Below are 55,028 nucleotides of genomic sequence, written 5' to 3'. Positions count from 1 at the left end.
AGCTCGGAAATTTCACTCAGCCGCGCACGGGCATCACGGTCTTCGACCTGGCTGACTTTCAGCGCCGGGTTGCCCTGCAACATGCCGTTGAGCACCTGGCCGAAACGGGTGGCGTCGCGGCCAAACGCATCGGCAGCCTGCTGCGAATTCTCGTCGCCGGCCAGTACGGTGTTGACCGCGCCAAGGATGCGTTCGGCCAGCAGCGATTGACGCTGGGCCATCGCCACCTGCGCTGCCGGGGCGCCGCGTTGCAGAAGGATCTCGACGACTTTTTCGTATTCGATCTGCAACTGCGGCACGGTTTCGGCCAAGGTCGCGGCGACTTGATGCAGCGAGAGCACGGTCTGCTCGCTGGAGAGAATCGCGTCGGTGTTTTTCAGCAGGCGTTCCCAATCCAGCTGCACCGCGCGCATTTCCGGGCGCACGGTGGCCGGCGCGGGCGGCAGGCCGGTGGCCGGATCGCCCTTCTTCAGGTAACCCCAGCGCTGGGCAAAATCGTTGCGCGCATCGCTCAGCAGCTTGAACGCTGCCGACTTCCCGGCAGCCGCTTCGGTGGCGTTCTTGGCGATGCGTTGCGACAGCACGCGCAGCTCACCGGCGTGGCCGATGTACTGCTTGTCGTAGTTGGCCTGGGTGTTGAGGTAGGCGAAGTTGGCGAACAGCAGCATGATGAACACGATCAGTGCGATGAACAGCACGATGATCTGCGAGCGACTGCGCGACCCTTCCGCCGATTTGCCTGTTTTTGCCTTTGTCATCGGTCCTCGCCTATTCCCGCGCCATTTAAAGCTCACCGAAAACCCTGTGGGAGCGGGCTTGCCCGCGATGAGGCCGGCACATCCGACATCTATGGCGACTGATCTGACGCCATCGCGGGCAAGCCCGCTCCCACAGGTTTGGGTGGTGTTTCGACTAAATTGCGACGCTCATGAACACTGGCGATTTGGCCAGCGCAAACAGGCTGAACACCCGCCAGTTCTGCTCACGCCGGAAATAGCCTTTGACGAACTCGGCCTTGGAGCCCTGGCGTTTGCTGATCGAGATCGGTTCGAAGCTGTCCTGCTCGAAGTGCTGCAGACCGAACACCTCATCCACCAGCAACCCGGCGAACACATCGTTGTGCTCCACCACCAACACACGCCGCTGTTTGCGCAACGGCGACAGCTCGTGACCGAAAAAGCCGCACAGGTCCATGATCGGCAGCAAGCGCCCACGCAGGTTAGCCACCCCTTTGACCCACGGCTTGACCCCGGGCAACTGAGTGCAGCGCGGTTCGTGCAGCACTTCGCTGACTTCGCCCATCGGCGTCACGTACCAATGCTCGCCGAGGCGAAAACCGATGCCGCTCCAGCGATCCTGACGGCCGGGCTGCGACGGCAGGTCCGCCGCCAGCAGACGGCAGCGCTGGTCGATCTGCCACAGCAGCTCGAACGCGGTCAGCGACTGGTTCATGGCCGCGCGATCAACCGGCCAGCACGTTGTTCAGGGTCTTGATCAGCATGTCTTCTTCGACCGGTTTGGTCAGGTAATCCTTCGCGCCCTGGCGCGTGCCCCAGACCTTGTCGGTTTCCTGATCCTTGGTGGTGATGATGATCACCGGGATGTGGCTGGTCTCGGCATCCTTGGTCAGTTGCCGGGTGGCCTGGAAGCCGTTGAGGCCGGGCATGACGATGTCCATCAGCACGGCGTCAGGCTTTTCCTGACGGGCCAGGGCCACGCCGTCGGCGCCGTTTTCGGCCTTGAGCACTTCATGGCCGTGCTTTTCCAGCATGCCGGTGAGTTTGTACATTTCAGTCGGCGAATCATCGACGATCAGGATACGTGCCATGGTCTTCCCCATTTTTCTTGTCGACACCCGGCCCGCTGGCCGAGCGTCACTGTACGTGTCTTACTGCGGCAAAACGGCGGCGAAGCCCGGAACATGGGCCTGAATCGCGTCGAGCAGTTCTTCCTTGCTGAAAGGCTTGGTCAAAAATTGATCAGAACCGACAATCCGCCCCTTGGCCTTGTCGAACAGCCCGTCACGCGACGACAGCATGATCACCGGCGTGGCCTTGAACGCACTGTTGTTCTTGATTAAAGCGCAGGTCTGATAACCATCCAGACGCGGCATCATGATGTCGACAAAAATGATCCCGGGGTGGTGGTCGGCGATCTTCGCCAAAGCGTCGAAGCCATCGATCGCCGTGATGACTTCGCAGCCCACATTTTTCAACAGCGTTTCGGCGGTGCGACGAATCGTTTTCGAGTCATCGATCACCATGACCTTCAAGGCGCTGGACTGCTGTTCCATAAGAGGGCTCTACCGTCGCCTTTGCGAATCAAATTGTCCGTTTTGCGATGAGTAATGGCTGGAAACCCTTGATGCTCAAGGGCCAGCACGCTATGCCAGCCTTTTTAGCACAGTCTCCAGATGCAATCTATCGACGGGTTTTTCCTTGACCGAAAACCCTGCCAGCGCCACTCTGGCGGCACTTTTTCAATACCGATCCGGTAGCCAATTTTCGAGGAAAACCCAATGAGCGTTCGCGTCGGGATTGTCATGGACCCTATCGCCAGCATTTCCTATAAAAAGGATAGCTCGCTGGCCATGCTGCTGGCCGCGCAGAAACGTGGCTGGGAACTGTTCTACATGGAGCAGCGCGACCTGTATCAGGCCGAAGGTCAGGCGCGGGCACGCATGAAGCCACTGAAAGTCTTCGCCAACCCGGAAAAATGGTTCGAACTGGACGCCGAGCAGGACAACCTGCTGAGCGACCTGGATGTGATCCTGATGCGCAAGGATCCGCCGTTCGACATGGAGTTCGTCTACTCCACCTATTTGCTGGAACAGGCCGAAACCGCCGGCGTGCTGGTGGTCAACAAGCCGCAGAGCCTGCGCGACTGCAACGAAAAACTGTTCGCCACGCTGTTCCCGCAGTGCACCCCGCCGACCATCGTCAGCCGCCGCGCCGATGTGCTGCGTGAATTCGCCGCCAAGCATGGCGACGTAATCCTCAAGCCGCTGGACGGCATGGGCGGCACTTCGATTTTCCGTCACCGCGTCGGCGACCCGAACCTGTCGGTGATTCTGGAAACCCTGACCGCCCTCGGCAATCAGCAGATCATGGGCCAGGCCTACCTGCCGGCAATCAAGGACGGCGACAAACGCATCCTGATGATCGACGGCGAGCCGGTGGATTACTGCCTGGCGCGAATTCCGGCGCAAGGCGAAACCCGTGGCAACCTCGCGGCCGGTGGTCGTGGCGAAGCGCGGCCGCTGACCGACAAGGATCGCTGGATCGCCGCCCAGGTTGGCCCGACCCTGCGCGAGAAAGGTTTGCTGTTCGTCGGTCTGGACGTGATCGGTGAAAACCTCACCGAAATCAACGTCACCAGCCCGACCTGCATCCGCGAAATCGACAACGCTTTCGGTACCGACATCGGCGGCATGCTGATGGACGCGATCGACAAGAAGCTGCAAGCCGCCGGCAAAAAGCCGCAAGCTTGACGTGTGTCACATGCAGCTTGTCGCTTGAAGCGTGAAGCCCAAGGCGTGAAACCAACATTGCGTTATCATGCGCAGCCTCTGAAAAACGCGATGTTGGTTTTCTTGTCATGACCCTCCCGTCCGATCTGCCCGCAGAACTCGCCCACCGTGGCGTGCGCCCGGCCGATCGCCTCGGATTTACCCTGTTTCTCGCGGCGCTGATTCATTTGGCGCTGCTGCTCGGTGTCGGCTTTACCATGGTCGAGCCCAAGCAGATCAGTAAAACCCTGGAAATCACCCTTGCCACCTTCAAGAGCGAAACCAAGCCGAAAAAGGCTGATTTCCTCGCTCAGGAAAACCAGGAAGGCAGCGGCACCCTCGACAAGAAGGCGATTCCCAAGACCACCGAGGTCGCGCCGTTCCAGGACAATCAGGTCAAGAAAGTCACCCCGCCCCCGGCCGCCAAACCGGAAGTACGCGAAGCGGCGCCCAAGGCTGCGGTGACCACCGTGGCGCCGAAACAGCAAAAGGCGCCGACCAAGAAAGAAGAAACCAAAACCGAGACCAAACCCGCGGTCAACGCGCCGACATTCGACAGCTCGCAGCTGTCCAGCGACATCGCCAGCCTCGAAGCGGAACTGGCCAACGAACAACAGCTGTACGCCAAACGCCCGCGCATTCACCGCTTGAGCGCGGCCTCGACCATGCGCGACAAGGGCGCCTGGTACAAGGATGACTGGCGCAAGAAGGTCGAGCGCATCGGCAACCTCAATTACCCGGAAGAAGCGCGCCGCAAGCAGATCTACGGCAACCTGCGGCTGATGGTCTCGATCAACCGCGATGGCTCGCTGTATGAAGTGCTGGTGCTCGAGTCCTCCGGCCAGCCGCTGCTGGATCAGGCGGCGCAGCGCATCGTCCGGCTGGCGGCACCGTTTGCACCGTTTACCGGCGATCTGTCGGATATCGACCGACTGGAAATCATCCGCACCTGGAAATTCGCCCGGGGCGACAAGCTCTCCAGTAACTGACCGCCGGCATACAGGTTTTTTGTGGTGAGGGGATTTATCCCCGATCGGCTGCGAAGCAGTCGCAAAACCAGCATGCGCGGTATGTCAGGCATATCACGTCAATGGATTCAGGGCCGCTTCGCGCCCCATCGGGGGTAAATCCCCTCACCACAAAGGTTCAGCTTCAACAATGGATCTGCGTTGTTCTCTGATCCTCAGCTTGTCAGTTCGCCCCTTGAACGCCACACTATCGCTCATGAAAAACGTCAGCCCCAGCTACCTCAAGCATCACTTCCTGATCGCCATGCCGCACATGGCCGACCCGAACTTTGCCCACACCTTGACCTACATCGTCGAGCACACGGCCAATGGCGCCATGGGGCTGGTGGTCAATCGACCGCAAGAGCTGAATCTGGCTGACATCCTCGAGCAATTGCGCCCGGACATCGATCCGCCAGCGCTGTGCCAGCATGTGCCGATCTTCATTGGTGGCCCGGTGCAGACCGATCGCGGTTTCGTCCTGCACCCGGCGGGCAAGACCTTTCAGGCCACCGTCGAGCTGGACGGTGATCTGGCGCTGTCCACCTCTCAGGACGTGCTGTTCGCCATCGCCGACGGCGTAGGCCCGGCGAAAAGCGTGATTGCCCTCGGTTATGCCGGTTGGGAAGCCGGGCAACTGGAGGCCGAGCTGGCCGACAACGCCTGGCTGACCTGCCCGTACGACGCCGACATCCTGTTCAACACCAGCAGCGAACTGCGTCTGGAAGCGGCGGCACGGCATCTGGGGATCAACCTCAGCCTGCTGACCAGCCAGGCGGGGCACGCCTGATGGCCCTGCGCCTGATTCTCGGCTTCGACTACGGCACCAAACAGATCGGCGTTGCGGTCGGCCAGGTGATCACCGGCCAGGCCCGCGAGCTGTGCACCCTGAAAGCGCAGAACGGCGTGCCCGACTGGAATCAGGTCGAAGCGCTGTTCAAGGAATGGAAACCCGACGCCGTGGTGGTCGGCCTGCCGCTGAACATGGACGGCACGCCCAGCGAGATGTGCCTGCGCGCGGAGAAATTCGCCCGCCGTCTCAATGGCCGTTTCAATGTGCCCTTCTATACCCACGACGAACGCCTGACCACCTTTGAAGCCAAGGGTGAACGACTGGTGCGCGGCGGGCAGAAAGGCAGTTACCGCGACAACCCGGTGGATGCCATCGCCGCCGCTCTGCTGTTGCAGGGCTGGCTCGATGAAAACACTGCATTGTTTGAATCCTGACAAGCGCTTCGGCGCTTTTCTTTTGGTTATAAACCCAGCCGCGTCCGGCAGGACGCGGCTCGGAATCACGAAGGAGCAACCATGAGCCTGCCCAATCCCGCCGATCTGATCAGCCAGATGGCGACCCGCCTCAAGGCGCACCTTGCACAGCGTGATATCAGCGAACCGCGTTACATCGGCATCCGCACTGGCGGCATCTGGGTCGCGCAGGCCTTGCTCAAGGAATTGGCCAGCGACGCGCCATTGGGCACGCTGGATGTTTCCTTCTACCGCGACGACTTCAGCCAGAACGGCCTGCACCCGCAAGTGCGCCCCTCGGCCCTGCCCTTCGAGATCGAAGGCCAGCATCTGGTGCTGATCGATGACGTATTGATGAGCGGCCGGACCATCCGCGCCGCCATGAACGAACTGTTCGACTACGGCCGCCCGGCCAGCGTGACCCTGGTCTGCCTGCTCGACCTGGACGCCGGCGAGCTGCCGATCCGCCCGAACGTGGTCGGCGCGACGCTGTCGCTGGCCGCCAATGAGCGGGTCAAGCTGTCCGGCCCGGAGCCGCTGACGCTCGAACTGCAAGACCTGAATTCCTAACCCGCCCTTATTGAGAGTCCCCCTCGCGATGACGCCTCTAGATACCAAGCGCCCGCTGCAGCTCAATGATCAGGGCCAGCTGCGCCACTTCCTCTCGCTCGATGGCCTGCGCCGCGAGTTGCTGACGGAAATCCTCGACACTGCCGACTCGTTCCTCGAAGTCGGTGCCCGGGCGGTGAAGAAGGTCCCGTTGCTGCGCGGCAAGACCGTGTGCAACGTGTTCTTCGAAAACTCCACCCGCACCCGCACCACCTTCGAACTGGCGGCCCAGCGGCTGTCGGCGGACGTGATCACCCTGAACGTGTCGACCTCGTCGGCCAGCAAAGGTGAAACCCTGCTCGACACCCTGCGCAACCTCGAAGCGATGGCCGCCGACATGTTCGTCGTGCGCCACGGTGATTCCGGCGCCGCACACTTCATCGCCGAACACGTCTGCCCGCAGGTGGCAATCATCAACGGCGGCGACGGCCGTCACGCGCACCCGACCCAGGGCATGCTCGACATGCTCACCATCCGTCGGCACAAGGGCGGTTTCGAAAACCTCTCGGTGGCGATCGTCGGCGACATCCTGCACTCGCGGGTGGCGCGCTCGAACATGCTCGCGCTGAAGACCCTCGGCTGCCCGGACATCCGCGTGATCGCGCCGAAGACTCTGCTGCCGATCGGCATCGAGCAGTACGGCGTCAAGGTCTACACCGACATGAACGAAGGCCTGAAGGACGTCGACGTGGTGATCATGCTGCGCCTGCAGCGTGAGCGCATGACCGGCGGCCTGCTGCCGAGTGAAGGCGAGTTCTATCGCCTGTTCGGCCTGACCACCGCGCGTCTGGCCGGGGCCAAACCCGATTGCATCGTCATGCACCCAGGGCCGATCAACCGTGGGGTAGAGATTGAGTCCGCGGTGGCCGACGGCCCGCACTCGGTGATCCTCAATCAAGTCACCTACGGCATCGCCATCCGCATGGCCGTGCTGTCGATGGCCATGAGCGGGCAAACAGCGCAACGTCAATTCGAGCAGGAGAACGCCCAGTGAAGCTCAGCATTCTCGGCGCCCGCGTCATCGATCCAAGCAGCGGCCTGGATCAAATCACCGACATTCACGTTGAAGCCTGCAAGATCGTCGCCCTCGGCGCCGCACCGGCCGGTTTCACCGCTGTGGAAACCATCGACGCCAACGGTCTGGTTGCAGCACCGGGCCTGGTCGACCTGAATGTGGCCCTGCGCGAGCCGGGCTACAGCCGCAAAGGCACGATCGCCAGTGAAACCCGCGCCGCAGCGGCCGGTGGCGTGACCAGCCTGTGCTGCCCGCCGAAAACCAAACCGGTGCTCGACACCTCGGCGGTGGCCGAACTGATCCTCGACCGCGCCCGCGAAGCCGGCAACACCAAGGTGTTTCCGATTGGCGCGCTGAGCAAAGGGCTGGATGGCGAGCAACTGGCAGAACTGGTGGCGCTGCGCGACGCCGGGTGTGTGGCGTTCGGCAATGGTCTGGAGAGTTTCCGCAACACCCGCACCCTGTGCCGGGCGCTGGAATACGCGGCGACCTTCGACCTGACAGTGATTTTCAATTCGCAGGATCACGATCTGGCGGATGGCGGTCTGGCCCATGAAGGCGCGGTCGCCAGTTTCCTCGGCCTGCCGGGGATTCCGGAAACCGCGGAAACCGTGGCTCTGGCTCGCGATCTGCTGCTGGTCGAGCAGACCGGCGTGCGCGCGCACTTCAGCCAACTGACCAGCGCGCGCGGCGTGGCCCTGATCGCTCAGGCGCAGGCCCGTGGTTTGAAGGTCACCGCCGATGTCGCTCTGTATCAGTTGATCCTCACCGATGAAGCGCTGATCGACTTCAGCAGCCTGTATCACGTGCAACCGCCGCTGCGCACCCGCGCCGACCGCGACGGCCTGCGTGAAGCGGTGAAGTCCGGGGTGATTTCGGCGATCTCCAGCCATCACCAGCCGCACGAACGCGACGCCAAACTAGCACCGTTCGGCGCGACCGAGCCGGGCATCAGCAGTGTGGAGTTGCTGCTGCCGCTGGCGATGACGCTGGTTGAGGATGGTTTGCTGGATCTGCCGACCCTGCTGGCGCGCCTGAGTGCCGGGCCTGCGGATGCACTGCGTCTGCCGGCGGGCAAACTGGCGGTGGGCGGTGCGGCGGATATCGTACTGTTCGACCCGAAGGCGTCCACCGTGGCCGGTGAAGGCTGGCTGTCGAAGGGCGAGAACTGCCCGTTCCTTGGGCACACCCTGCCGGGTGTGGTGCGCTATACGCTGGTGGACGGGCGGATCAGTCACCAGGCGTAACCGGCTGCTGAGGGACATTGTGGCGAGGGGATTTATCCCCGATGGGCTGCGCAGCAGCCCTCAATCTACAACCGCGGTGATTCAGTTCCTCCGCGGTTGAATGTTTTAGGGCCGCTACGCGCCCCATCGGGGATAAATCCCCTCGCCACAGGTTACTGAAAGGCGCCGCGATTCTGCGCGTTACGCACCGAAACCTGATCATTCAGCGTCCAGAAGTCATACAGCACACCAATAAAGAACAACCCGCCGGTCAGCAGATACAGCAACCCGCTGATCCACTTGCCCTGGTACATCCGGTGCACGCCGAACACGCCCAGGAACGTCAGCAGAATCCACGCCACGTTGTATTCGATCGGCCCTGCGGTGAAACGCAGATCCGCCTCGCGATCCATTGCCGGGATCAGGAACACGTCGATCAGCCAGCCAATGCCCAGCAGACCGAAGGTGAAGAACCAGATCGTCCCGGTCACCGGTTTGCCGTAATAGAAGCGGTGAGCGCCGGTGAAACCAAAAATCCACAGCAGATAACCGATGATTTTGCTGTGCGTATCCTGCGGTGCAGCGACCTGCTGATAGCGGTTCATGAAGACCTCGATTCACACGATAGATAAATTTTCTTTAATTCTTTGTGACTTTTTTACATGTAGCCGACGTACGGCAAATGTTACCGTGTCGTCCGTCAAAGCCTTATAGCACCGGACTTCTGTCCGACAATTGCGTCCGTTTGCCGCTTGTTTGGTTCCGTTGCCCTCCGATGGAATCGACCAACGGCCTCGGAAGGGACAAAAAAGCTGTTATAAAGTTGCGCGCTAACACATAAGAGCCACGCCTAATGCGACCATTTTTCAAGACATGGCTAACTATTTGCCTATTAATGCCACTGGCCGCCCACGCCACCAATCGTGAGCAACGTCTTCCCAACGTTAACGGTTTCACCCCTAAATCCCATGCTTCGGCTCCTTCGAGCAAGAGCAGCAAACAAACGAAACACACCACGCTCGCCAGCAAGAATCACGGCAAGCTGGTGCCACCGATGGCCAACAAGGAAAGCAGCAACGTCCTGAGCCGTGCGGTGAACGTCCTCGGTACTCCCTACCGTTGGGGCGGCAGCAGCCCAAGTAAAGGGTTCGATTGCAGTGGTCTGGTGAAATATGCGTTCAACGACGCCACATTCGACCTGCCACGCACTTCCAACGCGATGGCCAGCGGGCATGGCGAGAAAGTCGAACGCAAGGATCTGAAGCCGGGCGACCTGATTTTCTTCAACATCAAGAGCCGTCGGGTCAACCACGTTGCCATCTACCTGGGCAACGACCGCTTCATCCACGCACCACGCCGTGGCAAAGCGGTGAGCATCGATACGCTGAACAAGCCGTACTGGGAACAGCATTACGTAGTTGCCAAGCGTGTGCTGCCGAAAGAACCGGCTGGCAAACAGATGCGTGTGGTTCAGCGCTGAGTCGACTGATCCGGAATCTGCTCAAGCAGTACTGACCCCTTCGCGAGCAAGCCCGCTCCCACATTTGATTTGTGAACGACACAGATCCAATGTGGGAGCGGGCTTGCTCGCGAAGAGGCCAGTGAAAGCAACACAAGCCTCTCTTAAAAATTATCCGGCGTACGCGCCTTTTCCCGCGCATGCTCGCGGCTGATCAAGCCCTTGGTCACCAGTTCCTTCAGGCACATGTCGAGTGTCTGCATCCCCAACGACCCTCCGGTCTGAATCGCCGAATACATCTGCGCCACCTTGTCCTCGCGGATCAGGTTCCGGATCGCCGACGTTCCCAGCATGATCTCGTGCGCGGCCACCCGTCCGCCGCCGATCTTCTTGATCAGCGTCTGCGACACCACGGCCAGCAACGACTCCGACAGCATCGAACGGACCATGGACTTCTCGTCGCCGGGGAACACATCGACAACACGGTCGATGGTCTTGGCGGCTGACGTCGTGTGCAGCGTGCCGAACACCAGATGCCCGGTCTCGGCAGCGGTCAGTGCGAGGCGAATGGTTTCCAGGTCGCGCATCTCACCCACCAGGATCACATCCGGATCTTCGCGCAGCGCCGAGCGCAACGCCGTGGCGAAGCTGCGGGTATCGCGATGGACTTCGCGCTGATTGATCAGGCATTTGCGCGATTCGTGGACGAATTCGATCGGGTCTTCGATGGTGAGGATATGGTGATGGCGATGGGTATTGAGGTAATCGATCATCGCCGCCAGCGTGGTCGATTTGCCGGACCCGGTCGGCCCGGTCACCAGCACCAGCCCGCGCGGCGCATCGGTGATCTTGCGAAAGACGTCGCCCATGCCGAGGTCTTCCATGCTCAGCACTTTCGAGGGAATGGTGCGGAACACCGCGCCGGCGCCCCGGTTCTGGTTGAACGCATTAACCCGAAAGCGCGCCACGCCGGGGACTTCGAACGAGAAATCCGTTTCCAGGTGTTTCTCGAAGTCGACCCGCTGGGTGTCGTTCATGATGTCGTAGATCAATTCGTGCACTTGCTTGTGATCCAGCGCCGGCAGATTGATCCGCCGCACATCGCCATCGACGCGGATCATCGGCGGCAGACCGGCCGACAGGTGCAGGTCGGAAGCGCCCTGTTTGGCGCTGAACGCCAGCAGTTCAGTGATATCCATAGCGTCCCTCAATTCCAGTAGAATGCCGCGAACCTTCAGACCGCCGGCGCCTCTTGATGTCCACGATAGCAGACAACATTCTTCAGGTTAGTTCGCGTATCCAGGCAGCGGCCAAAGCTGCAAACCGCGATGAACACAGCATCCAGTTGCTGGCCGTGAGCAAGACCAAACCGGCGCAGGACCTGCGTGAAGCCTACGCCGCCGGCCTGCGTGACTTTGGCGAGAACTATCTGCAGGAAGCCCTGGGCAAACAGCTCGAACTGGCCGACCTGCCCTTGATCTGGCACTTCATCGGCCCCATTCAATCGAACAAGACTCGCGCCATCGCCGAGCATTTCGACTGGGTGCACTCCGTGGATCGCCTGAAAATCGCCCAACGCCTGTCCGAGCAGCGCCCGACCGAGCTGCCGCCGCTGAACATCTGCATTCAGGTCAACGTCAGTGGTGAGGCCAGCAAGTCCGGCTGCACCCCGGCCGACCTACCGGCGCTGGCCGAGGCCATCAGCGCCCTGCCCCGGCTGAAACTGCGCGGGCTGATGGCGATTCCCGAGCCGACCGAAGATCGCGCCGAACAAGATGCCGCTTTTGCTGCCGTGCAACGTTTGCAGGCCAGCCTGAATCTGCCGCTCGACACACTTTCCATGGGCATGAGCCACGACCTCGAGTCGGCCATCGCCCAAGGCGCCACGTGGGTGCGGATCGGTACCGCGCTGTTTGGCGCCAGAGATTACGGTCAGCAATGACCGACAGCCATCTGAAAAAGGACCTGACATGAGCAACACACGCATTGCCTTTATCGGTGCCGGCAACATGGCCGCCAGCCTGATCGGCGGCCTGCGGGCCAAGGGTCTGCAAGCCAGCCAGATTCGCGCCAGCGATCCGGGCGAAGAGACCCGCCAACGCGTCGGCGCCGAACACGGCATCGAAACCTTCGCCGACAACGCCCAGGCCATCGACGGCGTCGACGTGATCGTACTGGCGGTCAAGCCACAGGCGATGAAAGCCGTGTGCGAAGCCATCCGTCCCAGCCTGAAGCCGCAGCAACTGGTGGTGTCGATCGCCGCCGGCATCACTTGCGCGAGCATGACCGCATGGCTCGGCGAGCAGCCGATCGTGCGCTGCATGCCCAACACCCCGGCGCTGCTGCGTCAGGGCGTCAGCGGTTTGTACGCCACCAGCGAAGTGACTGCCGAACAGCGTCAGCAGGCTGAAGAGCTGCTGTCCGCCGTGGGCATTGCGCTGTGGCTGGACGAAGAGCAGCAACTCGATGCCGTGACCGCCGTCTCCGGCTCCGGCCCGGCGTACTTCTTCCTGCTGATCGAAGCGATGACCGCCGCTGGCGTCAAACTCGGCCTGCCAAAGGAAATCGCCGAGCAACTGACCCTGCAAACGGCTCTGGGCGCCGCGCACATGGCGGTATCCAGCGATGTCGACGCTGCCGAACTGCGCCGCCGCGTGACCTCGCCAAACGGCACCACAGAGGCCGCGATCAAATCATTCCAGGCTAACGGCTTCGAAGCCCTGGTAGAAAAAGCACTCGCCGCCGCCGCGCACCGCTCGGCCGAAATGGCCGAACAACTGGGCAAATAAGGAGCCTTACATGATTGGATTGAACACCGCAGCGGTTTACGTGCTGCAAACCCTCGGCAGTCTGTACCTGCTGATCGTGCTGCTGCGCTTCGTCCTGCAACTGGTGCGCGCGAACTTCTACAACCCGCTGTGCCAGTTCGTGGTCAAGGCTACCCAGCCGCTGCTCAAACCACTGCGCCGGATCATCCCGAGCATCTTCGGCCTCGACATGTCGTCGCTGGTGCTGGCGATTCTGGTGCAACTGGCCCTGATGGCCCTGACCCTGCTGCTGACCTACGGCACCACCGGCAACCCGCTGCAACTGTTCATCTGGTCGATCATCGGCGTGACCGCGCTGTTCCTGAAGATCTTCTTCTTCGCCCTGATCATCAGCGTGATCCTGTCGTGGGTCGCCCCGGGCAGCCACAACCCGGGCGCTGAACTGGTGAACCAGATCTGCGAGCCGGCGCTGGCACCGTTCCGCAAGATTCTGCCGAACCTCGGCGGTCTGGACCTGTCGCCGATTTTCGCCTTCCTGGCGCTGAAGCTGATCGACATGCTGGTGATCAACAATCTGGCGGCGATGACCATGATGCCGGACATCCTGCGCCTGCTGATGTGAGCTGGTTTCGCTGGGACGGCGACGATCTGATCCTCGAATGTCATCTGCAACCGGCAGCCCGCAGCGATGATTTCGCCGGGCTGCACGGTGACCGCCTGAAGATCCGCCTCACCGCGCCGCCGGTCGAGGGCAAGGCCAATGCGTATCTGATGGGCTTTCTGGCCAAGGCGTTTGGGGTTTCCAAAAGCCAGGTCAGTTTGCTCAGCGGCGAGTTGAACCGGCAGAAACGGGTGAAGATCTGTTCGCCGAAGAAGCTGCCGGAGTTGCCTGATCTGGTGCGTCCAGCCTGATCCACTGTGGTGAGGGGATTTATCCCCGATGGGTCGCGAAGCGGCCCCCTTGTTGTTGCCTACCCCATTCTTCCGGCACGGCCAAAGATGACAGGGCTGCTACGCAGCCATCGGGGATAAATCCCCTCACCACAAGGACTTCGCTCAATCAACGATCAGGCCCCAACGTTGCTTGCCGCTAACCCCCCCGGTCTTTAGACTTACGCCTCATTTCAACGAGAGCAGGGTCGATGCCAGCTGCCTTTCCCCCCGATTCTGTTGGTCTGGTGACGCCGCAAACGGCGCACTTCAGTGAACCTCTGGCCCTGGCCTGTGGCCGTTCGCTGCCCGCCTACGACCTGATCTACGAAACCTATGGCACGCTGAACGCGCAGGCGAGCAACGCCGTGCTGATCTGCCACGCCTTGTCTGGTCATCATCACGCTGCCGGCTATCACAGCCCCGACGACCGCAAGCCCGGTTGGTGGGACAGTTGCATCGGCCCGGGCAAACCGATCGACACCAACAAGTTCTTCGTGGTCAGCCTGAACAATCTGGGCGGCTGCAACGGCTCCACCGGCCCGAGCAGTATCAACCCGGAGACCGGCAAGCCGTTCGGCGCGGACTTCCCGGTGCTCACCGTGGAAGACTGGGTGCACAGTCAGGCGCGTCTGGCGGACCTGCTCGGCATTCGTCAGTTCGCCGCCGTCATCGGCGGCAGCCTGGGCGGCATGCAGGCGCTGCAGTGGACCATCACCTACCCGGATCGCGTGCGCCACTGCCTGGCCATCGCCTCGGCCCCCAAGCTGTCGGCGCAGAACATCGCCTTCAACGAAGTGGCGCGCCAGGCGATCCTCACCGACCCGGAGTTCCACGGCGGTTCGTTCCAGGAACAAGGTGTGATCCCCAAGCGCGGGCTGATGCTCGCGCGGATGGTCGGGCACATCACCTACCTGTCCGACGACTCGATGGGCGAAAAATTCGGCCGCGGCCTGAAGAGCGAAAAGCTCAACTACGACTTCCACAGCGTCGAGTTCCAGGTCGAAAGCTACCTGCGCTATCAGGGTGAAGAGTTCTCCGGGCGTTTCGACGCCAATACCTATCTGTTGATGACCAAGGCACTGGACTACTTCGATCCGGCGGCGAACTTCGACGATAACCTGGCGAAAACTTTCGAAAACGCCACCGCCAAGTTCTGCGTGATGTCGTTCACCACCGACTGGCGCTTCTCCCCGGCCCGCTCGCGGGAGCTGGTGGACGCGCTGATGGCGGCACGCAAAGACGTCAGCTATCTGGAAATCGACGCGCCACAGGGCCACGACGCCTTCCTGATTCCGATCCCGCGCTATTTGCAGGCGTTCGGCAATTACATGAACCGAATTACGGTGTGAACAAGCCATGAGAGCTGATCTGGAAATCATCCAGGAATGGATCCCCGCTGGCAGCCGCGTGCTCGACCTCGGTTGCGGCGACGGCGAGTTGCTGACCTGGCTGCGCGACAACAAGAACGTCACCGGTTATGGCCTGGAAAACGACGCCGACAACATCGCCGAGTGCGTGGCCAAGGGCATCAACGTCATCGAGCAGGACCTGGACAAGGGGCTGGGCAACTTCGCCAGCAACAGTTTCGACATCGTCGTCATGACCCAGGCCCTGCAAGCCGTGCACTACCCGGACAAGATCCTCGACGAGATGCTGCGGGTCGGTCGTCAGTGCATCATCACCTTCCCCAACTTCGGGCACTGGCGCTGCCGCTGGTATCTGGCAAGCAAGGGCCGGATGCCGGTGTCGGAGTTTCTGCCGTACACCTGGTACAACACGCCGAACATTCACTTCTGCACCTTCGAAGACTTTGAAGAACTTTGTCGCGAACGTGATGCGAAGGTCATTGATCGGCTTGCCGTGGATCAACAGCACCGTCACGGGTGGGCCAGTAAGCTATGGCCTAATCTGTTAGGTGAGATTGGTATCTACCGCGTCAGCAGCCCGGTGCTTGCAGATCATCGGGTCGCGGTCTGAACCACGACATTTCGAGGAGAACGATCATGGGTCGCTTGATTACTGTGCTATTGGCCGCCTGCCTGAGTCTGTCGGCGGTGGCCGCCGATGCCATCAAGGGCGAACGCAAGGAAGTGTTCGGCGACGTTACCGTGCACTACAACACTTTCAACTCGACCTTCCTGACACCCGACATCGCCAAAGCAGCCGAGCTGATCCGCAGCAAGAACCAGGGCGTGATCAACGTCTCGGTGATCAAGGACGGCAAACCGCTGATCGCCAACGTCACCGGCACGGTCAAAGACCTGACCAGCCAGAGCGTGCCGCTGAACTTCCGCCAGGTCACCGAACAGGGCGCGATCTACTACATCGCCCAGTACCCGGTGGAGCAGCAGGAAACCCGCACCTTTGAAATCAAGGTGCAGAACGGTGACAAGATCAACACCATCAACTTCAACCAAGAACTCTTTCCCGGCGAATGATGAACCTCACGCAACTCGTACTGGCCAGCCATAACGCCGGCAAACTCAAGGAACTCCAGGCCATGCTCGGCGACTCGGTGCAACTGCGCTCGATCGGCGAATGGAGCAAGGTCGAACCGGAGGAAACCGGTCTGTCGTTCGTCGAGAACGCGATCCTCAAGGCGCGCAATGCCGCGCGCATCTCCGGCCTGCCGGCGCTGGCCGACGATTCCGGTCTGGCGGTGGATTTCCTCGGCGGTGCACCGGGCATCTACTCGGCGCGCTATGCCGACGGCAAGGGCGATGCGGCGAACAACGCCAAACTGCTCGAGGCCCTCAAAGACGTGCCGCAAGCCGAGCGCGGCGCGCAGTTCGTCTGCGTGCTGGCACTGGTGCGGCATGCCGATGATCCGCTGCCGATCCTCTGCGAAGGCCTGTGGCACGGGCGCATCCTGACCGCCGCCAGCGGCGAGCACGGTTTCGGCTACGACCCGCTGTTCTGGGTGCCGGAGCGTGAAATGTCCAGCGCCGAACTGAGCCCGGCCGACAAGAACCAGATCAGCCACCGCGCCCGTGCAATGGATCTGCTGCGCCAGCGTCTGGGCCTGAAATGACCGACAGCCACCCCGCGTCGTCGCTGATCATCGGCGGCGCCGCCTCTTCGCCTCGGGCGCCGCTGCCTACGCTGCCGCCTCTGGCGCTGTACATCCACATCCCGTGGTGTGTGCGCAAATGCCCGTATTGCGATTTCAACTCGCACACCGCCAGCCCGGTGCTACCGGAAGAGGAATACGTCGACGCGTTGCTGGCCGATCTCGATCAGGACCTGCACGCGGTGTATGGCCGTGAAATCAGTTCGATCTTCTTCGGTGGCGGTACGCCGAGTCTGTTCAGCGCCGACGCGCTCGGGCGCTTGCTCAAAGGCGTCGAGCAGCGCATCCCGTTCGCCCACGACATCGAGATCACCCTGGAAGCCAATCCCAGCACCTTCGAGCAAGAGAAGTTCGTTGCGTATCGCAAGCTCGGGATCAATCGCCTATCGATCGGCATTCAGAGCTTCCAGCAGCAGAAACTCGAAGCGCTCGGGCGCATCCATAACGGCGACGAAGCGGTGCGCGCGGCAGGTATGGCGCGTCAGGCCGGGTTCGATAACTTCAACCTCGACTTGATGCACGGCCTGCCCGATCAGTCGCTGGACGATGCCTTGAGCGACCTGCGTCAGGCCATCGAACTGAAACCGACGCACATCTCCTGGTATCAGCTGACACTCGAGCCGAACACGGTGTTCTGGAACCAGCCGCCGGTGCTGCCGGAAGACGACACGCTGTGGGACATTCAAGAAGCCGGACAAGCGCTGCTGGCCGCGCACGGTTACGCGCAATACGAAGTCTCGGCCTACGCCCAGCCCGGGCGGCCGGCGCGGCACAACCTCAATTACTGGAGTTTCGGCGACTTCATCGGCATCGGTGCTGGCGCCCACGGCAAGCTCAGTCATCCGGACGGGCGCATCGTCCGCACCTGGAAGACACGCCTGCCGAAGGACTATCTCAACCCAGCCAAGAGTTTCCAGGCCGGCGAGAAAGCCCTGACCAACGACGAGATGCCGTTCGAGTTCCTGATGAACGCCCTGCGCCTGACTGCCGGGGTGGAATCACGCCTGTATCCCGAACGCACCGGCCTGCCGCTGGAAAGTCTCGCCGAACACCGCCGCGAGGCCGAACAAAGTGGCCTGATGCAGGTCGAACCGTCACGTCTGGCGGCCACCGAGCGCGGACAACTGTTTCTCAACGACTTGCTGCAGAAATTTCTGAGCTGAGCCCACCTCAAACGGCTGCCCTAAGGAAAACCGCATGGATTTGATACTCGACCTGCTCGCCACCGTGTCCCGCTGGAGCCGCAGCAACCTCTCGGAAATCGCCCTGGCCCTGGTGGGCTGCCTGCTGGTGCTGTTCGGCGCCGACTTCAAAGGCTGGGTCGAGCAGCGTCTGGGCAGCATCGCCGGCGCCCTGCGCGTACCACTGATGGCCCTGCTGTGCGTAATCGGCAGCGGCGCCGCGCTGATCTATGCGACGCCGTGGGTGGTCAAGGGCCTGAGCCAGTTCAACAACTACAGCCTGGCACCGGTGCTGCTGGTGGTGCTGGTGCTTATCGGCGTAGTCGCTGACCGCCGCTGATTCTGCAAATACCCCAAAACCACTGTGGGAGCGGGCTTGCTCGCGAAGGCGTGATATCAGTCAACATCAACGTTGAATGATTCACCGCTTTCGCGAGCAAGCCCGCTCCCACAGTTGATCGCAATGACAGGGAAGTTCATGAGCAAAAAACTGTTGGACGAGACAAGCAAATTTCTCAGCTTCGTATTGCGCCACGAACCTCAGGCGATCGGTCTGACGCTGGACTCTGAAGGCTGGGCAAATATCGACGCGCTGATCAGCGGCGCCGCGCGTGACGGTCGTAAACTGGATCGCCAACTGATTGAAGCGGTCGTGACAAGTAGCGACAAGAAGCGCTTCTCGATTTCCGAGGACGGCCAACTGATTCGTGCGGTTCAGGGCCACTCAACGAAAAGCGTGGATTTGCAGTTCGAGCAGAAACAGCCACCGCAAACGCTGTATCACGGCACAGCGACGCGCTTTCTTGAGTCAATCAAAGAACAAGGCCTGATTCCGGGATCACGCCATCACGTGCACCTTTCCCAAGACATCGACACCGCTTCGGCCGTCGGGCAGCGCTATGGCACCGTGGTGATTCTGAAAGTCGCCGCACGACAAATGGAAGAACAGGGCTTCAAGTTCTATCAGGCCGAAAACGGTGTCTGGCTTACAGAACAGGTGCCGGCTCGATTTCTTTCCACCCTGTAATTTCTGAGCACACAAAACAACTGTGGGAGCGGGCTTGCTCGCGAAGGCGTCGTATCAATCAACATCAACGTCGAATGATTCACCGCTTTCGCGAGCAAGCCCGCTCCCACATTGGGTTTTGCGTGATGCTTAGGAGATTTTCTCGAACTTCAGATCCCACACGCCATGCCCAAGACGTTCGCCGCGGCGTTCGAACTTGGTGATCGGCCGTTCGGCCGGGCGCGGTACGCATTTGCCGTCTTCGGCGAGGTTGCGGTAGCCCGGGGCGACGTTCATCACTTCCAGCATGTACTCGGCGTACGGCTCCCAGTCGGTGGCCATGTGCAGGATGCCGCCGACCTTCAGCTTGCTGCGCACCAGTTCGGCGAAGGACGCCTGAACGATACGACGCTTGTGGTGACGGCTCTTGTGCCATGGATCCGGGAAGAACAGCATCAGGCGATCGAGGCTGTTGTCGGCGATGCAGCGGTTGAGCACTTCAATCGCGTCGCAATCGTAAACCCGCAGGTTGGTCAGGCCCTGAGTCAGCACGCCATTGAGCAGCGCGCCAACACCCGGACGATGCACTTCAACACCGATAAAGTCCTGATCCGGCGCCGCCGCAGCCATTTCCAGCAGCGAGTGGCCCATGCCGAAACCGATCTCCAGCGAGCGCGGCGCCGAACGGCCGAACACCTGATCGTAATCCACCGGCGCGTCGGCCAGCGGCAGCACGTACAGCGGCGCGCCCTGATCCAGACCACGTTGCTGGCCTTCGGTCATGCGCCCGGCGCGCATCACGAAGCTCTTGATGCGGCGGTGTTGGCGCTCGTCGCCCTCTTCCGTCTGGATAGGCGTGTCGTTCGATTCAGTCATCAATGGCTCTTACTTGATCAGACCATCCAGCGGCGAAGAGGCGCTGGCATAGAGTTTTTTCGGCATGCGGCCGGCGAGGTAGGCCAAGCGGCCTGCGACGATCGCGTGTTGCATGGCTTGGGCCATCATCACCGGTTGCTGAGCATGGGCGATGGCCGAGTTCATCAGCACCGCGTCACAGCCCAGTTCCATGGCGATGGTGGCGTCGGAGGCGGTACCGACACCGGCATCCACCAGCACCGGAATCTTGGCTTCTTCGAGGATGATCTGCAGGTTGTACGGGTTGCAGATCCCCAGACCGGAACCGATCAGACCGGCCAGCGGCATGACCGCTATGCAGCCGATTTCCGCCAGTTGGCGAGCGATGATCGGGTCATCACTGGTGTAAACCATCACGTCGAAGCCTTCCTTGACCAGCGTTTCGGCGGCCTTGAGGGTTTCGATCACGTTGGGGAACAGGGTTTTCTGGTCGGCCAGCACTTCCAGCTTCACCAGGTTGTGACCATCGAGCAGCTCACGGGCCAGGCGGCAGGTGCGCACGGCCTCGATAGCGTCGTAGCAACCGGCGGTGTTCGGCAGGAAGGTGTAGCGATCGGGCGACAGCACTTCGAGCAGGTTCGGCTCGCCTTCGATCTGGCCGAGGTTGGTACGGCGCACGGCGAAGGTGACGATCTCGGCACCCGAGGCTTCGATGGCCTGACGGGTTTCTTCCATGTCACGGTACTTGCCGGTACCGACCAGCAAACGCGACTGGTAAGTACGACCGGCCAGAACAAAAGGCTTGTCGCTGCGAACGATGCTCATGGGGAATCCTCTTTAGGGGTGAGGGTCTTGCAGAATTCTGTGCCCTTGCGGGCCGGCGATCAGCCGCCGCCGATGGCGTGCACCACTTCGACGTTGTCGCCGTCGTTGAGCACGGTGTCGGCATGCTGGCTGCGCGGGACGATATCCAGATTGAGTTCGACTGCCACCCGGCGACCGGTCAGGTCCATACGGGCAATCAGGGCCGCAACGGTTTCACCGTCGGGCAGTTCAAGGGATTCGCCGTTCAACTGAATGCGCATGCGCCTGGCCGCCATCATTTTTAGGGGGTGGCATTCTAGCCCGATCATGACCTAAAGGTCAGCACCAAGCGTCAAGCGGTTTACTGCAGGCGCCAGGCGGCAAGTCCAAGACACAGCCAGCCAACCAGAAACGCCAGACCGCCGAACGGAGTGATGATGCCGAGCTTGCTGATACCTGTGGTGGTCAGCACATACAGGCTCCCGGAGAACAGCAGAATGCCGACGGCGAACGAAATACCCGCCCAGGTCACCAGCCGCCCCTGAATCTGCGTGGCCAGCAGCGCCACGCCGAACAGCGCCAGGGTGTGCACCAGTTGATAGGTCACGCCGGTGTGGAAAATCGCCAGATACTCGGGGGTCAGACGGCTCTTCAGGCCATGAGCGGCGAAGGCGCCAAGGCCCACACCGGTAAAACCAAAGAAAGCGGCCAGCATCAGAAAGCCACGCAGCATGTGGAACTCCAGTCAGACTCGTTCGGCAGGGTCTGTATAATGGCCCGCTCTATCGGTTCGGCCAAGCCATCTCTATGCTGCGTTCACTTTTGCGTCGTCTCACGAAGGCCCTGCTCTGGTTCGCGGGCGGCAGTGTATTGCTGGTGTTGCTGTTTCGCTTCGTGCCACCGCCGGGCACGGCGCTGATGCTCGAGCGCAAGATCGAATCCTGGGTCGACGGCGAGCCGATTGACCTGCAGCGCACCTGGAAGCCGTGGGACGAGATCTCCGACGACCTCAAGGTCGCAGTCATGGCCGGCGAAGACCAGAAATTTCCCGAGCACTGGGGCTTTGACTTCGGCGCGATCCAGGCCGCATTGGCCCACAACGAACTCGGCGGTTCGATTCGCGGTGCCAGCACCTTGAGCCAACAAGTGTCGAAAAACCTGTTTCTGTGGTCGGGGCGCAGCTATCTGCGCAAAGGCCTGGAAGCCTGGTTTACCGGACTGATCGAAGTGTTCTGGCCCAAGCAGCGGATTCTTGAGGTTTACCTGAACAGCGTCGAGTGGGATGACGGGGTGTTTGGTGCCGAAGCCGCAGCACGCCATCACTTTGGTGTCAGCGCCAAGTCACTGTCGCGTCAGCAGGCGAGTTATCTGGCGGCGGTGCTGCCTAACCCGCGAGTGTGGAGCGCCAGCCATCCGACGGCCTATGTATCGCGCCGGGCCGGGTGGATTCGCCAGCAGATGAGCCAGCTGGGTGGGACCAGTTACCTGCTGGGGCTTGATGATTCGCGCCGGGCGCCGTGGTCTCGATAGCCCTCACTGTTCTTGTAGACACTGAAAATCCCTGTGGGAGCGGGCTTGCCCGCGATAGCGGTGGTTCAGCCACCATCTACATGACTGACTCGACGCCATCGCTGGCAAGCCAGCTCCCACAGGGATTAATGCTGCCCTGACATAGGCGCATAAAAAAACGCCCCGATCATCGCTGATCGGGGCGTTTTTTATTGCCTGAGCGCCGGTTATGCGGCGATCGACAATTTGAGCTTGTTCATCGCGCTCTTCTCGAGCTGACGGATCCGCTCGGCCGATACGTTGTACTTCTGCGCCAGGTCGTGCAGCGTGGCTTTCTCTTCTGCCAGCCAGCGCTGGTAGAGGATGTCGCGGCTACGTTCGTCCAGCACTTCCAGCGCTTCGTGCAGGTTGTGGTTGGAGTTGTCGCTCCAGTCGGCATCTTCCAGTTGACGCGCCGGGTCGTACCGGTGGTCTTCCAGGTAGTTTGCCGGCGACTGAAAAGCGCTGTCGTCGTCAGCTTCTGCAGCCGGGTCGAAGGCCATGTCATGGCCAGTCAGGCGACTTTCCATCTCGCGCACTTCACGTGGTTCGACGCCAAGGCTTTCCGCCACACGGTGGACTTCCTCATTGTTCAGCCACGCCAGACGTTTCTTCTGGCTGCGCAGGTTGAAGAACAGCTTGCGCTGGGCCTTGGTGGTCGCGACCTTCACAATGCGCCAGTTGCGCAGGATGAACTCGTGAATTTCCGCCTTGATCCAGTGCACGGCGAACGACACCAGACGCACACCCATTTCCGGGTTGAAGCGTTTTACCGCCTTCATCAGACCGACGTTGCCTTCCTGGATCAGGTCAGCCTGAGCCAGACCGTAGCCGGAATAGCTACGGGCAATGTGTACGACAAATCGCAGGTGGGCGAGCACCATCTGCCGAGCCGCCCCCAAATCCTGCTCATAGTAGAGACTCTCGGCCAGTTCACGCTCCTGCTCCGGCGTCAGCAATGGAATGCTGTTGACGGTGTGCACATAGGCTTCCAGGTTCGCACCCGGAACCAACGCGTACGCAGGTTGCAAAGAATTGGTCATGCGAAAAAACCTCCCACTTACATACTCGTGCCTCTCGGCACTGCGAAAAATTGACCAGGAATTCAAGTACAAGTTCCCAAAAAAACCGCAAGGTCAATCACGCGCAAAAAAGATTCTACTTCGGCGCCAGCTCCCTGAGATGACGTGCGACTGCAATCCATGCACCGATATAACCCAACAGCACCGCGCCAAGCAAGAGCGACAGACCGTCGGCAACTGGCACTCCGGCCAGCGCGAAATCACTGCCGTACAAGCCGGCCAGTCCAACCACCGCGTCGTTCAGCCAGTTCAGGCCGAACGCCAGCACACCCCAGGACAGAACCCCCGCACCGAAGCCATACAACGCGCCCATATAAAGGAAGGGGCGACGTACATAGCTGTCAGTGCCGCCGACGAGTTTAATCACTTCTATCTCTGTGCGGCGGTTTTCAATATGAAGACGAATGGTATTGCCTATCACCAAAAGTAATGCAGACACCAAAAGCACCGTCAGACCGAAGACGAAACGATCACCGAGCTTGAGGATGGCGGCCAGACGCTCGACCCAGACTAGATCAAGTTGCGCCTGTTGTACCTTCGGCAGCTCGGAAAGTTTTTGTCTTAATGCTTCCAGAGTCGGCTTGTCGACCTCGTTCGGGGTCACCAGCACCACGCCCGGCAGCGGGTTCTCCGGCAGCTCGCGCAGGGCTTCGCCCAGACCGGACTGCTGCTGAAACTCTTCCAGCGCCTGATCACGACCGACATATTCGGCATCAGCGACGCCGGGCATGCCTTTGATCTGCTCGCGCAACGATTCACCCTGCGCGGGCGTGGCATCCAGCTGCAGGTACAGCGAAATCTGCGCCGCACGCTGCCACGAACCGCCGAGACGCTCGACGTTGTTGATCAGCAGTGACAAGCCCATCGGCAGGCTCAGCGCCACGGCCATCACCATGCAGGTGAAGAAGCTGCCGATCGGCTGCTTGCCGAGGCGCCGCAGGCTGTCGAGCAGGCTGGCACGGTGACTTTCGATCCACGAACGCAACAGGGTGGAAAAGTCCGGGCCGTCGTCATCGTCGTGTTTTTTCTTCTTTGGCGGTTGCGGGTCGGCGGCTTTCGGGGCCACGCGCTCGGAAACCTTTGGACTGCGTGTCGCACTCATACGCCGGCCTCCCCGTCGCCGATCAGTCGGCCGCGTTGCAGAGTCAGCATGCGGTGGCGCATGCGCGCAATCAGGGCCAGGTCGTGACTGGCGATCAGCACGCTGGTGCCCAAGCGGTTGATGTCTTCGAACACGCCCATGATCTCGGCCGCCAGACGCGGGTCGAGGTTACCGGTCGGTTCGTCCGCCAGCAGCAGGGCCGGACGGTGGACGATGGCGCGGGCGATGCCGACGCGCTGTTGCTGACCGGTGGACAGGTCGCCCGGGTACAGATCGGTTTTATCCGACAGCGCCACGCGCTCCAGCGCCGAATCGACGCGCTTGGCGATTTCGGCCTTGGACAAGCCGAGAATCTGCAGCGGCAGCGCGACGTTGTTGAACACCGTGCGATCGAACAGCAACTGGTGATTCTGGAACACCACGCCGATCTGCCGACGCAGGAACGGAATCTGCGCGTTGCTGATGGTGCTCAGGTCTTGCCCGGCCAGCAGCAGTTTGCCGCTGGTCGGACGCTCCATCGCCAGCAACAGGCGCAACAGCGTGGATTTACCGGCACCGGAGTGACCGGTGACAAACAGAAACTCGCCACGACGGACTCGAAAGCTCAGCTCATGCAAGCCGACGTGACCGTTCGGGTAGCGTTTACCGACCTGTTCGAAACGAATCATGAACGCTCCCGTTCGGCAAACAGTGCCTGGACAAAGGGTTCGGCTTCAAAGGTACGCAGATCGTCGATGCCTTCACCGACGCCGATGTAGCGGATCGGCAGGCCAAACTGCTTGGCCAGGGCGAAAATCACCCCGCCCTTGGCGGTACCGTCGAGCTTGGTCAGCGCCAGGCCGGTCAGTTCGACGGTCTGGTTGAATTGCTTGGCCTGGTTGATCGCGTTCTGACCGGTGCCGGCATCAAGTACCAGCAGCACTTCGTGCGGTGCGTCGGCGTCGAGCTTGCCGATCACCCGGCGAACTTTCTTCAGCTCTTCCATCAGGTTGTCTTTGGTGTGCAGACGACCGGCGGTGTCGGCGATCAACACGTCGATGCCACGGGCCTTGGCGGCCTGCACGGCGTCGAAGATCACCGAAGCAGAGTCGGCGCCGGTGTGCTGGGCGATCACCGGGATCTTGTTGCGCTCGCCCCAGACCTGCAGCTGCTCAACGGCAGCGGCGCGGAAGGTGTCACCGGCGGCGAGCATGACTTTCTTGCCTTCCAGTTGCAGCTTCTTCGCCAGTTTGCCGATGGTGGTGGTCTTGCCAGCGCCATTGACGCCGACCACCAGAATCACGAACGGCTTGTTCTGCGAGGCAATTTTCAGCGGCTGCTCGACCGGCTTGAGCATCGCCGCCAGCTCGGCCTGCAACGACTTGTACAGCGCGTCGGCGTCGGCCAATTCTTTGCGGGCGACCTTCTGGGTCAGGCGCTGGATGATCTGCGTGGTGGCTTCGACACCGACATCGGCGGTCAGCAGTCGGGTTTCCAGCTCATCGAGCAGGTCGTCATCAATGGTTTTACGGCCGAGAAACAGGCTGGCCATACCCTCGCCGATGCTGGCGCTGGTTTTCGACAGGCCTTGCTTGAGGCGGGCGAAGAAGCCGACTTTGGTTTCTTCGCTGCGCGGGGCTTCCACTGGCGTTTCAGCAACCACTTCTACCGGCACCACCGGAGCAGCGACGACCGGTGCAGGTGCAGGTGCAGGTGCAGGTGCAGGCTCGGGCTGCTGAACGACCGGCGCAACAGGGGCGACGACCACCGGGGTCACTGGCTCGGGAACAACCGGCGCAGGCTCGACAACCGGCTCATCCAATGGCGCCGGAGCGACTTCAGGGACGAACGCGGCAGGTGCAGGAATCGGCGGCGTCACATGCGGCGCAGCCTCTTCGACCAAGGCCACCGGTTCTTCCGCCACCGGCAAGGTCAGCCACGGCTCGGCCGCCGGAGTCAGTGGCAGCTCGGCCGCCACCGGGGTTTCAGGTTCTGGCTCGGGCTCGACCGGTTGCAGCACCGGCTCGGCGATCGGCAGCACGATCGGCGCCGGCTCTTCAGCAGGCGCTGGCGTCGGAGCCGGTTCAGGAATCGCGGGCGGCTGTTCGACGACGGGTTCCTGCGGTTTCTTACGCAGCCATCCGAACAGGCTTTTCTTCTCGCCAGCCGCAGCTGGGGTCTTCTTGTCGTCGTTGGAACCAAACATGGAGGACGGCTATCTCACGGTAGCGACGCGCCATAAGGGCGCCCCGGCAAATAAATATTCGATGCAGAACAGACTGTGTTTCATCCAGCTTGTTCACGCGCAACATTTTGTCGAGGTGCCAGCGGCACCCCAAAGATTCGTATTAACGAAGGACTAAACCGGCAAAATCGGCGAAAAAGCGAAGTCTAGTCGATAAACCGCAGCTTTCTGCCGCCAACCTATACAACCGCATCAGGCCTGAAAACCTGATAGGCGTGGTCGCCGGTAAAACGGATCAGTATCCTAGCACCCTCTCGCCCGCCGACGCTAAGACCAAGCGGGCAGCCCAACAGGTTAAAAAACGAATGAATGCTCTAGCCCGCCGCGCTGCAGGCCTGCTGCTCAGCACAGTCTGCCTGCCCCTTTCGGCCTTGGCGGCCGACCCGCAACCGACCCACGAATTCACCCTCGACAACGGCCTGAAGGTCGTCGTGCGCGAAGACCATCGCGCGCCGGTGGTGGTGTCGCAGGTCTGGTACAAGGTCGGCTCCAGCTACGAAACCCCGGGCCAGACCGGCCTGTCCCACGCGCTCGAGCACATGATGTTCAAGGGCAGCGAGAAAGTCGGCCCCGGCGAAGCCTCGTTGATCCTGCGCGACCTGGGCGCCGAAGAAAACGCCTTCACCAGCGACGATTTCACCGCGTATTACCAGGTGCTGGCCCGCGACCGTCTGGGCGTAGCGTTCGAACTGGAAGCCGACCGCATGGCCAATCTGCGCCTGCCGGCTGACGAGTTCGCCAAGGAAATCGAAGTCATCAAGGAAGAGCGTCGCCTACGCACCGACGACAAGCCGATGTCCAAGGCTTACGAGCGTTACAAGGCGATGGCTTACCCGGCCAGCGGCTACCACACACCGACCATCGGCTGGATGGCCGACCTCGATCGGATGAAGGTCGAAGAGCTGCGCCACTGGTATCAGTCCTGGTATGTGCCAAACAACGCCACGCTGGTAGTGGTCGGCGACGTCACCCCCGATGAAGTGAAGACCCTCGCCCAACGCTACTTCGGTCCGATTGCCAAGCGCGACGTGCCACCGGCGAAGAAACCGCTGGAACTGGCCGAGCCGGGTGAGCGCCAGATCACCCTGCATGTGCAGACCCAACTTCCCAGCCTGATGCTCGGCTTCAACGTGCCAAGCATTGCCACTGCTGAAGACAAGCGCTCGGTCAACGCCCTGCGCCTGATCTCGGCGCTGCTCGACGGCGGCTACAGCGGGCGCATCCCGACGCAACTGGAGCGCGGTGAAGAGTTGGTCTCGGGCGGTTCGTCGAGCTACGACGCCTACACCCGTGGCGACAGCCTGTTCACCCTGTCGGCGACGCCGAACACCCAGAAGAAAAAGACCATGGCGCAAGCTGAAGCCGGTCTGTGGAAACTGCTGGAACAGCTGAAAACCACCGCACCGTCCGCCGAAGAACTCGAGCGCGTGCGGGCACAAGTGATCGCTGGTCTGGTGTTCGAACGTGATTCGATCACCAGTCAGGCCACCGCCATTGGCCAACTGGAAACGGTCGGACTGTCGTGGAAGTTGATGGATACCGAACTTGCTGACCTGGAAAGCGTGACCCCGCAAGACATCCAGAACGCCGCCAAGCTGTATTTCACCCGCGAACGTCTCAGCGTCGCCCACGTCCTGCCACTGGAGACGACTCATGAGTGAGCGCAAATCCCCACGCCTGTTGCTCGGCCTGATCGCCATTGCAGTGATCGGCTCCGCCGCGTTCTATCTGATGCCCGGTGTCAAAACCGACGCCAGCGAAGCACTGGACAACGCCAAGACCAGCCAGAAGCTGCAATCGCTGGCCGAACTCGACGGCAAGGCCCCTGCCAGCCGCAAGCTCGACGTGCAGACCTGGAACACCGCCGAAGGCGCCAAGGTGCTGTTCGTCGAAGCCCATGAGCTGCCGATGTTCGACATGCGCCTGATCTTCGCCGCCGGCAGCAGTCAGGACGGCAATGCACCGGGCCTGGCAGTCCTGACCAACGCCATGCTCAACGAAGGCGTGGCCGGCAAAGACGTCGGCGCCATCGCCCAAGGCTTCGAAGGCCTCGGTGCGGATTTCGGCAACGGCGCCTACAAGGACATGGCGCTGGCTTCGCTGCGCAGCCTGAGTGCCGCCGAGCAACGTGAACCGGCGCTGAAGCTGTTCTCCGAAGTGGTGGGCAAACCGACCTTTCCGGCCGACTCCTTCGCGCGCATCAAGAACCAGATGCTCGCCGGTTTCGAATACCAGAAACAGAACCCCGGCAAACTCGCCAGCCTCGAGCTGATGAAGCGTTTGTACGGCGATCACCCATACGCGCACTCCAGTGACGGCAATGCGCAGAGCGTGCCGAAGATCACTCTGGCGCAACTGCGTGAATTCCACGCCAAGGCCTACGCGGCCGGCAACGTGGTGATCGCGCTGGTCGGTGACTTGTCTCGCGCCGAAGCCGAGGCGATTGCCAATCAGGTCTCCGGCGCCCTGCCTAAAGGCCCGGCGCTGACGAAAATCGCCCAGCCGCAGGAACCGAAAGCCAGCGTCAATCACATCGAGTTCCCGTCGAAGCAGACCAACCTGCTGCTCGCGCAGCTGGGCATCGACCGTAACGACCCGGATTACGCGGCGCTGTCGATGGGCAACCAGATCCTCGGTGGCGGCGGTTTCGGCACCCGCCTGATGAGCGAAGTGCGCGAGAAGCGTGGCCTGACCTACGGCGTGTACTCGGGTTTCAGCCCGATGCAGGCTCGCGGCCCGTTCATGATCAACCTGCAAACCCGCGCGGAAATGAGCGAAGGCACGCTGAAACTGGTGCAGGACGTGCTCGCCGATTACCTGAAGAGCGGCCCGACCCAGAAAGAACTCGACGACGCCAAACGCGAACTGGCCGGCAGCTTCCCGCTGTCCACCGCAAGCAACGCCGATATCGTCGGCCAACTGGGCGCCATGGGCTTCTATAATCTGCCGCTGAGCTATCTGGATGACTTCATGCGTCAGTCCCAGAGCCTGACTGTCGAGCAAGTCAAAGACGCGATGAACAAACACCTGAGCACGGACAAACTGGTCATCGTCAGCGCTGGCCCGACCGTGCCGCAAAAGCCGTTACCGGCCCCATCTGATAAACCTGCCGAGCAACCGCTCGGGGTTCCGGAGCATTAATGGCTACTCGTCCTAAAAAACCTGCGCAGAACGTTCACAACGGTGTGAACCAGCTACGCATCATCGGCGGCGAATGGCGCAGCCGCAAACTGAGCTTCCCCGATGCACCGGGCCTGCGCCCGACACCGGACCGCGTGCGCGAAACCCTGTTCAACTGGCTCGCGCCGTATGTGGCCGGGGCCAAGGTGCTGGATCCATTCGCCGGCAGCGGCGCGCTGTTTCTCGAGGCACTGTCGCGTGGCGCGGCCATGGGTCAGGCGCTGGATGCCAGCCACGTAGCGGTGTCGAGCCTGAAGGAACACCTCGGCACCCTGCGCTGCACCAACGGTCAGGTGCAAACCGCGGACGCGCTGCGTTATCTGGAAACCCAGGTCGCCACGCCGTTTGATCTGGTGTTCCTCGATCCGCCGTTCAACCAGAACCTGCTGCCGGCCGTTTGCGCCCTGCTGGAAGAGCGCCAATGGCTGGCGCCGGATTCGTGGATCTACACTGAAAGCGAGACCGCGCCTTCGACGCTGGGCCTGCCGGGCAACTGGCGCCTGCACCGCGAGCAGAAATCCGGGCGGGTGTACTACGCGTTGTGGCAACGTATGGCAGAGATCGCCGGTTAACTGAAAGCTTGCGCTAAATCTGTGGCGAGGGAGCTTGCTCCCGCTGGGTCGCGTAGCGGCCCCTTTTTCAGAAGCGAGGCCTGCTGCGCAGTCCAGCGGGAGCAAGCTCCCTCGCCACAAAAGCGTGCGTACTCTGCCCACAAAGCTGCATCGAGAACCATCGTGTCCGCTTCCTCAGAACGCTTCACCCCCGCCTTCGGCCTCGGCAATCCGCACCTGCAAACCTTGTGGGGGCCGCTGTGGCGCAAAACCGTCCACCTTGATCGCGAGCGTGAACGCCTGTGGCTGGACGACGGGGATTTTCTCGATCTCGACTGGCACGGCCCGCACAGCGCCGAGGCGCCGCTGGTGCTGGTATTGCACGGGCTGACCGGTTCTTCCAATTCGCCCTACGTCGCCGGAATTCAGGCCGCCCTCGCCGCACAAGGCTGGGCCAGCGTCGCGCTGAACTGGCGCGGTTGCTCCGGCGAACCCAACCTGCTGCCGCGCAGTTACCACTCCGGCGCCAGCGAAGACCTCGCCGAAGCCATCAGACACCTGCGCGCCAAGCGCCCGCTGGCGCCGCTGTATGCGGTCGGTTATTCCCTCGGCGGCAATGTGTTGCTCAAGCATCTGGGCGAGACCGGCAGCGACAGCGGCGTGCTCGGTGCAGTGGCGGTGTCGGTGCCGTTTCGTCTTGATCAGTGTGCAGACCGCATTGGCCAAGGCTTCTCCAAGGTCTATCAGGCGCACTTCATGCGCGAGATGGTCGCCTACATCAAGAACAAGCAACGCCAGTTCCAGCATGACGGACGCGAGGATGGCCTGGCGGCTCTGGCGGCGCTCGGTTCGCTGGAGAACATGCGCACCTTCTGGGACTTCGATGGCCGGATCACTGCGCCGTTGCATGGTTTTACCGATGCCGAGGATTACTATCGGCGGGCATCGAGTCGCTACTTTCTCGGTGAAATCCGCACCCCGACCCTGATCATTCAGGCCGCTGACGATCCGTTCGTGTTTCCCCACAGCCTGCCGACGCCCGAGGAGCTGTCCACCAGCACCCGGTTCGAGCTGCAGGCCAAGGGTGGGCATGTCGGCTTTGTCGATGGCACGTTGCGCCAGCCCGGTTACTACCTGGAACGGCGCATCCCGCAATGGCTGGCCCGTGTGACGTCATGAGCGATCAGGGCGAGTCGATCCGATTCTGGCAAACCGCACCGCTGGCCGGGGTCGAGTTGCTGTCGGCGCGCTACATCGAGCATCGCTTCGCCCCGCACGTCCACGACGGTTATGTGATCGGCATGATCATGGCCGGTGCCCAGCGTTATCGCTATCGCGGCGCCGAGCACCTGGCCGGCAGCGGCACCCTGGTGTTGATCAACCCGGACGAATTGCACACCGGCCACAAGGGCACCGAGGACGGCTGGCTGTACCGGGCGTTTTATCCCGATACCGGACAGATCGTTTCACTGCTCGAAGAACTGGAACTGCCCACCGCGCCGATGCCGGCCTTCGGCGCGACGCTGTACCGCGACCCGGATCTGGTCAACGGTTTCTGTCAGTTGCATCGCTTGCTGGAAAGCCCGGCCACCGCGCTGCAACAGCAGACGATGTGGCGCGAGATGATGATGCTGCTGTTGCAGCGGCATGCGGCGGTGCAGATCAACGGTAAACCGGGCAAGGAGCATCGTGCGGTGGTAATGGCCAAGGAACTGCTGCATGCGCAACTCGCTGCGCCGCCGTCGCTGGAAGAGCTGGCGGCCGCAGTGAATCTGTCGCCCTTCCACTTCGCCCGGGTGTTCCGCCGCGCCACCGGCATGCCGCCACACACCTGGCTGATGCAGCAGCGCATCGCCACGGCCCGGGGTTTATTGCAGCACGGTTGCCTGCCGGTGGAAGTCGCCATGCAGTTGGGTTTTGCCGACCAGAGTCATCTGAGCCGGCAGTTCAAGCAGGTGTATGGCGTGGGGCCGGCGGCGTATCGCAGTGCCCGACAACCTGTCAGCGACGATTAACCCCTGTGGGAGCGGGCTTGCTCGCGAAAGCGGTGTTTCAGCACACATCATGGTTGACTGACACACCGCTTTCGCGAGCAAGCCCGCTCCCACATTGGGGGCTGGTGACTTTATTCGCCCGTGGCGATGCCTCGGGAAGGCTCGTTGATCCACTCACTCCACGACCCGGCATACAGCGAACCCAGCGGATACCCCGCCAGGCACAACGCAAACAGGTTGTGACACGCCGTCACCCCGGAGCCGCAATAGGCGACCAGTTCCGCAGGCGAACGCTCGCCGAGTTTCGCAGCAAAGCGTTGCTTGAGCTGCTCTGCTGGCAGGAAGCGTCCGTCGCTGCCGAGGTTTTCGGTAAACGCTGCGCATTGCGCGCCGGGAATGTGCCCGGCAATCGGGTCGATCGGCTCCACCTCACCCTTGAAGCGCGGCAAGGCCCGGGCGTCGATCAGGGTCAGGGACGGCTGACCGAGGCGCTTTTGCAATTGCTCGGCGCTCAGCAGCAGTTTCATGTCCGGCTGACCGCTGAAGTTGCCCCGGCTGACCGACGGCGCGTCCAGACTCAGCGGCAGACCCGCCGCGTGCCAGGCCTTCAGCCCGCCGTCGAGAATGAACACGCCATCGCGCTTGCCCAGCCACGCCAGCAACCACCAGGCGCGGGCCGCATAGGCACCGGGGCCGTCGTCGTACAAAACCACATCGCTGTCGGCATTGATGCCCCAGGCTTGCAGACGCTCGATCAGCGCCGCAGGCTCAGGCAACGGGTGACGTCCGGTGACGCCTTTGACCACCTTGCCACTGAGGTCGCGCTCAAGGTCGGCGAAGTGGGCGCCGGCGATGTGCCCTTCGGCATAGCTGCGCTGCCCGTAGTCTGGGTCTTCGAGGGCAAAACGACAATCGAGAATCACCAGCCCCGGCTGCTCCTTGCGGGCATCCAGTGCATTCGGGCTGAGCAGTTGCGCAATCGGCATAACGGACTCCTGTGAGCGACTTCGAAATGGGTTACCGCCCTTCCTCGAGGGCCTGAGCCAGCGGCACGTAGAACTCGTCGAACAAGGCATTCACCTCTTCACGGGCCTGATCGGTGACGAATCCGGCTTCCAGCACCAGCACCTGATACACGCCACGCTTGATGGCCTGTTCGCTGAGGTGGTTGGAGTTTTCCCGGGTGGTGCACAGAAAGCGCACCCACGAGGTGAGGATGATCCAGGCATTGATCGTCAGGGATTCGATCTGCACCCGATCCATCTTGAGAATGCCGGCGGCGACGAAGCCCTCGTAGATCGCCATGCCCTGGATCACGCAGCGCTGGGAAAAGCGCCGGTAGCGCGCGGCCAGGTCCGGGTCGCTGTCGAGCAGGTGCTCAAGATCGCGATGCAGAAAGCGGTAGCCCCACATCGCCGACAGCAGCTCCTTGAGGTAATAGCGCTTGTCTTCGACGGTGGCGGCACGCCCCTGTGGCGGGCGCAGAAAGCTGTCCACAAGCGTCTCGTACTCACTGAACAGCACGGCGATGATCGCCTGCTTGTTGGGGAAGTGGTAGTACAGATTGCCCGGAGAAATCTCCATATGCGCGGCAATGTGATTGGTGCTGATGCTGCGTTCGCCCTGCTGATTGAACAGTTCGAGGCTGTTCTGCACGATGCGCTCGCTGGTTTTTATTCGTGGGGCCATGGCTTGAGCTTTAATTCAGAGTGCGGTGAGGGGCATCTTACGACCTAACCGGAACTGGATAAAACAAAGCTGTGTCGGGAAGTCATTTGACTTTCTAGAGCATAGACTCTAGAACGTCATCACTACAATAAATCCGGAGCCGACGATGACTGCCGACATTGCTTATCTGCAAACGCTGCAACAGCCCCTGGAAGAGCTGGATCGGCTGTTCGCGGCACAGCGCGCCGCCTATGCCGCCAACCCGATGCCAGCGGCAGACCAGCGCCAGCAGTGGCTCAAAGCGTTGCGCGAGTTGCTCAGCGATGAGCGCCAGGCCCTGATTGACGCTATCAGCGCAGATTTCAGTCATCGCAGCGCCGATGAAACCCTGCTCGCCGAACTGATGCCCAGCCTGCACGGCATTCATTACGCCAGCCGCCATCTCAAGGGCTGGATGAAGTCGTCGCGACGCAAAGTCGGCATGGCCTTTCAACCGGCGTCGGCGAAAGTCGTGTATCAGCCGCTCGGCGTAATCGGCATCATCGTCCCGTGGAACTACCCGTTGTATCTGGCCATCGGCCCACTGGTCGGCGCACTGGCGGCGGGCAACCGGGTGATGCTCAAGCTCAGCGAATCGACACCCGCCACCGGCCAGTTGCTCAAGACCCTGCTGGGGCGCATTTTCCCCGAAGATCTGGTCTGCGTGGTGCTGGGCGAGGCCGATGTCGGCGTGGCGTTTTCCCGTCTGCGCTTTGATCACCTGCTGTTCACCGGCGCCACCAGCATCGGCAAACACGTGATGCGCGCTGCGGCGGAAAACCTGACCCCGGTGACCCTCGAACTGGGCGGCAAATCCCCGGCCATCGTTTCCCGCGACGTGCCGCTCAAGGACGCCGCCGAACGCATCGCCTTCGGTAAAACCCTGAATGCCGGGCAGACCTGCGTCGCCCCCGATTACGTGCTGGTGCCGCAAGACCGCGTCGGCGCGTTCGTCGAAGCCTATCGCCAGGTGGTGAACAATTTCTATCCAACCCTCGCCGACAACCCGGACTACACCGCGATCATCAACGAGCGCCAACTGGCCCGGCTCAACGGTTATGTCAGCGACGCCACGAGCAAGGGCGCGCTGCTGATCCCGCTGTTCGAACAGGGCCAGGGCCGGCGCATGCCGCACAGCCTGCTGCTCAATGTCACTGACGAGATGACCGTGATGCAGGACGAAATCTTCGGCCCGTTGCTGCCGATCGTGCCTTATCAGGATCTGGATCAGGCGTTTGCTTACATCAATCAGCGCCCGCGTCCTCTGGCGCTTTATTACTTTGGCTACGACAAACGCGAACAGAACCGCGTGCTGCACGAAACCCACTCCGGCGGCGTGTGCCTGAACGACACCCTGCTGCACGTGGCGCAGGACGACATGCCGTTCGGCGGCATCGGCCCGTCGGGCATGGGTCATTACCACGGCCACGAAGGCTTCCTGACCTTCAGCAAGGCCAAGGGCGTGCTGATCAAACAGCGCTTCAATGCCGCCAGGCTGATTTACCCGCCCTACGGCAAATCGATCCAGAAACTGATCCAGAAGCTGTTCATCCGCTAATCGTCGTCACCGCCGGGTAATAACAACAATGCACCCAAGCCTGACCGAAACACCTGCCCTGTCGCGCCGTGGCCTGCTGAAGTTCAGCCTTGGCGCCACAGCGTTTCTCGCCACCGCCGGCCTCGGCGCCAGCCTCGGTGGTTGTTCATCAAGTGTCGCGGCCAATGGCTTCGTCACTTTGCGCGACGGCGACCTGCTGTTTCTGCGCGCACTGATTCCGGTGATGCTCGAAGGCGCCGTGGCCGCCGAAAAAATGCCCGGTGCGATGGATGGCACTCTGAAGTCGCTGGACTACAGCCTCGATCACCTGTCGCCGGAAATGCTCAAACTCACCCGGCAATTGTTCGATGTGCTCGGCATGACCGTCACCCGCGGTCCGCTCACCGGGATCTGGGGCAGTTGGGAAAACGCCAGCCCCGAGGCCATGCGCCACTTCCTCGGGCGCTGGCAGAACAGTTCATTGAGCCTGCTGCGCATGGGCCACAGCTCATTGCAGCAGATGGTGATGATGGCCTGGTACACCCGCGCCGAGTCCTGGGGCCATTGCGGCTACCCCGGCCCGCCCACGGTCTGAAATCGAGTCGGGCCGTTCGCGAGCAAGCTCGCTCCCACAAGGGAATGCGGTGCAAATGTGGGAGCGAGCCTGCTCGCGAAGGGGCCCCCAAGAACAACAAGAACAAGAGAACCTGATCAATGCCCGTACCCGACCCGTTCCGCGAAGGCCTCGCCCGTGGCTGGAAAACCTACAACGGCGCACAGCTGACCGCCGACCTGACGCTGCAAGCCGATGTGGCGATCATCGGCAGCGGTGCCGGTGGCGGCACCACGGCAGAAATCCTCAGCGCCGCCGGCTACAAAGTGCTGCTGATCGAAGAAGGCCCGCTCAAGACCAGTTCCGACTTCAAGATGCTCGAAGACCAGGCCTACAGCAGCCTCTATCAGGAAGGCATCGGCCGCATGAGCAAGGACGGCGCGATCACCATCCTCCAGGGTCGTGCGGTCGGTGGCACCACGCTGATCAACTGGACCTCGAGTTTCCGCACGCCCGAGCCGACCCTCGAGCACTGGGCCAAGGAGCACAACGTCAAAGGCCACAGCCCGGCCGAGATGGCGCCGTGGTTCGAAAAAATGGAACAGCGTCTTGGCGTCGCGCCGTGGATGGTCCCGCCCAACGCCAACAACGACGTGATCCGCAAGGGCTGCGAACAGCTCGGCTACAGCTGGCACGTGATCCCGCGCAACGTGCGTGGCTGCTGGAACCTCGGTTATTGCGGCATGGGCTGCCCGACCAACGCCAAGCAGTCGATGATGGTCACGACCATCCCGGCGACGCTGGAAAAGGGCGGCGAGTTGCTGTACCTGGCCCGCGCGGAAAAACTGCTGATCAGTGGCGACAAAATCACCGGTCTGCAGTGCGTGGCGATGGACGAGCGTTGCGTCGCGCCGACCGGGCACACCATCACGGTCAAGGCCCGGCATTACGTGCTGGCCGGCGGTGGCATCAACAGCCCGGCCCTGCTGCTGCGCTCGGATGCACCGGATCCGCATCAGCGCCTCGGCAAACGCACGTTCCTGCATCTGGTGAACATGTCCGCCGGGCGTTTCGACGAGGTGATCAACCCGTTCTACGGCGCGCCGCAGTCGATCTACTCGGATCATTTCCAGTGGAAGGACGGCACCAGTGGGCCGATGGGCTACAAACTCGAAGTGCCACCGCTGCAACCGGCACTGGCCGCGACCTTGCTCGGCGGTTTCGGCCAGCAGAATGCCGAACACATGGCCGACCTGCCGCACACCCACGCGATGCTCGCGTTGCTGCGCGACGGTTTCCACCCGGACAGCCCCGGCGGCAGTGTCGAACTGCGCGGTGATGGCTCGCCGGTGCTCGACTATCAAGTCTCGCCTTATGCCTGGGAGGGCCTGCGCCGCGCCTTTCACAGCATGGCCGAGATCCAGTTTGCCGGCGGCGCCAAAGCCGTAATGCCGATGCACGCCGATGCGCGCTACGTGAAAACCCTGGCCGAAGCCCGCACGCTGATCAACGGTCTGAGCCTTGAGCTGTATCGCACGCGCTTGGGCAGTGCCCACGTGATGGGCGGTTGTGCGATGGGCGAAGAGCCGAAAAACGCAGTTACCGACAGCCTTGGCCGGCATCATCAACTGAGCAATCTGTCGATTCACGATGGCTCGCTGTTCCCCACCAGCATTGGCGCCAACCCGCAATTGTCGGTGTATGGCCTGACCGCGCAGCTGGCGACAGCCCTCGCCGATCGGCTGAGAAATCCGTGAAAAAACCGGTTTATCGCGTCGTCTATAGTGCTTTCTTACCCAACAGGCGACTTGGCCGACCGGGACGGCTGCGATACCATCCGACTCCCCAACGGACTCCCGCCAGGACGACGCGATGAACCGAGTGTTGTACCCAGGTACCTTCGACCCTATTACCAAAGGGCATGGCGATCTGGTCGAACGCGCCTCGCGCCTGTTCGATCACGTGATCATTGCGGTCGCCGCCAGCCCCAAGAAAAACCCGCTGTTCCCGCTGGAACAACGGGTTGAACTGGCTCGCGAGGTCACCAAACACCTGCCCAACGTCGAAGTGGTCGGCTTCTCGACGCTGCTGGCGCATTTCGCCAAGGAGCAGAACGCCAATGTGTTCCTGCGTGGCTTGCGTGCGGTGTCGGACTTCGAATACGAATTCCAGCTGGCCAACATGAACCGCCAGTTGGCCCCGGACGTCGAGAGTCTGTTTCTCACCCCGTCCGAGCGTTATTCGTTCATTTCCTCGACGCTGGTGCGGGAAATCGCCGCGCTGGGCGGCGATATCAGCAAGTTCGTGCACCCGGCCGTGGCCGATGCCCTGACCCTGCGCTTCAAGAAGTAACGACCGTTCAAACGGCGCCCGCGTGCACTGCGGGCGCCAATGCGGCACAATTGCGCGCATTGATTTATTGCGCCCGGGCCTGCCGCCCCGGCTGGAGTTAGCATGTCCCTGATCATCACCGACGATTGCATCAACTGCGACGTCTGCGAACCCGAGTGCCCGAACGCCGCCATTTCTCAAGGCGAAGAGATCTACGTGATCGACCCGAACCTGTGCACCCAGTGCGTCGGCCACTACGACGAGCCGCAGTGCCAGCAGGTCTGCCCGGTGGATTGCATTCCGCTGGACGAGGCGCATCCGGAAACTGAAGAACAGTTGATGGAGAAGTACCGCAAGATTACCGGCAAGGCCTGAGTCCTTCAGCGCCTGTTCCGACGCCATCGCGGGCAAGCCCGCTCCCACAGGGTTGTGTGGTGATACACAAATCGTGTGAACACCGAAATCCTTGTGGGAGCGGGCTTGCCCGCGATGAGGCCATCAATAACACCGCTGATCTCGGATCAGCTCACTCACGCTGCTCAAACCCCTCCCCCGTACACCCCAGACACCGCACAAACGCCGCTTTCGCCGGATCCACCACCAGCGCCTGCCCCGCATCGCCGACCCCGCCACCCAGCGCGGTAAACGGCAATGACACCACAAACACCCCCGCACCCAGCACCGTTGCCACCACCAATAACGGTCGGGCAATCAGCAAATCGCCGATCATGGCGTAGGCGGGAGGGTTCTGGATGGTGTAGCGCGGATCACCGCTGCCATGCTCCGCGGCCTGAACGGCCAGGCTGGAACACAGCAGCAGTGCGGCAAACAGGACTTGCAAGGACTTCATGGCACGATCCTTCGGGCTGAACAGTGAGACAACTCACTATAGACCGTAGGACTTTTTCAGATTTTTGCCTCAGGTCTGGCAGCGCGGACAGAACACACTGGCCCGTTGCCCCAGCTTCACTTCCCGCAGGCCAGTACCGCAGACCTTGCAGTGTTCACCACCGCGACCATAGACAAACAGTTCCTGCTGGAAGTAGCCGGGCTGCCCGTCACCGCCGATGAAATCCCGCAACGTGGTGCCGCCGCGCTCGATGGCTGCGGCGAGGATGCGTTTGATCTCGATCGCCAGCTTCAGATACCGCGCGCGGGAGATGCTCTTGGCTTCGCGGCGCGGATCGATCCCGGCGGCGAACAGCGCTTCGGTCGCGTAAATATTGCCGACGCCTACCACCACCGCGTTGTCCATGATGAACGGCTTGACCGCCATCGAACGCCCACGCGACAGCTGGAACAGGCGCTCGCCGTCGAACAGATCGGTCAACGGCTCCGGCCCGAGGCGAATCAGCAGTTCGTGATTGAGCGGATCGGTACTCCACAGCATCGCACCGAAGCGGCGCGGATCGGTGTAGCGCAACGCCAGACCGGATTCCAGTTCGATATCGACGTGCTCATGCTTGAGCGCCGGCAACCCGACTTCGACCAGCCGCAAGTTGCCCGACATGCCCAGGTGGCTGATCAACGTGCCGACTTCGGCATTGATCAACAAATACTTGGCCCGCCGCTCGACCAGCACGATGCGCTGCCCGGACAGGCGCACATCGAGGTCTTCGGGGATCGGCCAGCGCAGCCGGCGATCCCGCACGATCACCCGGCTGACGCGCTGGCCTTCCAGGTGCGGAGCAATGCCCCGGCGGGTGGTTTCGACTTCCGGCAATTCAGGCATGACGTTCTCGAATCAATGCGCGCCGAGGTCGCGGATCGTCTGTTTGAGGGTTTCGAAATCGTAGTCCGACAGACCGACGTAATCGAGAATCAGCGGGCCAATGCTGTTCCACTCGTGGTCTTCGGTCTGGTTGCCCAGCACCCGATAAGACGCACAGATGTGCTCGGCCATCTTCAGGATCGCCAGCAGATTCTTCATCTGGCTGTTGCGCGAGGATTCGTCGCTGAAGATCGCCAGCGCATTGTGGTGATTGGCGATCGCCGTGCTGACGTGTTCCGGCAGGCGCCACGACTTGGCGGTGTAGTAGCCGACCACGGCGTGGTTGGTATTGAACTCGGCGTTCTCGGTGTCCACCACCCGGCATTCGGCGCTGGCATTGGCGTAAGCCTTTTCCAGTACCGACATGTAGTTGGGGAAGCGCTGCAGCATCAACGGCACGCCGCAGTCGTGGAACAGCCCCAAGGCATAAGCTTCGTCGCCGGCCTGGGTGCCGATGCGCTTGGCCAGGGTCAGGCAGGTCATCGCCACGTCCTGGGCGGTGTCCCAGAAACGGTTGAGGGTGACGATGGTGTCATCGTTCATCTCGCCCTTGATCGACTGCGCGTTGATCAGGTTGATGATCGAACGGCTGCCCAACAGATTCACCGCACGCTGGATCGAAGTGATCTTGTTGCTCAGGCCGTAATACGGCGAGTTGACGATTTTCAGCAGAGAACCGGACAGGCCGGGATCCTGGGCGATCAGCTTGGCGATCACCTCCAGGTCCGGGTCGGGCATGTACTGCTCCATCTGCAGATCCACCATGATCTGCGGCTGCGCCGGCACGCTGATGCCTTGCAGGGATTGTTGAATCTGTTCGGTGGTCAGCTCTTGGGACATAAGTACACACTCTGGGACAGGCGGCGATTCTAACCTCTAAAAACCGCAGGACGACACACCAGTGGGCAATTGTCAGGAACTTTCATTCACGCTCAGGCTTCGGACTTTGTAAGGCCGACCGGACAATCAAGCACCGGCTCGGTGGTAATTTCCCGCAGACTCAGGAGCTTATCGATGGCTACTTCCCTCACTGGCAAACGCGTCGCCATTTTAGTAACAGACGGTTTCGAACAGGTCGAACTGACCGGGCCCAAGCAAGCACTGGAGCAGGCCGGCGCCCAGGTCGACATCCTTTCGGCCGAGGCCGGCAAGGTCAAAGGCTGGAACCACGACAAACCGGCGGATGACTTCAAGGTCGATCAGACCTTTCAAGGCGCCAGCAGCGAGCAGTACGACGCGATCGTCCTGCCGGGTGGCGTGCAGAACTCCGACACCATTCGCATCGATCAGGATGCCCAGCATCTGGTCAAGACCGGCGCCTCCGCCGGCAAACCGATTGCAGTGATCTGCCATGGCGGCTGGCTGCTGATTTCCGCCGGGCTGGTCAACGGCAAGACCCTGACCAGCTACAAGACGCTCAAGGATGATCTGGTGAATGCCGGGGCCAACTGGGTCGACAAGGAAGTGGTCAAGGACGGTCATCTGATCAGCAGCCGTCAGCCGGACGATATTCCGGCGTTCAACCGTGAGTTGATCGACGCGCTCTCTGCCTGATCTGGGGGGTTGTGAGTTTATGTGGTGAGGGGATTTATCTGTGGCGAGGGGATTTATCCCCGATGGACAGCGCAGCTGTCCAAAATCGATTCACGCGGTCAGTCAGAAAACTGCGTTGGGGTTTGCGGCTGCTACGCAGCCGATCGGGGATAAATCCCCTCGCCACAGATAAATTCCTTCATCACTGATTCCCCTTGCCACATGTCCACTCACCAGCCAATCGGGCCGAGCAACACGGTATACTCCCGCTCTTTTTTCCGGAGCGACGTCATGTCCCTGCCTAGCCTGCGCCTCAAAGCCAACGCCGACCGTCGCCTGCGCAACGGCCACTTGTGGGTCTACAGCAACGAAATCGATGTGGCCGCCACGCCACTACACGGCTTCAAGGCCGGCGATCAGGCGATCCTCGAAGCCGCGGGCGGCAAGCCGCTGGGCATCGTCGCGATGAGCCCGAACAACCTGATCTGCGCGCGCCTGCTGTCGCGTGACATCAAACTGGCACTGGACAAGTCGCTGCTGGTACACCGCCTGAACGTGGCCCTGTCGCTGCGCGAGCGCCTGTTCGACAAGCCGTTCTACCGCCTGGTCTACGGCGACTCCGACCTGCTGCCGGGTCTGGTGGTCGACCGTTTCGGCGACATCCTCGTGGTGCAGATCGCCTCGGCGACCATGGAAGCGCATAAAGATGACGTGATCGCTGCACTGACCCAAGTGCTCAAGCCAAGCGGCATCCTGTTCAAGAACGATTCTGCCGCCCGTGACGCCGAAGGCCTCAACCGCTACGTCGAAACCGTGTTCGGTCTGGTGCCGGAGTGGGTGGCCCTGGAAGAGAACGGCGTGAAATTCGAAGCGCCGGTCATTGGTGGCCAGAAAACCGGCTGGTTCTACGACCACCGCATGAACCGCGCCCGCCTCGCCCCTTACGCCAAAGGCAAACGCGTCCTCGACCTCTATAGCTACATCGGTGGCTGGGGCGTGCAGGCTGCGGCGTTCGGCGCCAGCGAAGTGTTCTGCGTCGACGCGTCGGGCTTCGCCCTCGACGGCGTCGAGCGTAACGCCGCGCTGAACGGCTTCGCCGACAAGATGACCTGCATCGAAGGCGACGTCTTCGAAGCGTTGAAGGAACTCAAGGCCAGCGAAGAACGTTTCGACGTGATCGTTGCCGACCCGCCAGCGTTCATCAAGCGCAAGAAAGACATGAAGAACGGTGAAGGCGCCTACCGTCGTCTGAACGAGCAAGCCATGCGCCTGCTGACCAAGGACGGCATTCTGGTCAGCGCTTCGTGCTCCATGCACCTGCCAGAGGACGATCTGCAGAACATCCTGCTGACCAGCGCCCGTCACCTGGACCGCAACATCCAGATGCTCGAGCGCGGCGGTCAGGGCCCGGATCACCCGGTACACCCGGCCATTGCCGAGACTCGCTACATCAAGAGCATCACCTGCCGCCTGCTGCCAAACAGCTGATCGGCCCATGAAACGGGGAGCCTGCGGGCTTCCCGTTGGCTTTACGGCGATGCAATGTCGTCGAATTTCTTCCTCTTTCCTACAACTAACTTCCTACATGCATGCAGGACATTTCCCTGCGAATTACATTTCAACATCTAATACTTACAAGTTTGCCCTTGCAGCACGCCCACTCCGACAAAATTAATAGAAATTTCCTACCCAAGTATCACTTGCCAATAATTCATTACAACCTATTATTAAGTTGTCACCACGACGGTGACATTCACTCTCAATGAACAAGGAGTTCATACTTATGAAAGCAATTACTCTGGAAACCAACCAAATCGCAAACCTGGCCTTCCTGGTTGCACCTAAAGCCCGCTAAGTGAGCCAGAACGCTGGGGAGTGCCGGCACCCCAGCGTTCTTCCGACCCGTTCCAGAGCGATGAACACAACATGCATATCAATCCCTATTTATTCATATTGCCGCGCACGCCCGGACAAATAGTCTGGAACTATAAAGACCACACCCAACATGAACTTGACCTGACTTACTCTTGTCGACTTGCACAACTTATCAATAACCCGGAACAGTTCGACAGACGCAACATAATAGACTCACAACTTCTGAACGCGGGCATATTAACCGTTGCAAAAATAGACAGTCCGCCATGGGGCTGGGATGAATTGTCGAAGATTTATCATATTGGCACCCAGAACATTCCCTGCGAACAGACACCCCAGAATATTCACGAGTGGTCCAGGCAATACCTGAACCATTGCAACGCGGTGCTGACTACACCGGCCCCCGCACTAGATCGGTCGACACCTCAAGACGAACCTCGAATCGCCCTGCCCGCCTCCGCGGCCCTGACCGTTGCCAGCTTGGGCAATGTCCTGCGCCTGAGAAAAACCTGCCGCTCCTTCACTGGCGCAGCGATCACCCTCAATGACGTCGGTACACTGCTGTACCTCTCGCTGGGCTTTCTTCGCCATCGCGACAATGACCGCGACGAGAGCATCGCCGAAGGCCTCGGTGCCCGGCGCAGCAGCCCGTCGGGTGGAGGATTGAATGCCTGTGAAGGGTTTCTTCTGGCACGCAATATCGAGGGCCTGGAACCGGGTGTCTACGCCTATCACCCGGCAGAACACGCACTCAGCCGGGTCAATCCTTTGCCCGACCACGCGCTGGGTCATTTGCTGGCGGGTCAGCACTTCATCAATAACCTGCCACTGGGTCTGTTCATCACCGCTCGTTTCGACAAGCTCTGGTGGAAGTATGAACACTCACGCGCCTATCGCATGGCGTTTGTCGAGGCGGGTCATCTGTCGCAAACCTTTCAACTGGTGGCCACAGCGCTGGGCCTGGGAACGTGGCTGACCGGGGCATTCGCCGACCGCCAGGTCGAAGCCCTGCTCAAACTCGAAGGCAGCGCTGAACAACCGTTGTTCTTTGTCGGCTGCGGCGCCAGCGACGGTCAGGCGATGTGTCAGGAAATGCGCGACCTGTTGCAGGAGACGCGCAAATGAGCGCATCAACCGTGGACCAGCCCGAAGCGCCAGAGTCCTGGGCGCTTCGATTCACCCTCGGCGACTGGAACAACCACGCCTCGGTACGCACCAGCCGGCACGACTACCAGTTGCCGGCAGACCTGCAGTTGCAACTGCAAACCCGCTTCTGGTTTCCGCCGGCATTCCTGCCGTATCTGTCCCACCCGGCGATCGAAGCCGCAGGCAGCAAGGTCATGCATCGGCTGGCTGCCAACCACCTGGTGCACTTTCTCGACTACACCACGCTGCTGGAACACCGCATCGTCAACCGCGCCGTGGAAACCATCGTCCACGGTGAGTTGCCCGCGCACATTCCGTCAAGGATGAAAACCGCCGCGCTGCAGCTCTATACCGACGAGGGTTATCACGCATTGTTCTCCCATCATCTGGCCGAACAGATCGCCGAACTGCATGGTTTCACCGGTCGTCCACAGATGCCGCTGCGCATCACCCGCCTGACCGGTCAGATCGCCCGAACGCCGGAGAGCAAACGCCCGCTGGCATGGTTTCTGCTCGGCTTCGTCTCCGAAACCATCATTGCCCGGGAGTTGCTGGATGTGTGTCGGGAAACGCTGGTCAGCAGCGTGAACGACATGCTGCGCGACCACCTCGCGGATGAAGCGCGCCACAGCCGTTTTTTTTCCGAGGTCTTTCACTACCTCTGGTTGACCCTGAACAGCCGCCAGCGCGCCTTTGCGGCGAGAACCTTGCTGGAGACCCTGGCGACCTTCTTCGAAATCGACGAGCAATGGCTGCACCAAAGCCTGCGCCGCGCCGGCATTGGCGAAGGTGCGATCAAGGAAATCCTCGACAGCCTGACCAACGAACAGGCCAGCCGCCAGCGTGCCCGATCCGGAGCCACGGCTACGCTTGCTGCACTCGAAAAAGCCGGATTCTTCGCGCTACCCAACAACCGCAAACTTTTCGCCAAGGCAGGACTGATCGATGCTTGAAGGAAGAACGGTGGTAACGACCCGACAACGACGCGGGGCGATCAGCCTGCTTTTGGCCATGGTGCTGCTGGGGGTGTTTCCGCTGGACGTCCTGCTGCCCTCGTTCCCGGCGCTGGCCGAACACTTCGCCAGCACTCCGACCGACATCGCCCTGTCGATCAGCCTGTTCGCGGTGGGCATTGCCTTTGCCCAACTGTTGATCGGGCCGTTGTCCGACATCATCGGGCGCAAGGGGTTACTGCTCGCCGGCATGGCTGTCTCGATCCTCGGCGCCATCGGCTGCGTAATGACCAGTGACTACACGCTGTTCATGGCCTTTCGCATCGTGCAGGCCATCGGCTGTGGCTGTTTCGTCCTGTCACAGGCGCTGGTGCAGGATCTGTTCGAGGGCGCAGAGCGCGATCGCCTGCGGATCCTGATGGTGACCGCCACCGGGATCTTCATCTCCATATCACCGCTGGCCGGAACCTTTCTGCAGGCGACCCTGGGCTGGCGTGGCAGCTTCTGGCTGTTCATCGCACTGGCGGCGGTGGTGTTGCTCAAGGCCTGGCTGTTTCTGGACGGCGGTCGGCCAGTCGCCAAGGGCACACCGCTCAACTTTCTCAGCGCCTATCGACGGGTGCTGGGGGATTTCGAGTTCGTCGGCTACTGGCTGATCTCGGCTTTCGCGTTCGCCTGCCACTTCTCGTTCATCGTCATTTCGCCGTTGATCTTCATGGATCAGTTGCAGCTCTCAGCCTATGACTTCTCACTGATCCTGCTGATCTACGGTGCGGCCTATGTGACCGGCGGGATTGCCGCCACGCTGTTGAGCCGGCGCATCAGCTCTGCGCAACAGATCGTGGCCGGGTTGAGCCTGATTCTGCTGGCAGGGCTGGTGATGCTATTCCTGTCGCAGTACTTAGCGCTCTCGCCCGTCACGGTATTGATCCCTATGCTGATCTGCACCGCCGGCACCACCATTGCACGCCCGGCCGCCACCTCACGCGCCATGGGCCTGTTCCCGGAGAACGCCGGTACTTCGGCCTCGGCCGGTAGCACGATCATCTTCATCTGCGGCGGGTTGATCAGTGCGCTGATCAGCCTGAGTCCAGGCAACCTGCAGGCCACTCTCGGCTACTGTTTTGTCCTGCTCAGTTGCATCGCGCTGGCGCTGAACAAGCGGATCAGCCATCGCGCCAGCGTCATCGAAAACGGCGCCGTCACGCCCTCTGGCAGCGATTGAGCCTGCCGGTCGTCATGCCATACGCACCGTCGGCACTGGAACAACGCTTTGCGCCATTCCCTCCAGACGCCAGCGGTGTAGAATCGGCTGATTCATCGCCATTCATCCCCCGGCGGGTTTATGAGCTCAGGCTGAGGCAAGCGGCGATCCCGCAAAGTCATCGGCAACATCCAGGACACACGGCCATTTCTGAGTGTTCCAGACGTCAATAGAAGCTCACTCCCTTTTGATACCTGATTAGCCGCCCGGAGTGCTCCATGCCAGATTACCGCTCGAAAACATCCACCCACGGCCGCAACATGGCCGGCGCCCGCGCACTGTGGCGCGCCACCGGGATGAAAGATGACGACTTCAAGAAGCCGATCATCGCCATTGCCAACTCCTTCACCCAGTTCGTGCCGGGCCACGTGCACCTCAAAGACCTCGGTCAACTGGTTGCCCGGGAAATCGAACGCGCCGGTGGCGTAGCGAAAGAATTCAACACCATCGCCGTGGATGACGGCATCGCCATGGGTCACGACGGCATGCTCTATTCGCTGCCGAGCCGCGAGATCATCGCCGACTCTGTCGAATACATGGTCAACGCCCACTGCGCCGACGCCATCGTCTGCATCTCCAACTGCGACAAGATCACCCCGGGCATGTTGATGGCCGCTCTGCGCCTGAACATTCCGGTGATCTTCGTCTCCGGCGGCCCGATGGAAGCCGGCAAGACCAAACTCGCTTCCCACGGCCTCGACCTCGTCGACGCCATGGTGATCGCCGCCGACTCCAGCGCTTCTGACGAGAAGGTTGCCGAGTACGAGCGCAGCGCCTGCCCGACCTGCGGTTCATGCTCCGGCATGTTCACCGCCAACTCGATGAACTGCCTGACTGAAGCCCTGGGCCTGGCATTGCCGGGCAACGGTTCGACCCTCGCGACCCACAGCGACCGCGAGCAGTTGTTCCTGCAGGCCGGCCGCACCATCGTCGAGCTGTGCAAGCGTTACTACGGCGAAAACGACGAATCCGTGCTGCCGCGCAATATCGCCAACTTCAAGGCGTTCGAGAACGCGATGATGCTCGACATCGCCATGGGCGGTTCGACCAACACCATCCTGCACTTGCTGGCTGCCGCCCAGGAAGCCGAGATCGATTTCGATCTGCGCGACATCGACCGTCTCTCGCGCAGCGTGCCGCAACTGTGCAAGGTCGCGCCGAATATCCAGAAGTACCACATGGAAGACGTGCACCGCGCCGGCGGCATCTTCAGCATCCTCGGTTCCCTGGCCCGTGGCGGCCTGCTGCACACCGACCTGCCGACCGTGCACAGCCGCAGCATGGAAGAAGCCATCGCCAAGTGGGACATCACCCAGACCACTGACGAAGCCGTGCATCACTTCTTCAAGGCCGGCCCGGCGGGCATCCCGACCCAGACCGCGTTCAGCCAGTCGACCCGTTGGGAAACCCTGGATGACGACCGTGAAAACGGCTGTATCCGCAGCTTCGAACACGCCTATTCGAAAGAAGGCGGCCTGGCCGTGCTGTACGGCAACATCGCTCTCGACGGCTGCGTGGTGAAAACCGCCGGCGTCGACGAGTCGATCCACGTCTTCGAAGGCAACGCGAAGATCTTCGAAAGCCAGGACAGCGCGGTGCGCGGCATCCTCGCCGACGAAGTGAAGGAAGGCGACATCGTCATCATTCGCTACGAAGGCCCGAAAGGCGGCCCGGGCATGCAGGAAATGCTCTACCCGACCTCGTACCTGAAGTCCAAAGGTCTGGGCAAAGCCTGTGCGTTGCTCACCGACGGTCGTTTCTCTGGCGGTACTTCCGGCCTGTCGATCGGCCACGCTTCGCCAGAGGCTGCGGCCGGTGGCGCGATCGGTCTGGTGCAGGACGGCGACAAAGTGCTGATCGACATCCCGAACCGCTCGATCAACCTGTTGGTCAGCGATGAAGAACTGGCTGCACGCCGGGTCGAACAGGACAAGAAAGGCTGGAAACCGGTCGAGCAGCGTCCACGCAAAGTGACCACCGCCCTGAAGGCCTACGCCCTGCTGGCGACCAGCGCCGACAAGGGTGCGGTGCGTAACAAGGCGATGCTCGACGGGCTGTAAGTTTTAGCCGCCGAATAAAAATGCCCCGCCAAGTGCGGGGCATTTTTTTGCCTGATCCAAAAACAATGAAGATCAAAACTGTGGGAGCGGGCTTGCTCGCGAAAGCGGTCTACCGGTCAAAAAATCTCCCGCCTGACACTCCCTCTTCGCGAGCAAGCCCGCTCCCACAAGGGACTGTCAGTGATTCTGGAATCTGAGTTCCAACAAGGATTGGGGGCTTACTGGATTTCTTCAGGCTTGACGATCACCCAGTTTTTGTCCGCCGTCACCGGCAACCCTTCCTTGGCCTGCGCCGCCGCATGCTTGGCCATCATGCCGTTGAGCTGGGTCATGTATTTGTCCTTGCGGTTGACCCACAAGTGAATGCCGCCCTTGGCCACATCCACATCGTGGAACAGCATGTAGCCGTCGCTGCTCGGTGTGTCGCCGCCCACCAGCACCGGTTTTTTCCACTCGTCGATGTAGGTCAGGATCGCCGCGTGCTTGCCGGCCATCCAGGTTGCAGGGGTCCACAGGTACGGGGTCAGTTCGAGGCCGAGGTTGGCCTTCTCGTCATACTTGCCAGCGGTGATCTGTTTGCGCGCAGTGGTCAGTTCGCCGGTTTCGCGGTTCTTCAGCAGCGTGGTCACGCCGATCACGTTCTGCGGTTTGACGTTGTAGCCGTACTTCGGATCTGCCGCGACCATGCGCACCAGTTCTTCGGAAGCGGCAGTCATCACGTAGACCTCGATGCCGTTCTCCATCAGCTTGTTGTACAGCTCGGCCTGGCCGGTGAAGACCTTTGGTGGCTGCACATCGAGGTTCTTCACTACATCGCCTTCGTAGTAGGTCGCCGGCACCGGTTTGCCAGACGCCATCAACTCATCGACGTAGCCCTTGAGTTCCTTGAGAGTGAAGCCGGAGAACACCTGCGCTACCCACGGGTAGCAGACCATGTCGTCGACTTCGCACAGGCGATAGTAGTAACTGAACAGGCTTTCCTTATGGTCGGCGGTGTCCTTGAACGGCATCAGTTTCAGCGAGGGGTCGAGTTTGTCGCGGGTGATCAGGCCCTTGTTTTCCATGAACGGCAGCAACGACTCTTCAAGGTCGTATCGGTAGCTGGTGTTGTCCATGTCGAACACCGCGTAATTACCCTTGTTGGCATTGGCGGCGATCATCGCGTCGAGTGCCTTGGCCTGATCCGCCGGCCAGTGCTTCAGGTCGGTGGCGAATGCGTGAGCGGCCAAGCCCAATCCAAGAACCACAGCGAGCATTTTCGGTGCGAACTTCATCGGCGTTTTCTCCCTGACTGAAAGACATCGACGCTAACAAATAAGTGTGACAGTCCTCGTCTGTCAGCGACCGCTTACGTCTTCTCAACGCCAGTTGCATTGTCGATAACGACAACCGCTTATTCCAAAAACGACGGACGACCTGCGATTTCGGTATTAATTCATTGGAAATCAAACTGTTAGGCTTGCCGGTTCGCAGTTGCCCAAGAATGCGACTGGCACAAGTCTTATCGGAGTCTTCATGAATCTGCCGCTGATCCTCAATCTGCTGGTGTTCCTCGCCCTGCTCTTCGGTCTGGCGCAAACCCGCCACACGACGTGGAGCCTGGCGAAAAAAGTCCTGCTCGCGCTGGTACTCGGCGTAGCGTTCGGTGTTGCCCTGCACACCGTTTACGGTGCCGGCAACCCGGTACTGAAAGCCTCGATCGGCTGGTTCGATCTGGTCGGCAACGGCTACGTGCAGTTGCTGCAAATGATCGTGATCCCGCTGGTGTTCGCCTCGATCCTCAGCGCGGTTGCGCGTCTGCACAACGCCTCGTCGCTGGGCAAGATCAGCTTCCTGACCATCGGCACCCTGCTGTTCACCACCGCGATCGCGGCGCTGATCGGTATCGGCCTGACCAACCTGTTCGGCCTCACCGCCGAAGGCCTGGTCGCCGGCACGCAGGAAATGGCCCGTCTGCAAACCATTCAGACCGACTACGCCGGCAAGGTTGCCGACCTGAATGTGCCGCAGTTGCTGCTGTCGTTCATTCCGCAGAACCCGTTCGCCGACCTGGCCCGGGCCAAGCCGACCTCGATCATCAGCGTGGTGATCTTCGCCGCGTTCCTCGGGGTCGCGGCGCTGCAACTGCTCAAGGATGATGCCGAGAAAGGTCAGAAAGTGATCAACGCCATCGACACCCTGCAAGCCTGGGTGATGAGTCTGGTGCGTCTGGTGATGAAGCTGACCCCGTACGGCGTGCTGGCGCTGATGACCAAAGTGGTGGCCGGTTCCAATCTGCAGGACATCATCAAGCTCGGCAGTTTCGTCGTGGTTTCGTACATCGGTCTGGGCCTGATGTTTGTCGTGCATGGCCTGCTGGTGTCGGCCGCCGGGATCAACCCGCTGCGTTTCTTCCGCAAGATCTGGCCGGTGCTGACGTTCGCGTTCACCAGCCGCTCCAGCGCGGCGAGCATTCCGCTGAGTATCGAAGCGCAGACCCGTCGTCTGGGGATTCCGCAGTCGATCGCCAGTTTCGCCGCCTCGTTCGGTGCGACCATCGGCCAGAACGGTTGCGCCGGTCTGTACCCGGCGATGTTGGCGGTGATGGTTGCGCCAACTGTGGGCATCAATCCGCTGGATCCGCTGTGGATCGCGACGCTGGTGGCGATTGTGACTTTGAGTTCGGCCGGTGTGGCCGGGGTTGGTGGCGGCGCGACGTTTGCCGCACTGATCGTGCTGCCGGCGATGGGTTTGCCGGTGTCACTGGTGGCGCTGCTGATTTCGGTTGAGCCGCTGATCGACATGGGTCGTACGGCGTTGAACGTAAGTGGTTCGATCACCGCCGGTGCGATTACCAGCCAAGTGATGCAGCAGACCGATAAAGCACTGCTGGATGCGGATGAGCATGCGGAGCTTGCTCAGGCTTAAATTCTTCTTTGCCTGACCTGCCCTCTTCGCGAGCAAGCCCGCTCCCACATTGGATCTGTGATCGACACAAATCCAATGTGGGAGCGGGCTTGCTCGCGAAGCTCTTAAGCTTTTTCCCAGACTTCGAAGTTGTACGCGGGCTTATCGCCCTCAGCCGGATTCGACACGTTCGACACCAGCTTCCACTGGTTCAGATCGAACTCCGGAAACCACGCATCGCCTTCCGGGCTCAGCGCCACTCGGGTCAGATACAGACGATCGGCCTGCGCCAGCCCTTGCGCATACAACTGCGCGCCGCCAATCAGCATCAACTCATCGACACCCTGCGCTTTCGCCCATTCCTCGGCGCGAACCACCGCGGCTTCCAGCGACGGATACACCTCCGCCCCTTCCAGCAGCAGATCCGGCTGACGGCTGACCACGATGTTCAAGCGGCCCGGCAGCGGACGGCCGAGGGAGTCCCAGGTCTTACGGCCCATGATGATCGGCTTGCCGAGGGTCGTGGCCTTGAAGTATTTGAAGTCCCCCGGCAGGTGCCAGGGCATGCTGTTGTCGACGCCGATCACACGGTTTTCACCGAGGGCTGCGATCAGGCTGAGGGGGAGTGATTTAGTCATGCCGGCGAGGATACCAGAGCCTCGCTTGACCCGATAAGCGCCACAGCGGTTATGCTCACTGCTCAATCGAGCAACGGAATGGCGCGTGACTGAACTGACTCCACTGCAAAACCTCTGGCTGACTGAAACCATCCGCCTGCGCGAAGAACACGCAGGCCCCCTGGAAGATCTGGAAGCCAATCGTCTGGCCCGCGCGGCCGGCGGCGATCTGCCGGGCCGTATTCAGCGCCGCGCCGTGTGGCTGGCCGAGCGCGACGGGTTGAGCGCAGCACTCAAGCACTGGCTGCAAGGCGCGCGTCTGGCGCTGGTGCTGCTGGTGATTTTCGCGCTGCTGAGCGGCGCCGGGCTGGCCTTCGCCGCACTGAGCCAGACGCCGGTCAATGTGTTCTGGGCCCTGGGCAGCCTGCTCGGGCTGAACCTGATTCTGCTACTGAGCTGGGCACTGGGGCTGATCTTTGCCGGAGAACACGGCGCCACCCTCGGGCGCTTGTGGCTGTGGCTCAGTGAAAAACTCGCCCGCGATGCCAAAGCTGCGCAACTCGCGCCGGCCCTGCTGCTGATGTTGCAACGCAAAAAGCTCAATCGCTGGGTGCTCGGCACGTTGGTCAACGGCCTGTGGTTGCTGGCGATGCTCAGCGCGCTGCTGTTGCTGCTGACGCTGATGGCGACCCGGCGCTACGGCTTCGTCTGGGAAACCACGATTCTCGGCGCCGACACCTTTATCAACCTGACCCAAGCCCTCGGCGCGCTGCCGGCACTGCTCGGCTTCAACGTGCCGACCGTGGAGATGATCCGCGCCAGTGGCGGCGCAGCGCTGGATATCGAAAGCGCACGCCAGGCCTGGGCAACCTGGCTGGTCGGCGTGCTGGTGGTCTACGGTGTGCTGCCGCGCCTGCTGCTGGCGCTGTTGTGTTTCTGGCGCTGGAGTCGCGGCAAAGCCGCGCTGACGCTGGACTTGAACCTGCCCGGTTACGCCCAGTTGCGTGAACGGCTGATGCCGACCAGCGAACGCCTCGGCATCAACGACGCCGCGCCTGCGCAGTTGCATCGGGTCGAAAGCAGCGTCAGCGAACACGCCAGCGACGGCGCTTTGCTGGTCGCCATCGAACTCGACGATCAGCGCCCATGGCCACCAGCCCTGCCGAAAACCGTGAGCAACGCCGGCATCCTCGACAGCCGCGAATCGCGGCACAAACTGCTCGAACAGCTCAGCCGTTTCCCTCCGGCGCGCCTGCTGATCGCCTGCGATCCTCGGCGCTCGCCGGATCGCGGCAGCCTCGCGCTGATCGCCGAACTGGCGCGCAACGCCAGCGCCACCCGGGTCTGGCTGCTGCAAGCACCGCCCGGCGAAGCGCTGGACAGTGCCCGTCTCGGCGACTGGCACGTCGCGCTGCAACAACTGGAGTTGCCGTTCGCCGATTGCGCGCCGATGAACTGGCTGGAGAGCGGTCATGACTGATGCCCGGAAAGCGCCGCTGAAACTCGCGGTGGTCGGCCACACCAACGTCGGCAAGACTTCGCTGCTGCGCACCCTGACCCGCGACGTCGGTTTCGGCGAAGTCTCGCACCGGCCGAGCACCACTCGACATGTCGAGGGTGCGCGGTTGTCGGTGGACGGCGAGCCGTTGCTCGATCTCTACGACACGCCGGGGCTGGAAGACGCCATCGCCCTGCTGGATTTCCTTGAGCGTCTGGAGCGCCCCGGCGAACGTCTCGACGGCCCGGCGCGACTGGCGCGGTTTCTCGACGGCAGCGAAGCACGTCAGCGTTTCGAACAGGAGGCGAAAGTCCTGCGACAGCTACTCGCGTCGGACGCCGGTCTGTATGTGATCGACGCCCGCGAACCGGTGCTGGCCAAGTATCGTGACGAACTCGAAGTGCTCGCCAGTTGCGGCAAGCCGCTGTTGCCGGTGCTGAATTTCGTCAGCAGCGCCAACCATCGCGAGCCGGACTGGCGCGAAGCGTTGGCGCGGCTCGGCCTGCATGCGCTGGTGCGCTTCGACAGCGTTGCGCCGCCGGAAGATGGCGAGCGGCGCCTGTACGAAAGCCTTGCGCTGTTGCTGGAAAACGCCCGTCCGCAACTGGAGCGCTTGATCGCCGATCAACAGGCCCAGCGCCTCGCCCGCCAACAAAGTGCGGCGCGTTTGATCGCCGAATTGCTGATCGACTGCGCCGCGTGCCGACGCAGCGTGGTCAGCGAGGCCGAGCAGGAGCAGCAAGCGATCAGCGAACTGCGCAAAGCCGTGCGCCAGCGTGAACAGAAATGCGTCGAAGCGTTGCTCAAGCTCTATGCGTTTCGCCCGCAGGATGCGGCGGCCAGTGATCTGCCGTTGCTCGATGGGCGTTGGGGCGATGATCTGTTCAACCCGGAAACTTTGAAGCAACTCGGCGTGCGGGTGGGCGGCGG

Annotated in this window: 60 protein-coding genes (2 of these 60 cut by a window edge); 39 read left to right on the top strand and 21 right to left on the bottom strand. The window is 61.4% G+C overall.

Features of this window, described 5'->3' with window-relative positions; translation table 11 throughout:
• From ACM6I7_RS14430 to pilG, 4 genes are all read right to left on the bottom strand, one after another.
• Window positions 1–758 carry the 5' end (the start) of a methyl-accepting chemotaxis protein gene (locus tag ACM6I7_RS14430; protein ID WP_414888771.1) on the bottom strand. The gene continues 1,297 nt to the left of window position 1, outside the view, so 758 of the gene's 2,055 nt are visible here — the first part of the coding sequence; it begins with the start codon at window positions 756–758; its stop codon lies off the left edge, out of view.
• A 154-nt stretch (window positions 759–912) separates the two neighbouring features.
• Window positions 913–1,452, bottom strand: a complete 540-nt coding sequence (locus tag ACM6I7_RS14425; RefSeq protein WP_007964098.1) for a chemotaxis protein CheW — start codon at window positions 1,450–1,452, stop codon at window positions 913–915.
• 10 nt (window positions 1,453–1,462) lie between these two features.
• On the bottom strand, window positions 1,463–1,828 hold the full coding sequence (gene pilH, locus ACM6I7_RS14420) for a twitching motility response regulator PilH (protein ID WP_025109154.1): 366 nt from the start codon (window positions 1,826–1,828) through the stop codon (window positions 1,463–1,465).
• A 60-nt stretch (window positions 1,829–1,888) separates the two neighbouring features.
• On the bottom strand, window positions 1,889–2,293 hold the full coding sequence (gene pilG / locus ACM6I7_RS14415) for a twitching motility response regulator PilG (protein WP_003229093.1): 405 nt from the start codon (window positions 2,291–2,293) through the stop codon (window positions 1,889–1,891).
• 225 nt (window positions 2,294–2,518) lie between these two features.
• Between pilG and gshB the strand changes: the two genes are divergently transcribed.
• From gshB to ACM6I7_RS14380, 7 genes are all read left to right on the top strand, one after another.
• Window positions 2,519–3,490: a glutathione synthase gene (gene gshB, locus ACM6I7_RS14410; protein ID WP_027610584.1), complete on the top strand. Its 972-nt coding sequence runs from the start codon at window positions 2,519–2,521 to the stop codon at window positions 3,488–3,490.
• Between the two features lie 107 nt (window positions 3,491–3,597).
• The gene (locus ACM6I7_RS14405; RefSeq protein ID WP_007964106.1) at window positions 3,598–4,497 is read left to right on the top strand and encodes an energy transducer TonB; all 900 of its coding nucleotides are present in this window, start codon (window positions 3,598–3,600) and stop codon (window positions 4,495–4,497) included.
• 235 nt (window positions 4,498–4,732) lie between these two features.
• Window positions 4,733–5,305 (top strand): YqgE/AlgH family protein, encoded by a 573-nt coding sequence (locus ACM6I7_RS14400; RefSeq protein WP_025109150.1) that lies wholly within the window; start codon window positions 4,733–4,735, stop codon window positions 5,303–5,305.
• Window positions 5,305–5,742 carry a Holliday junction resolvase RuvX gene (ruvX, locus tag ACM6I7_RS14395; protein ID WP_003229101.1) on the top strand — a complete coding sequence of 146 codons (438 nt, stop codon included), beginning with the start codon at window positions 5,305–5,307 and terminating at the stop codon, window positions 5,740–5,742. The genes ACM6I7_RS14400 and ruvX overlap by 1 nt, the downstream gene beginning before the upstream one ends.
• Window positions 5,743–5,823: 81 nt before the next feature.
• A complete protein-coding gene (pyrR, locus tag ACM6I7_RS14390) occupies window positions 5,824–6,330 on the top strand; it encodes a bifunctional pyr operon transcriptional regulator/uracil phosphoribosyltransferase PyrR (RefSeq protein WP_027610583.1) in 507 nt (168 codons plus the stop codon).
• 28 nt (window positions 6,331–6,358) lie between these two features.
• Window positions 6,359–7,363, top strand: a complete 1,005-nt coding sequence (locus ACM6I7_RS14385) for an aspartate carbamoyltransferase catalytic subunit (protein ID WP_003229107.1) — start codon at window positions 6,359–6,361, stop codon at window positions 7,361–7,363.
• The gene (locus ACM6I7_RS14380) at window positions 7,360–8,631 is read left to right on the top strand and encodes a dihydroorotase (RefSeq protein WP_367086072.1); all 1,272 of its coding nucleotides are present in this window, start codon (window positions 7,360–7,362) and stop codon (window positions 8,629–8,631) included. The genes ACM6I7_RS14385 and ACM6I7_RS14380 overlap by 4 nt, the downstream gene beginning before the upstream one ends.
• Window positions 8,632–8,783: 152 nt before the next feature.
• Here ACM6I7_RS14380 and ACM6I7_RS14375 read toward each other — a convergent pair whose 3' ends face one another.
• Entirely contained in the window at window positions 8,784–9,215 is a 432-nt protein-coding gene (locus ACM6I7_RS14375; RefSeq protein ID WP_007964113.1) for an NINE protein, read from the bottom strand.
• A 248-nt stretch (window positions 9,216–9,463) separates the two neighbouring features.
• Between ACM6I7_RS14375 and ACM6I7_RS14370 the strand changes: the two genes are divergently transcribed.
• Window positions 9,464–10,090: a C40 family peptidase gene (locus ACM6I7_RS14370; RefSeq protein ID WP_003229112.1), complete on the top strand. Its 627-nt coding sequence runs from the start codon at window positions 9,464–9,466 to the stop codon at window positions 10,088–10,090.
• Window positions 10,091–10,233: 143 nt separating this feature from the next.
• Here the strand turns inward: ACM6I7_RS14370 and ACM6I7_RS14365 are convergent, their stop codons facing one another.
• On the bottom strand, window positions 10,234–11,268 hold the full coding sequence (locus tag ACM6I7_RS14365; protein WP_003229114.1) for a type IV pilus twitching motility protein PilT: 1,035 nt from the start codon (window positions 11,266–11,268) through the stop codon (window positions 10,234–10,236).
• A 56-nt stretch (window positions 11,269–11,324) separates the two neighbouring features.
• On the opposite strand from ACM6I7_RS14365, the gene ACM6I7_RS14360 reads away from it, so the two are divergent.
• The 11 genes from ACM6I7_RS14360 to ACM6I7_RS14310 all read left to right on the top strand — a co-directional run bounded on the left by ACM6I7_RS14360 (window position 11,325) and on the right by ACM6I7_RS14310 (window position 19,048).
• Window positions 11,325–12,011, top strand: coding sequence for a YggS family pyridoxal phosphate-dependent enzyme (locus tag ACM6I7_RS14360; RefSeq protein ID WP_096795759.1), 687 nt, complete (start codon window positions 11,325–11,327; stop codon window positions 12,009–12,011).
• A 28-nt stretch (window positions 12,012–12,039) separates the two neighbouring features.
• Window positions 12,040–12,858 (top strand): pyrroline-5-carboxylate reductase, encoded by an 819-nt coding sequence (gene proC / locus ACM6I7_RS14355; protein WP_414888770.1) that lies wholly within the window; start codon window positions 12,040–12,042, stop codon window positions 12,856–12,858.
• Window positions 12,859–12,868: 10 nt separating this feature from the next.
• Window positions 12,869–13,459 (top strand): YggT family protein, encoded by a 591-nt coding sequence (locus tag ACM6I7_RS14350; protein ID WP_096795760.1) that lies wholly within the window; start codon window positions 12,869–12,871, stop codon window positions 13,457–13,459.
• Entirely contained in the window at window positions 13,456–13,749 is a 294-nt protein-coding gene (locus ACM6I7_RS14345) for a DUF167 domain-containing protein (RefSeq protein WP_096795761.1), read from the top strand. Before ACM6I7_RS14350 ends, ACM6I7_RS14345 begins: the two co-directional genes overlap by 4 nt.
• Window positions 13,750–13,979: 230 nt before the next feature.
• The gene (gene metX, locus ACM6I7_RS14340; protein ID WP_083367664.1) at window positions 13,980–15,119 is read left to right on the top strand and encodes a homoserine O-succinyltransferase MetX; all 1,140 of its coding nucleotides are present in this window, start codon (window positions 13,980–13,982) and stop codon (window positions 15,117–15,119) included.
• Between the two features lie 7 nt (window positions 15,120–15,126).
• The gene (gene metW, locus ACM6I7_RS14335; protein ID WP_003229126.1) at window positions 15,127–15,747 is read left to right on the top strand and encodes a methionine biosynthesis protein MetW; all 621 of its coding nucleotides are present in this window, start codon (window positions 15,127–15,129) and stop codon (window positions 15,745–15,747) included.
• A gap of 26 nt (window positions 15,748–15,773) precedes the next feature.
• Window positions 15,774–16,208, top strand: coding sequence for a DUF4426 domain-containing protein (locus ACM6I7_RS14330; protein ID WP_027610575.1), 435 nt, complete (start codon window positions 15,774–15,776; stop codon window positions 16,206–16,208).
• Complete coding sequence (gene rdgB, locus ACM6I7_RS14325) at window positions 16,205–16,801, top strand: RdgB/HAM1 family non-canonical purine NTP pyrophosphatase (protein WP_097088966.1); 597 nt, start codon at window positions 16,205–16,207, stop codon at window positions 16,799–16,801. Before ACM6I7_RS14330 ends, rdgB begins: the two co-directional genes overlap by 4 nt.
• Window positions 16,798–18,003 carry a radical SAM family heme chaperone HemW gene (hemW, locus tag ACM6I7_RS14320; RefSeq protein WP_414888769.1) on the top strand — a complete coding sequence of 402 codons (1,206 nt, stop codon included), beginning with the start codon at window positions 16,798–16,800 and terminating at the stop codon, window positions 18,001–18,003. The genes rdgB and hemW overlap by 4 nt, the downstream gene beginning before the upstream one ends.
• A 34-nt stretch (window positions 18,004–18,037) precedes the next feature.
• Entirely contained in the window at window positions 18,038–18,361 is a 324-nt protein-coding gene (locus ACM6I7_RS14315) for a DUF3392 domain-containing protein (protein WP_003229134.1), read from the top strand.
• 138 nt (window positions 18,362–18,499) lie between these two features.
• Window positions 18,500–19,048 carry an RNA 2'-phosphotransferase gene (locus tag ACM6I7_RS14310; protein ID WP_414888768.1) on the top strand — a complete coding sequence of 183 codons (549 nt, stop codon included), beginning with the start codon at window positions 18,500–18,502 and terminating at the stop codon, window positions 19,046–19,048.
• A gap of 129 nt (window positions 19,049–19,177) precedes the next feature.
• On the opposite strand, the gene trmB is transcribed toward ACM6I7_RS14310, so the two are convergent.
• From trmB to ACM6I7_RS14290, 4 genes are all read right to left on the bottom strand, one after another.
• A complete protein-coding gene (gene trmB, locus ACM6I7_RS14305; RefSeq protein WP_047297147.1) occupies window positions 19,178–19,903 on the bottom strand; it encodes a tRNA (guanosine(46)-N7)-methyltransferase TrmB in 726 nt (241 codons plus the stop codon).
• A 9-nt stretch (window positions 19,904–19,912) separates the two neighbouring features.
• A complete protein-coding gene (locus ACM6I7_RS14300) occupies window positions 19,913–20,707 on the bottom strand; it encodes a thiazole synthase (protein WP_007964131.1) in 795 nt (264 codons plus the stop codon).
• A 59-nt stretch (window positions 20,708–20,766) separates the two neighbouring features.
• Window positions 20,767–20,967 (bottom strand): sulfur carrier protein ThiS, encoded by a 201-nt coding sequence (gene thiS / locus ACM6I7_RS14295; RefSeq protein WP_027610571.1) that lies wholly within the window; start codon window positions 20,965–20,967, stop codon window positions 20,767–20,769.
• A gap of 80 nt (window positions 20,968–21,047) precedes the next feature.
• A complete protein-coding gene (locus ACM6I7_RS14290; protein ID WP_003229144.1) occupies window positions 21,048–21,419 on the bottom strand; it encodes a DUF423 domain-containing protein in 372 nt (123 codons plus the stop codon).
• Between the two features lie 74 nt (window positions 21,420–21,493).
• Here ACM6I7_RS14290 and mtgA point away from each other — a divergent pair, with 74 nt between their 5' ends.
• Window positions 21,494–22,216, top strand: a complete 723-nt coding sequence (gene mtgA, locus ACM6I7_RS14285; protein WP_414888767.1) for a monofunctional biosynthetic peptidoglycan transglycosylase — start codon at window positions 21,494–21,496, stop codon at window positions 22,214–22,216.
• A gap of 206 nt (window positions 22,217–22,422) precedes the next feature.
• Here mtgA and rpoH read toward each other — a convergent pair whose 3' ends face one another.
• From rpoH to ftsY, 4 genes are all read right to left on the bottom strand, one after another.
• Complete coding sequence (rpoH, locus tag ACM6I7_RS14280; protein WP_003229146.1) at window positions 22,423–23,277, bottom strand: RNA polymerase sigma factor RpoH; 855 nt, start codon at window positions 23,275–23,277, stop codon at window positions 22,423–22,425.
• 115 nt (window positions 23,278–23,392) lie between these two features.
• The gene (gene ftsX / locus ACM6I7_RS14275; RefSeq protein WP_007964135.1) at window positions 23,393–24,418 is read right to left on the bottom strand and encodes a permease-like cell division protein FtsX; all 1,026 of its coding nucleotides are present in this window, start codon (window positions 24,416–24,418) and stop codon (window positions 23,393–23,395) included.
• A complete protein-coding gene (gene ftsE / locus ACM6I7_RS14270) occupies window positions 24,415–25,086 on the bottom strand; it encodes a cell division ATP-binding protein FtsE (protein WP_003229148.1) in 672 nt (223 codons plus the stop codon). Before ftsE ends, ftsX begins: the two co-directional genes overlap by 4 nt.
• Window positions 25,083–26,603, bottom strand: coding sequence for a signal recognition particle-docking protein FtsY (gene ftsY, locus ACM6I7_RS14265; RefSeq protein ID WP_414888766.1), 1,521 nt, complete (start codon window positions 26,601–26,603; stop codon window positions 25,083–25,085). The genes ftsE and ftsY overlap by 4 nt, the downstream gene beginning before the upstream one ends.
• A 344-nt stretch (window positions 26,604–26,947) precedes the next feature.
• Between ftsY and ACM6I7_RS14260 the strand changes: the two genes are divergently transcribed.
• From ACM6I7_RS14260 to ACM6I7_RS14240, 5 genes are all read left to right on the top strand, one after another.
• Entirely contained in the window at window positions 26,948–28,303 is a 1,356-nt protein-coding gene (locus ACM6I7_RS14260; protein WP_025112091.1) for a M16 family metallopeptidase, read from the top strand.
• Window positions 28,296–29,783 (top strand): M16 family metallopeptidase, encoded by a 1,488-nt coding sequence (locus ACM6I7_RS14255; protein ID WP_414888765.1) that lies wholly within the window; start codon window positions 28,296–28,298, stop codon window positions 29,781–29,783. The genes ACM6I7_RS14260 and ACM6I7_RS14255 overlap by 8 nt, the downstream gene beginning before the upstream one ends.
• The gene (rsmD, locus tag ACM6I7_RS14250) at window positions 29,783–30,394 is read left to right on the top strand and encodes a 16S rRNA (guanine(966)-N(2))-methyltransferase RsmD (protein WP_330205865.1); all 612 of its coding nucleotides are present in this window, start codon (window positions 29,783–29,785) and stop codon (window positions 30,392–30,394) included. The genes ACM6I7_RS14255 and rsmD overlap by 1 nt, the downstream gene beginning before the upstream one ends.
• A 162-nt stretch (window positions 30,395–30,556) precedes the next feature.
• Window positions 30,557–31,552, top strand: a complete 996-nt coding sequence (locus tag ACM6I7_RS14245) for a hydrolase (RefSeq protein ID WP_414888764.1) — start codon at window positions 30,557–30,559, stop codon at window positions 31,550–31,552.
• Complete coding sequence (locus ACM6I7_RS14240) at window positions 31,549–32,388, top strand: AraC family transcriptional regulator (RefSeq protein WP_135296958.1); 840 nt, start codon at window positions 31,549–31,551, stop codon at window positions 32,386–32,388. Before ACM6I7_RS14245 ends, ACM6I7_RS14240 begins: the two co-directional genes overlap by 4 nt.
• Before the next feature lie 110 nt (window positions 32,389–32,498).
• On the opposite strand, the gene ACM6I7_RS14235 is transcribed toward ACM6I7_RS14240, so the two are convergent.
• Window positions 32,499–33,353 (bottom strand): sulfurtransferase, encoded by an 855-nt coding sequence (locus ACM6I7_RS14235; protein WP_414888763.1) that lies wholly within the window; start codon window positions 33,351–33,353, stop codon window positions 32,499–32,501.
• Between the two features lie 31 nt (window positions 33,354–33,384).
• Window positions 33,385–34,056 carry a TetR/AcrR family transcriptional regulator gene (locus ACM6I7_RS14230; protein ID WP_027610562.1) on the bottom strand — a complete coding sequence of 224 codons (672 nt, stop codon included), beginning with the start codon at window positions 34,054–34,056 and terminating at the stop codon, window positions 33,385–33,387.
• Between the two features lie 145 nt (window positions 34,057–34,201).
• On the opposite strand from ACM6I7_RS14230, the gene ACM6I7_RS14225 reads away from it, so the two are divergent.
• The 5 genes from ACM6I7_RS14225 to ACM6I7_RS14205 all read left to right on the top strand — a co-directional run bounded on the left by ACM6I7_RS14225 (window position 34,202) and on the right by ACM6I7_RS14205 (window position 38,870).
• Window positions 34,202–35,632 carry a coniferyl aldehyde dehydrogenase gene (locus ACM6I7_RS14225; RefSeq protein ID WP_414888762.1) on the top strand — a complete coding sequence of 477 codons (1,431 nt, stop codon included), beginning with the start codon at window positions 34,202–34,204 and terminating at the stop codon, window positions 35,630–35,632.
• 28 nt (window positions 35,633–35,660) lie between these two features.
• Window positions 35,661–36,206 (top strand): twin-arginine translocation pathway signal protein, encoded by a 546-nt coding sequence (locus ACM6I7_RS14220; protein WP_414888761.1) that lies wholly within the window; start codon window positions 35,661–35,663, stop codon window positions 36,204–36,206.
• Between the two features lie 119 nt (window positions 36,207–36,325).
• Entirely contained in the window at window positions 36,326–37,921 is a 1,596-nt protein-coding gene (locus ACM6I7_RS14215) for a GMC family oxidoreductase N-terminal domain-containing protein (protein WP_414888760.1), read from the top strand.
• A gap of 115 nt (window positions 37,922–38,036) precedes the next feature.
• Window positions 38,037–38,516, top strand: coding sequence for a pantetheine-phosphate adenylyltransferase (gene coaD / locus ACM6I7_RS14210; protein ID WP_003229157.1), 480 nt, complete (start codon window positions 38,037–38,039; stop codon window positions 38,514–38,516).
• Window positions 38,517–38,618: 102 nt separating this feature from the next.
• Complete coding sequence (locus ACM6I7_RS14205) at window positions 38,619–38,870, top strand: YfhL family 4Fe-4S dicluster ferredoxin (RefSeq protein ID WP_003195146.1); 252 nt, start codon at window positions 38,619–38,621, stop codon at window positions 38,868–38,870.
• Window positions 38,871–39,021: 151 nt separating this feature from the next.
• On the opposite strand, the gene ACM6I7_RS14200 is transcribed toward ACM6I7_RS14205, so the two are convergent.
• The 3 genes from ACM6I7_RS14200 to ACM6I7_RS14190 form a co-directional block, all read right to left on the bottom strand.
• Window positions 39,022–39,345 (bottom strand): multidrug transporter, encoded by a 324-nt coding sequence (locus tag ACM6I7_RS14200; RefSeq protein WP_115985931.1) that lies wholly within the window; start codon window positions 39,343–39,345, stop codon window positions 39,022–39,024.
• 69 nt (window positions 39,346–39,414) lie between these two features.
• Window positions 39,415–40,227: a bifunctional DNA-formamidopyrimidine glycosylase/DNA-(apurinic or apyrimidinic site) lyase gene (gene mutM, locus ACM6I7_RS14195; RefSeq protein ID WP_003229159.1), complete on the bottom strand. Its 813-nt coding sequence runs from the start codon at window positions 40,225–40,227 to the stop codon at window positions 39,415–39,417.
• Between the two features lie 12 nt (window positions 40,228–40,239).
• Window positions 40,240–41,052, bottom strand: a complete 813-nt coding sequence (locus ACM6I7_RS14190; RefSeq protein WP_171061892.1) for an HDOD domain-containing protein — start codon at window positions 41,050–41,052, stop codon at window positions 40,240–40,242.
• Between the two features lie 228 nt (window positions 41,053–41,280).
• On the opposite strand from ACM6I7_RS14190, the gene ACM6I7_RS14185 reads away from it, so the two are divergent.
• The 6 genes from ACM6I7_RS14185 (at window position 41,281) to ilvD (ending at window position 49,097) form a co-directional block, all read left to right on the top strand.
• The gene (locus ACM6I7_RS14185) at window positions 41,281–41,820 is read left to right on the top strand and encodes a type 1 glutamine amidotransferase domain-containing protein (protein WP_150370149.1); all 540 of its coding nucleotides are present in this window, start codon (window positions 41,281–41,283) and stop codon (window positions 41,818–41,820) included.
• 270 nt (window positions 41,821–42,090) lie between these two features.
• The gene (locus ACM6I7_RS14180; RefSeq protein ID WP_047596614.1) at window positions 42,091–43,287 is read left to right on the top strand and encodes a class I SAM-dependent rRNA methyltransferase; all 1,197 of its coding nucleotides are present in this window, start codon (window positions 42,091–42,093) and stop codon (window positions 43,285–43,287) included.
• Between the two features lie 438 nt (window positions 43,288–43,725).
• Window positions 43,726–44,799, top strand: coding sequence for a SagB family peptide dehydrogenase (locus ACM6I7_RS14175; protein ID WP_336838898.1), 1,074 nt, complete (start codon window positions 43,726–43,728; stop codon window positions 44,797–44,799).
• Window positions 44,796–45,773 (top strand): diiron oxygenase, encoded by a 978-nt coding sequence (locus ACM6I7_RS14170; protein ID WP_115988691.1) that lies wholly within the window; start codon window positions 44,796–44,798, stop codon window positions 45,771–45,773. The genes ACM6I7_RS14175 and ACM6I7_RS14170 overlap by 4 nt, the downstream gene beginning before the upstream one ends.
• Window positions 45,766–46,998, top strand: a complete 1,233-nt coding sequence (locus ACM6I7_RS14165; protein WP_183784790.1) for an MFS transporter — start codon at window positions 45,766–45,768, stop codon at window positions 46,996–46,998. Before ACM6I7_RS14170 ends, ACM6I7_RS14165 begins: the two co-directional genes overlap by 8 nt.
• Before the next feature lie 257 nt (window positions 46,999–47,255).
• The gene (ilvD, locus tag ACM6I7_RS14160; RefSeq protein WP_007964170.1) at window positions 47,256–49,097 is read left to right on the top strand and encodes a dihydroxy-acid dehydratase; all 1,842 of its coding nucleotides are present in this window, start codon (window positions 47,256–47,258) and stop codon (window positions 49,095–49,097) included.
• A 218-nt stretch (window positions 49,098–49,315) separates the two neighbouring features.
• On the opposite strand, the gene ACM6I7_RS14155 is transcribed toward ilvD, so the two are convergent.
• Window positions 49,316–50,371, bottom strand: a complete 1,056-nt coding sequence (locus ACM6I7_RS14155) for a haloacid dehalogenase-like hydrolase (protein WP_346649898.1) — start codon at window positions 50,369–50,371, stop codon at window positions 49,316–49,318.
• A 241-nt stretch (window positions 50,372–50,612) separates the two neighbouring features.
• Here ACM6I7_RS14155 and ACM6I7_RS14150 point away from each other — a divergent pair, with 241 nt between their 5' ends.
• Window positions 50,613–52,004, top strand: a complete 1,392-nt coding sequence (locus ACM6I7_RS14150) for an L-cystine transporter (RefSeq protein ID WP_414888759.1) — start codon at window positions 50,613–50,615, stop codon at window positions 52,002–52,004.
• A 104-nt stretch (window positions 52,005–52,108) separates the two neighbouring features.
• Here ACM6I7_RS14150 and ACM6I7_RS14145 read toward each other — a convergent pair whose 3' ends face one another.
• The gene (locus tag ACM6I7_RS14145) at window positions 52,109–52,621 is read right to left on the bottom strand and encodes a dihydrofolate reductase (RefSeq protein ID WP_097088936.1); all 513 of its coding nucleotides are present in this window, start codon (window positions 52,619–52,621) and stop codon (window positions 52,109–52,111) included.
• Between the two features lie 85 nt (window positions 52,622–52,706).
• Between ACM6I7_RS14145 and ACM6I7_RS14140 the strand changes: the two genes are divergently transcribed.
• Entirely contained in the window at window positions 52,707–54,080 is a 1,374-nt protein-coding gene (locus tag ACM6I7_RS14140) for a DUF2868 domain-containing protein (protein ID WP_414888758.1), read from the top strand.
• Window positions 54,073–55,028, top strand: the 5' portion of a protein-coding gene (locus ACM6I7_RS14135; RefSeq protein ID WP_414888757.1) for a GTPase/DUF3482 domain-containing protein. Its footprint extends 421 nt past the window's final position; the window shows 956 of its 1,377 coding nt (coding positions 1–956); its start codon is at window positions 54,073–54,075; its stop codon lies off the right edge, out of view. Before ACM6I7_RS14140 ends, ACM6I7_RS14135 begins: the two co-directional genes overlap by 8 nt.

The sequence above is a fragment of the Pseudomonas sp. IT-93MI4 genome, from assembly GCF_949767635.1.
Lineage (GTDB): Bacteria > Pseudomonadota > Gammaproteobacteria > Pseudomonadales > Pseudomonadaceae > Aquipseudomonas > Aquipseudomonas putida_A.
The sequence above is the reverse complement of the archived record's forward strand: the minus strand, read 5'-3'. Positions and strand labels throughout refer to the sequence as shown.

Coding starts and splice junctions, on each gene's coding strand:
- ACM6I7_RS14425 (WP_007964098.1), bottom strand. CDS start 1,452: ATGAACCAGTCGCTGACCGCGTTCGAGCTGCTGTGGCAGATCGACCAG.
- pilH (WP_025109154.1), bottom strand. CDS start 1,828: ATGGCACGTATCCTGATCGTCGATGATTCGCCGACTGAAATGTACAAA.
- pilG (WP_003229093.1), bottom strand. CDS start 2,293: ATGGAACAGCAGTCCAGCGCCTTGAAGGTCATGGTGATCGATGACTCG.
- gshB (WP_027610584.1), top strand. CDS start 2,519: ATGAGCGTTCGCGTCGGGATTGTCATGGACCCTATCGCCAGCATTTCC.
- ACM6I7_RS14405 (WP_007964106.1), top strand. CDS start 3,598: ATGACCCTCCCGTCCGATCTGCCCGCAGAACTCGCCCACCGTGGCGTG.
- ACM6I7_RS14400 (WP_025109150.1), top strand. CDS start 4,733: ATGAAAAACGTCAGCCCCAGCTACCTCAAGCATCACTTCCTGATCGCC.
- ruvX (WP_003229101.1), top strand. CDS start 5,305: ATGGCCCTGCGCCTGATTCTCGGCTTCGACTACGGCACCAAACAGATC.
- pyrR (WP_027610583.1), top strand. CDS start 5,824: ATGAGCCTGCCCAATCCCGCCGATCTGATCAGCCAGATGGCGACCCGC.
- ACM6I7_RS14385 (WP_003229107.1), top strand. CDS start 6,359: ATGACGCCTCTAGATACCAAGCGCCCGCTGCAGCTCAATGATCAGGGC.
- ACM6I7_RS14375 (WP_007964113.1), bottom strand. CDS start 9,215: ATGAACCGCTATCAGCAGGTCGCTGCACCGCAGGATACGCACAGCAAA.
- ACM6I7_RS14370 (WP_003229112.1), top strand. CDS start 9,464: ATGCGACCATTTTTCAAGACATGGCTAACTATTTGCCTATTAATGCCA.
- ACM6I7_RS14365 (WP_003229114.1), bottom strand. CDS start 11,268: ATGGATATCACTGAACTGCTGGCGTTCAGCGCCAAACAGGGCGCTTCC.
- ACM6I7_RS14360 (WP_096795759.1), top strand. CDS start 11,325: ATGTCCACGATAGCAGACAACATTCTTCAGGTTAGTTCGCGTATCCAG.
- proC (WP_414888770.1), top strand. CDS start 12,040: ATGAGCAACACACGCATTGCCTTTATCGGTGCCGGCAACATGGCCGCC.
- ACM6I7_RS14350 (WP_096795760.1), top strand. CDS start 12,869: ATGATTGGATTGAACACCGCAGCGGTTTACGTGCTGCAAACCCTCGGC.
- metX (WP_083367664.1), top strand. CDS start 13,980: ATGCCAGCTGCCTTTCCCCCCGATTCTGTTGGTCTGGTGACGCCGCAA.
- metW (WP_003229126.1), top strand. CDS start 15,127: ATGAGAGCTGATCTGGAAATCATCCAGGAATGGATCCCCGCTGGCAGC.
- ACM6I7_RS14330 (WP_027610575.1), top strand. CDS start 15,774: ATGGGTCGCTTGATTACTGTGCTATTGGCCGCCTGCCTGAGTCTGTCG.
- rdgB (WP_097088966.1), top strand. CDS start 16,205: ATGATGAACCTCACGCAACTCGTACTGGCCAGCCATAACGCCGGCAAA.
- hemW (WP_414888769.1), top strand. CDS start 16,798: ATGACCGACAGCCACCCCGCGTCGTCGCTGATCATCGGCGGCGCCGCC.
- ACM6I7_RS14315 (WP_003229134.1), top strand. CDS start 18,038: ATGGATTTGATACTCGACCTGCTCGCCACCGTGTCCCGCTGGAGCCGC.
- ACM6I7_RS14310 (WP_414888768.1), top strand. CDS start 18,500: ATGAGCAAAAAACTGTTGGACGAGACAAGCAAATTTCTCAGCTTCGTA.
- trmB (WP_047297147.1), bottom strand. CDS start 19,903: ATGACTGAATCGAACGACACGCCTATCCAGACGGAAGAGGGCGACGAG.
- ACM6I7_RS14300 (WP_007964131.1), bottom strand. CDS start 20,707: ATGAGCATCGTTCGCAGCGACAAGCCTTTTGTTCTGGCCGGTCGTACT.
- thiS (WP_027610571.1), bottom strand. CDS start 20,967: ATGCGCATTCAGTTGAACGGCGAATCCCTTGAACTGCCCGACGGTGAA.
- ACM6I7_RS14290 (WP_003229144.1), bottom strand. CDS start 21,419: ATGCTGCGTGGCTTTCTGATGCTGGCCGCTTTCTTTGGTTTTACCGGT.
- mtgA (WP_414888767.1), top strand. CDS start 21,494: ATGCTGCGTTCACTTTTGCGTCGTCTCACGAAGGCCCTGCTCTGGTTC.
- rpoH (WP_003229146.1), bottom strand. CDS start 23,277: ATGACCAATTCTTTGCAACCTGCGTACGCGTTGGTTCCGGGTGCGAAC.
- ftsX (WP_007964135.1), bottom strand. CDS start 24,418: ATGAGTGCGACACGCAGTCCAAAGGTTTCCGAGCGCGTGGCCCCGAAA.
- ftsE (WP_003229148.1), bottom strand. CDS start 25,086: ATGATTCGTTTCGAACAGGTCGGTAAACGCTACCCGAACGGTCACGTC.
- ftsY (WP_414888766.1), bottom strand. CDS start 26,603: ATGTTTGGTTCCAACGACGACAAGAAGACCCCAGCTGCGGCTGGCGAG.
- ACM6I7_RS14260 (WP_025112091.1), top strand. CDS start 26,948: ATGAATGCTCTAGCCCGCCGCGCTGCAGGCCTGCTGCTCAGCACAGTC.
- ACM6I7_RS14255 (WP_414888765.1), top strand. CDS start 28,296: ATGAGTGAGCGCAAATCCCCACGCCTGTTGCTCGGCCTGATCGCCATT.
- rsmD (WP_330205865.1), top strand. CDS start 29,783: ATGGCTACTCGTCCTAAAAAACCTGCGCAGAACGTTCACAACGGTGTG.
- ACM6I7_RS14240 (WP_135296958.1), top strand. CDS start 31,549: ATGAGCGATCAGGGCGAGTCGATCCGATTCTGGCAAACCGCACCGCTG.
- ACM6I7_RS14235 (WP_414888763.1), bottom strand. CDS start 33,353: ATGCCGATTGCGCAACTGCTCAGCCCGAATGCACTGGATGCCCGCAAG.
- ACM6I7_RS14230 (WP_027610562.1), bottom strand. CDS start 34,056: ATGGCCCCACGAATAAAAACCAGCGAGCGCATCGTGCAGAACAGCCTC.
- ACM6I7_RS14225 (WP_414888762.1), top strand. CDS start 34,202: ATGACTGCCGACATTGCTTATCTGCAAACGCTGCAACAGCCCCTGGAA.
- ACM6I7_RS14220 (WP_414888761.1), top strand. CDS start 35,661: ATGCACCCAAGCCTGACCGAAACACCTGCCCTGTCGCGCCGTGGCCTG.
- ACM6I7_RS14215 (WP_414888760.1), top strand. CDS start 36,326: ATGCCCGTACCCGACCCGTTCCGCGAAGGCCTCGCCCGTGGCTGGAAA.
- coaD (WP_003229157.1), top strand. CDS start 38,037: ATGAACCGAGTGTTGTACCCAGGTACCTTCGACCCTATTACCAAAGGG.
- ACM6I7_RS14205 (WP_003195146.1), top strand. CDS start 38,619: ATGTCCCTGATCATCACCGACGATTGCATCAACTGCGACGTCTGCGAA.
- ACM6I7_RS14200 (WP_115985931.1), bottom strand. CDS start 39,345: ATGAAGTCCTTGCAAGTCCTGTTTGCCGCACTGCTGCTGTGTTCCAGC.
- mutM (WP_003229159.1), bottom strand. CDS start 40,227: ATGCCTGAATTGCCGGAAGTCGAAACCACCCGCCGGGGCATTGCTCCG.
- ACM6I7_RS14185 (WP_150370149.1), top strand. CDS start 41,281: ATGGCTACTTCCCTCACTGGCAAACGCGTCGCCATTTTAGTAACAGAC.
- ACM6I7_RS14180 (WP_047596614.1), top strand. CDS start 42,091: ATGTCCCTGCCTAGCCTGCGCCTCAAAGCCAACGCCGACCGTCGCCTG.
- ACM6I7_RS14175 (WP_336838898.1), top strand. CDS start 43,726: ATGCATATCAATCCCTATTTATTCATATTGCCGCGCACGCCCGGACAA.
- ACM6I7_RS14170 (WP_115988691.1), top strand. CDS start 44,796: ATGAGCGCATCAACCGTGGACCAGCCCGAAGCGCCAGAGTCCTGGGCG.
- ACM6I7_RS14165 (WP_183784790.1), top strand. CDS start 45,766: ATGCTTGAAGGAAGAACGGTGGTAACGACCCGACAACGACGCGGGGCG.
- ilvD (WP_007964170.1), top strand. CDS start 47,256: ATGCCAGATTACCGCTCGAAAACATCCACCCACGGCCGCAACATGGCC.
- ACM6I7_RS14155 (WP_346649898.1), bottom strand. CDS start 50,371: ATGAAGTTCGCACCGAAAATGCTCGCTGTGGTTCTTGGATTGGGCTTG.
- ACM6I7_RS14150 (WP_414888759.1), top strand. CDS start 50,613: ATGAATCTGCCGCTGATCCTCAATCTGCTGGTGTTCCTCGCCCTGCTC.
- ACM6I7_RS14145 (WP_097088936.1), bottom strand. CDS start 52,621: ATGACTAAATCACTCCCCCTCAGCCTGATCGCAGCCCTCGGTGAAAAC.